We start from the raw sequence: 57,671 nt of genomic DNA, 5'->3' as shown, positions 1-57,671 counted from the left end.
GCTCAGCTCTTGAAGGAAATCTGCGTGGACGGTCTCGATCGTATCGACCTCAGAATCCTCGCCGAGCTGGTCGCTGATGCCCGCGCCAGCCAAATCGAGCTTGCCGAGAAGGTCGGGTTGTCGCCGACCGCCTGCGCGCGGCGCATCCGCCATCTCGAGGAGATCGGCGTGATCCGCGGCTATCGCGTCGACCTCGAACCATCGGCGCTGGGCTTGGTGACGACCGTCGTCGTCACCATCACGCTGGAGAAGCAGAGCGAGGATTATCTCGCAGCCTTCGAAGCTGCGATCGCGCGCTGTCCCGACGTCGTGTCCTGCCATCTGATGTCGGGCAGCGACGATTATCATCTGCAGGTGATCGCCCGCGACATCGCCGACTTCGAGCGCATCCACAAGCAGCATCTGTCGCGGATGCCGGGAGTCGCCCGCATCCATTCCAGCTTCGCGATGCGCGAGGTGGTTCGCCGCACCATTCCCGAGACGGCGCTGCGCGGCTGACGGTCACGCGCCATCGCGCACTGTCACAATCGCGCACTGTCACAATCGGGCACTGTCATAATCGGGCACTGTCATAATCGGATCTGCCCGGCTCGCTCCCACACGCAATTTTTAGTTCGTGATTCGCCGGCTTCTATGACAGAATTGCTACAGTTCAATATCAATTCGGTTACACGTGGAGCGGTGAATGAGCATGGAGTGGCGGGCACGGCCGGTTTCGCTGGCTTGGTCAAATCCAGTGGTCCGGTGGTGGGGCTTCTTGAGCCTCGTCAGCGCCGCCAATATCGCGATCTGGTTCGCGCTCTACCGCCAGTTCAATGAACAAGCCAATGGCAGCTTCAGCAACACCTCGGGCATCGGCCTGATGATGCTGCTGTGCGCGGCCTATGTGTTCGGCTGTGCCTTCCGCTCGGTCCTGCCGCGCGCCGACGTGCAGCGCATCTGCCTGTTCGACACCTGGCTGTCGAGCGTCGTGGTCGGCCGCACCGTCGCCACCGTCGCCGAGGTTTGCTTCGCCGCGCAATGGGCGATCATCCTGCATCAGCTCGGCACCATGACCGGCGCCGAGACCACCGTGAACATCGCCTGGATCATCGTGCCGCTGATCGTGATCGCGGAATGCTTCTCCTGGTATGCGGTGCTGACCACCCATTATCTCTGCAACGCGATCGAGAACTCGATCTGGGCGGTGGTGTTCTTCCTGGTCGGGATCGCGCTGTGCCGGCTGCTGCCGGAGTTTCATGGCCCGGTGCGCTGGGCCTTCATCGTCGCGATCCTCGGCATCGCCGCCTTCCTCGCCTTCCTGATGACCGTCGACGTCCCGATGTATCTGAATCGCTGGCGCGCCAACCTCGCCGCCGGCGGCACGCTGCTGCATCCGCTGGAAGGCTTGCGCGACGTCAGCCGGCGCTGGGTCGTGACCCACGACATCGCCGAGTGGCGCGAGGAGATCGCCTGGATGTCGCTGTATTTCAGCATGGCGGTCTGGTCGAGCCTCGCGCTCTGCGTCGGCTACTCGCTCGAGGATCAGCTGCCGCGCTACCGCACCGAGCCCGTGATCGTCGCAACGACGCCGGCGCCGACAGCGCAGCACACCGCCACGATCGACGCGGCGGCACCGTCGCGGAATTGATCGGCGACCGCCGCGCGCGGCTTGTCGCCGCCAGTGCTTTCGGAGTAAAGGCTGAGGCATCCCCGCTCATCTGTCAGCGCGTTCCATGCCCCGCATCACCATCATCGAAACCGGGCTCGTCAGTCCGCAATTCCGCGAGCGCCACGGCAGCTATCCGCAGATGTTTCAGCGGATGGTAGCCACCGCCGATTCCTCTGTTACCTGCGACGTCGTCAGCCTCGCCAATGGCGAGACGCTGCCGGATCCGGTCGCATTGGATGCGATCCTGATCACGGGATCGGCCACCGGCGTCTACGACGACGTCGCGTGGATCGCGCCGCTCGAAGCCTTCGTGCGCACGGCCCATGACAAGCGCATTCCAACCGTCGGCGTCTGCTTCGGCCATCAGCTGATCGCGCAGGCGCTCGGCGGCACGGTGCGCAAATCCGAGAAAGGCTGGGGCATCGGACGCCATGTCTATCGGATCGCGCCGGACAACGGACTGATCGACGGCGAGACGATCGCCGTCGCCTGCTCGCATCAGGACCAGGTGATCACCCCGCCCGCCTCAGCGCGCACCATCCTCTCGTCCGGGTTCACGCCGCACGCCGCCCTGCTCTACGCCAACGGCACGACGCTGTCGGTGCAGCCGCATCCGGAATTCACCGCCGACTATGCCGACGCGCTGTGCGACCTGCGCCGCGGCCTCGCGCCGGATGCCCTGATCGAAGCCGCCAAGACTTCGCTCACCGAACCGCTCGACCACGCCACGCTTGGCGGCGTGATCACGCGCTTCCTCGTGCGCCGTAGCAACTAGACATCGTGTTCGCTTGGCGGCCGCAACGGAACTGCGCTCCCTCGCCCCGTTCTTACGGGGAGAGGGTTGGGGTGAGGGGCTGTCACCACGTCAACGGAGCCAGAAAAATTCGCGGAGGCTCCCCCCTCACCCGCATCGCATCTTCGATGCGATGCGACCTCTCCCCGCACGCGGGGGAGAGCTGAAGGAAGCGCTTGCTTCGCTGTAAAGCCTTCATTCGCAGCTAGCCCTTGTGCCACTGCGCGGCGGCGTCGCGGGCGAAATCGCGATAGGCCCGCGGCGCGCGGCCGAGCAGCTTCGTCAGGCGTGCCAGCTCGTCGGCCGTCGCGACCGCGCCGTCGCTCTGGTACCGGCCAAACATGAGGCGCATGTCGAGCGCGAGCCATGCCGGCATCGCTGCCTTGAAACGCTGCTCCATCGCTGCGAGATCGTCGCCGCCATAGCTTATCGCGCGGCCAAGCTCATCGCGCCAGATCGCAGCCGCGCCCTCGCCGGTCACGACGTCGGGGCCAACCAGCGCGTAAGTCTCGCGGCCGAGCGGGGCGGACGCGCGCTCGCGGCGCAGCAGCTCGATCGCGGCCGCCTCGCCGATGTCGCGGATATCGACCATCGAGATGCCCTTCGCGCCGATCGGCATGCCGTAGGCGCCGAAGTTCAGCAGCGGCTCCTTCAGCCGAAGATCGTTCTGGATGAAATAGGCCGGACGCAGGACAGTCGCGGGAAGATCGAGCGCCTCGATCATCCGCTCGACCGTGTGCTTGCCGGCGAAATGCGGCACGTCCGCATAGGCCTCGCCCTTGAACACCGAGAGATAGACGATGCCCTTGACGCCGGCCTCGCGCGCGGCAGTCAACGTCAGCATCGCCTGCGTCAGTTCGTCGGCGGCGTTCGGAACCAGCAGGAAAAGCGTGCTGACGCCAATGAGCGCCGCGCGGACCGAATCCACGTCGGCAAGATCGCCGCGAACCGCCGTCACGTGCTGCGGAAATTGCGTCTTGCCGGGCGAACGCGTCAGGGCCCGAACCTCGACGCCCTGACCGGCGAGATGATTGAGAACCTGGGTGCCGATGGTGCCCGTGCTGCCTGTCACCAGAATGGCCATGTCGAATGCTCCTCTTTTGGGGCAGACCGTCTGCCGTTGCAGAGAAGCTATCCGTTCCAATTTTCCTTTGAAGATGGCATTCTCTGAACAGACCGTTTCGAATATGGAACATTTCGATGGACCTTCAGGCGCTCACCGATTTCAACCTGGTGGCCGCGCATGGCGGGTTCGGCCGCGCCAGCCGCGCTTCCGGACGGGCCAAGGCCACGCTGTCCCGCCGCGTCGCCGAACTGGAACAGAGTCTCGGCGTCCGCTTGATCGAGCGGGGTTCGCAGAGTCTGCGACTGACCGATGAGGGCCGCGCGCTGCACGAGCGTACCAGCGGTCCGCTGTCCGACATCGCCGAGGCCGGCGAAGCCGTGGTGCTCGGCGCGTCGACGCCGCGCGGCCGCTTGCGGGTCAGTGCGCCGGTCTTGCTGCCCATGTCGCGTTCGGCCGGATCGGTGCGCGCTTTGCGCACGCCTATCCCGACGTCCAGCTCGAGATCGTCGCGAGGATCGCCTGGTCGACCCGGTCGAGGACGGCTATGACCTCGTCATCCGCATCAACCCGTCAGCGGATGAACGTCTGGTCGGCCGCCGCTTCCTCAGCGACGAACTGCTCGTCGTGGCGCATCCCGATCGACAACGGCCGACGACCGCCGCGCGCGATCCGAATGGCGTCTCCGTCGATGCCGTTCTGATGTTGCAGACGCCGCTGGACACGCTCTGGCGCATCCGACATGAACGCGAAGAAATGATGCTCAGGCCGCGGCCAATGCTGCGTCTCTCATCGATGCTGATGATGCGCGATGCGGTGCTCGCAGGCGCGGGCGCGGCACTGCTGCCGAAGCTGCTGGTCGATGACGACATTGCCGCGGGTCGGCTTGCCTATTGGGGAACGGATGCCAGACCTCCGGTCGATATCTGGGCACTGCAGAGCTCGCGACGGCTGGTCGGCGCAAAGGTTCGCGCGTTTCTCGACGTCGTCGAGCAGGCATTCCCGAACCGGGTGTTCGTCCCGCCGGCCTGAGTTGCAGCCCGGACGATGCGCCTCAGGTCATGCTGCCCGGCATGAAGCAGCGCACGCGCGGGTGGCCGTCGATATAGTGCTTCCACACCATGGTGCGCCCGACCTTGTTCGGCTCGGTGATCACCGCCTCGTTCGGCACGACAACCCATTCATTGTCGATGAGCACGCGATAGTGGCCGTGATCCGACTCCCAGTCGGGATCGGCGACCACATAGCCGTCAGCATCCGAGCAGCATTGTCCATAGCCGCTGTGCAGGCTTTCGAACCAGGGCTTTAGCGGTGAATTGGCGTAGCGGCCGTCGTCCCGCGCCAGGGTCGGCGATGTCAGCCACATCGTCCCGAGCAGCAGTGCCGCACGCGTGATGGCGTGCATGTCGTCGTCTCCGTAAGCGTCTGTCCAGCTGCGGGCGCGTCACAGACTGCTCGCCTGCGACGCTGCCGCCGCAGGCGAGAACACGACACATCCGCGCCCCAGCACCTGACATTGAACGATGCAAGAGCAGGGCCAGACGGGATGCCGGAAGACTACGGCCGACGAAAGTATAGGGCGTGCGGCACGATCAACGACTCACTGCCGCAACCTCCGGAACGAGCGGCGGTGTGCTGCGCGACGCCGCCTGCAGCGCGCATTCGATGAATCGGCGCGGCAGCAGCGAGGCGTTGGAACGCATCGCCACCAGCATGCGGCTCTCCGCATCCGGCGTGTCCAGCGGCTTCGCCACCACATTCATCACGCCAGCCTGCTGATAGCAGGACGGCAGGATCGAAAGCCCGATCCCGGCCGCAACCAGGCTGAGCACGGTGCGCAGCTCATGCGCCTCCTGCACCACGCGCGGGGCAAAGCCCGCCCGCCGGCACAGCATCGCGGCCTGATCGCCGACGCCGCAGCCGCTCTCGGCCATACCGACGAATTCATGCTCGGCAAGGTCGGCCATCTCGAGCGCCCCCTTCGCGCCGGCCAGCGGATGATCCAGCGGCAGGAACACCATCAGCCGGTCGCGCCACACCACATGGACCTGCAGATCGGCCGCCGGCCTGAAATCGAGCGGCGGACGCATGATCGCGACATCGAGCTCGGCGTCGGCAAGCGCGCGCAGCTGCGTTGCCGTCGACATGTGCCGGAGCTCGATCTTCACGCGCGGATAGCTGGCGCGAAAGCTGCGGAACAGCTCGGCGAACATGTCGAGCATCGGGACCGAGCCGGTGAAGCCGACGCGGATCATGCCGGCCTCGCCGCGCGCCGCACGGCGCACCGTCTCCGACGCCAGATCAAGCTCGCTGACCGCGCGCCGCGCATGTTCCAGCAGCAATTGTCCGGCTTGCGTCAGTTCCACCGCGCGCCGCGTCCGCGCCAACAGGCGCGTGCCGAGTTCTTCCTCCATCGCCTTGATCTGCGTGCTCAGCGGCGGCTGGCTGACATGCAGGCGTTTGGCTGCGCGGCTGAAGCTGAGCTCTTCGGCCACCGCGATGAAGTAACGAAGCTGCCTGTAATCCATCGCTTATTCCGATTCCCTATAAGTCGGAGGTCAACAAGGTATTTGACCTCGCGGGGCCGTTTCCCGATCTTCGCGCGAAATCACCAGTCCTCCAAGGGAGAAGCGCGGGAAATGCGTCAGGTTCAGGCACGACGGCGCGGCGCTCGCAGCGGGTCAGCCATGCAATATCGCAGCGAACGATAGAAGATGACCGTTCCGTTTCGCGTTCTCGTCACCGGCGACAGCCTCGCGCCGGCCGCCGTCAATGTCCTCAGCGAGATCGGTGCAGATGTCGTGCTGATGCGCGATGCCGTCACCCCTGAGCGTCTCACGCACGAGATGGCGCGGGCACCGACGCAGGCGATCCTGATGCGCGGCAATCCGGTATTCTCCGCCGCCACCATCGCCGGCAATCCGCATTTGCGCGTGATCGCAAAGCACGGCGCCGGCGTCGACAGCGTCGATATCGATGCCGCAACGGCCAAGCGCGTGCTGGTGATGGTCGCGGGCGACGCGAATGCGCCCGCGGTTGCCGAGCACACCATCGCGCTGATCCTCGCGCTCGGGCGCGACGTCGTCAGCCTGAACGCGCGAACCCATTCCGGCGCCTGGGACCGCGCCACCTATCGCGGCCGCGAAGTCCGCGGCCGCACGATCGGCCTGGTCGGCTTCGGCCGCATCGCCCGGCATGTCGCGCGCGCGGCGGCCGCGCTCGGCATGAGCGTCGTTGCGCTCGGCCGAAGCAAAGGCCGTGTCGATCCGGCACTGGCGTGCGAAGCCGTCGACCTCGCCGAATTGCTCGCGGTCTCCGACATCGTCAGCCTGCACGCACCGCTGACCGATGCGACGCGCGGCATGATCGATGCCGGGCGGCTCAACGCCATGAAGCCTGGCTCCCTCCTGATCAACACCGCGCGCGGCGCGCTGGTCGACGAGGACGCGCTTTGCGCAGCGCTGCGAAGCGGCCATCTCGCCGGCGCCGGCCTCGATACGCTGGCGGAGGAGCCGCCGGCGAAGGACCGGCCGATCCTGCAGGCGCCGAACCTGATCGTGACGCCGCATATCGCAGCCCAAACCGGCGCATCGATCACGCGGACCGGCGTCGAGGCCGCGCGCAACATCGCAGCTGTCCTCACGCAACGCGACATCGATCGCGCCAATGTGGTCAACCCGGCGGCACTCGACGCGTCTTAAATCTCGCAGAAACGGCCCACCAAGAGGCCGCGACATCAAGAGGAAACGAACATGAATCTGGGGTGGCTGTCCAAGCTGTCCGCCGTCGAACGCAAGACCTTCTTCGCCGCCTTCGGCGGCCTTGCGCTCGATTCGATGGACACCACGATCTACGCGCTGGTCACGCCGTCGCTGATCGCAACGCTGAGCTTGTCGCGGCCTGACGCCGGCATTCTGGCTTCCAGCTCGTTGATCGGCACCGCCCTGGGCGGCTGGGTCGCCGGAATTGCCGCGGACCGGTTCGGCCGGGTGCGCGTGCTGCAATTCACCATCCTCCTGGTCGCGGTCTCGACCTTTGCCGCCGCCTTTGCCGACGGCTTCTGGTATCTCTTGGTCGCGCGCGCCATCCAGGGCATGGGCTATGGCGGCGAGGCCGCGGTCGGTGCCGTGCTGGTCGCCGAAGTGGTTTCGGCCGGCATGCGCGGCCGCGTCGCCGCCGCGATCCAGAGCGGATACGCCGTCGGCAATGCGCTGTCGGTGGCGCTGTTTCCCGTCATCTTCGGCTGGCTGTCGCAGGACATGGCCTGGCGCGTGTTCTTCGCGATTGGAATCCTCCCCGCGCTGCTGGTGTTCTTCGTCCGTCGCTTCGTGCCGGAATCCGCGATCTTCGTCGAGGAGCAGGCACAGCGCGCCGCCTCGCCGACGCACAGCTTCTGGACCATCTTCACCGGCGAGCATCTGTTCAAGACGCTGGTCGCGACCTTCTTCACCACCGGCACGCTCGGCGCGGCTTATGTGATGATCACCTGGCTGCCGACCTATCTGCAAACCGGGCTGCATCTGCCGGTCACGCACACCGCCGGCTATCTCGCAGTCAACATCTTCGGATCGTTCGTCGGACCGATCGCCTTCGGCCTGATCGCCGACCGCATCGGCCGCCGCAAGGGTTTCATGCTGTTCCTGGTCTGCCAGGCACTGAACGTCGTCGTCTACACCCAGGCGCCGATCGGCCAAGGCATCACCATCATCCTCGGATTCTTCCTCGGCGCGCTGCAGGCCGGCCTCGCCTCCGGCCTGATGCCGACCTTTGCCGAGCTGTTTCCGACCAGCATCCGCGCCAACGGCGCCGGCTTTGCGCTGAGCGCAGGGCGCGGCCTCGGCTCGATCGTGCCGGCGACCGTCGGCATTCTCTCGACGCGGATGCATCTCGGCGACGCAATGGCGATCTGCGCCATCTGCGGCTACACCGCCGCGTTCTGCGCGGCATTGCTGCTGCCCGAGCAGCAGGGCATCGACCTCAGAACAATGGCAGCGGGCGGCGCGCCGGACGGAGCCGAACGCCCGCCGCACGAACGAGAGGCCGGACACCCAAACAACGTCCGAAATGGCGCCGCAACCCAATGAACGCCATCACAATGAACGGGAGGATTGCAATGGCCGGAGCGTCCGTCACTGAGCTCGAACAACAGACCATCCGCCGCGTCTATTGGCGGCTGATCCCGATCCTGTTCGTGATGATGTTCTTCAACTATCTCGACCGTATCAATCTCGGCTATGCCGGGCTGACGATGAACAAGGACCTCGGCCTCAGCCCCGCGATCTTCGGCTTCGCGGCCAGCATCTTCTTCCTCGGCTACATGGTGCTCGAGGTGCCGAGCAACCTGATGCTGCACTGGCTCGGCGCCCGGATCTGGCTGGCGCGCATCCTGATCACCTGGGGCCTGGTCGCCGCGTTGACCGCCTTTGTCTGGAATCCGCTCAGCCTCTATGTGATGCGGTTCGGGCTCGGCGTCGCGGAAGCCGGCTTCATGCCCGGCGTGGTGCTTTACCTCACCTACTGGTTCCCGGCGCGCTATCGCGCCCGCGCGGTGGCGGGATACATCATCGCCGGCTCGTTCTCGGCGGTTTTGGGCGGGCCGATCTCGACCAGCATCATGACCTGGTTCGATGGCACTGCCGGTCTCCACGGCTGGCAATGGATGTTCCTCGCCGAGGGCGTGCCGACCATTCTGCTCGGCCTGTTCACGCTCTATTATCTCACCGACCGCCCGGCCAAGGCGAGCTGGCTCACCAAGGAACAGGCGGCCTGGCTGGAAGGCGAACTCGCCGCCGAGCGGGCCGAGATCGAACAACAGGGGAAGCACAGGTTGATCGAATGCGTCCTCGATATCCGGGTCTGGCTGCTGGCGGCGCTGTTCGGCTGCGCACTGGTCGGGATCTACGGCCTCTTGCTGTGGCTGCCGCAGATCATCAAGGGCATGGGCGATCTCAGCAACATCCAGGTCGGCTTCCTCTCGGCAATCACGCCGCTGCTCGGCGTCATCGGCACCATCGTGGTCAGTCGCAGCTCGGACAAGACCGGCGATCGCAAGTTTCATCTCGCGGCGGTCTATCTGCTGGCCGCGGTCGCGATGCTCGGCAGCGCCTATGTCGCGAGCCCGGTGCTGGCCTTCGTGTTCCTGTGCATCGTCGGCTTCAGCCTCAATGCCGGCAACCCGCTGTTCTGGAGCATCAATGCCTCGCTGCTGACCGGCGCGGCCGGCGCCGCCTCGATCGCGCTGGTCAACACGCTGGCGCAGTTCGGCGGCCTGATCGGGCCGTGGTGCATCGGCCTGATCAAGGACTCCACCGGAAGCTTCTCCTGGGCATTGGTCGGCATCGCCGGCTTCCTGCTCGTCGCCTCCGCCATCGCCGCCACCATGCGCGTCAAGCCGCGCGAGACGGAATTGACGGGCGCGATCCCGTCATCCGTCGCACACTGACACCCCTGCCAAGGAAGCAACCATGATCATCGATTGTCACGGCCATTACACCACCGAGCCGGCCAAGCTGCAGATCTTCCGCGACAAGCAGCTCGCCGGCCTCGCCGACAAGTCGCGCCGGCCGCTCACCACCAATCTCGGCATCACCGATGACGAGATCCGCTCCAGCGTCGAGGGCGCGCAGCTTCGCCTGCAAAGGGAGCGCGGCACCGACGTCACCATCTTCTCGCCGCGCGCCGCCGGCATGGCACATCACGTCGGCAAGGAAGCGACCAGCCGCGAATGGACCACGATCTGCAACGACCTCGTGCACCGGGTCTGCACGCTGTTCCCGCAGAACTTCGTCCCCGTGTGCCAGCTGCCGCAGAGCCCGGGCATCAAGCCTGCCAACTGCATCGAGGAGTTGGAGCGCTGCGTGACCCAGCTCGGCTTCGTCGGCTGCAACCTCAACCCCGATCCCGCCGGCGGCTATTGGTGCGATCCGCCGCTGACCGACGAATGGTGGTATCCGCTGTATGAGAAGATGGTCGAGCTCGACGTGCCGGCGATGGTCCATGTCTCCTCGTCCTGCAATCCCTGCTTCCACGGCACCGGCGCGCATTACCTCAACGGCGACACCACCGCCTTCATGCAGTTCCTGACTTCGGATCTGTTCAAGCGCTTCCCGACCCTGCGGTTCATCATCCCGCATGGCGGCGGCGCGGTGCCCTACCACTGGGGCCGCTACCGTGGCCTCGCGCAGGACATGAAGCTGCCGCCGCTGTCGGAGCATCTCTTGAAGAACGTGTTCTTCGACACCTGCGTCTATCACTTGCCCGGCATCGAGCTGTTGACCAGGGTAATCCCTGTCGAGAACATCCTGTTTGCGTCCGAAATGGTCGGCGCGGTCCGCGGCATCGATCCTGAAACGGGTCATCACTTCGACGACACCCGCCGCTATATCGACGCGCTGCCGCTGAGCGCGGCGGACAAGGCCAAGATCTTTGAAGGCAACGCCCGCCGCGTCTATCCTCGCCTCAACGCCCATCTCGAACGCCGCGCGCATTGAACGAAGCCGAGACAAGCACTCCAACTCCTCATCCTGAGGTGCCCGCGAAGCGGGCGTCTCGAGGGATGCAGGCCACTAACCGGGCCACATGGTTCGAGACGCGCGTTCCGCGCTCCTCACCATGAGGGTCCAACCAAGCAGCAAGACCGACAATCGACTTCAACCAATCAATCTCGGAGAAAACCGATGGCCATAGGATTTGCAATTCACAAAGCGAAGCGGAAAGTGTCGCCTGACCTCGTCGCGCGCTACCGCACCCTGCCGGTCGCCAATATCAGCGATTCGATGTCGCGGATCGCGGGCACCAACCGGCTGCGGCCGATGCATGCGGGCGGCTGGCTCGGCGGCCCGGCGCTGACGGTCAAGACCCGTCCCGGCGACAATCTGATGGTCCACAAGGCGATCGACCTGGCCCAGCCCGGCGACGTCATCGTGGTCGATGCCGGCGGCGTCCTCGTCAACGCCATCATCGGCGAAATCATGTCGACGCTGGCCGAGAAGAAGGGCGTCGCGGGCTTCGTGATCGACGGCTCGATCCGCGATGCCGGCGCGATCCGCGCCGGATCGTTCCCGGTGTTCGCCGCCGGCGTCGCCCATCGCGGCCCCTACAAGGACGGCCCGGGCGAGATCAACTGCGCCGTCTCGATCGACGGCATGATCGTCGAGCCCGGCGATCTCGTCGTGGCCGACGACGACGGCGTGCTCTGCGTGCCCCATGACGACGCCGAGGCGATCTGCAAGCTGACCGAGGCCAAGAAGGCGACCGAGGAAAAGGCCATCCAGCAAATCCTCGCCGGCACCAGCGACCGCCGCTGGGTCGACGAGGCCCTGCTGCGCCTCGGCTGCGAGTTCAAGGACTGAGACGATCGGCGGTCCCAAAGGCGGCGATGCCCGCCTTTTGGGCACGAATTTGCGCCAAGTCGGCCGGAATCATCCCGCCCGTATCGTGTGCGTGTGCCCGTCCATCAAAATCGGGAATTTTTCCCGATTCCAGATGGAAAAGAATCCCGGTCCCCCGGCATTGATCTTGTTTGCCAAAGCAAGGGCGTTCCCGCAGTCTCCGAGCCAAGGTTCGTCGGGGATCAAGCCGAACCGCGGCTTGGGGGTGGGCGTCATGGCTGCTGCGTTGTTGCGTGCGGCAACACGGTCTTTGTCTTCTTCGGTCTATACGCGAGGCGCTGCGGCCGTGCTGGCTGTTATTGGCTCTGCACTGCCATCGACTGTCCTGCATGCTCAGACGGCCGATCCGGTCCCCACTGAACTGCCGCCCGTCAACGTGATTGCGCCCACACCTCTGGCCGGCACCCGCAGCGCAAGGCCGACGGCACGGCCGGTGGTTCGGACCACGCGAACCGCGCGAACCCGAACCGGACCTGTTGCTCCGGCAGCGGGCCCCGATGTCGGCACCGCTGCACCCGGCCCCTCCGACCGCGACTCCACCCTGATTGATCGCGACAAGGTCCCGTCCAACACCGCGGTGATGACGACGCAGGATTTCAGCCACAACTACTCGACCAACTTCCTCGATGCTGTGAACCGCAAGCTGCCCGGCGTCACGCTCGGCGACCAGACCGGCAATCCGTTCCAGCGCAACCTCGACTACCGCGGCTTTACCGCCTCGCCGGTCCAGGGCACGCCGCAGGGCATCGCGGTCTATCAGAACGGCGTGCGCATCAACGAATCCTGGGGCGACGTGGTCAACTGGGACTTCATCCCGGAAAAGGCCATCGACAGCGTCGCATTGTTTCCCAACAATCCGGTGTTCGGCCTCAACGCGATCGGCGGTGCGCTGAGCATCCAGATGAAGAACGGCTTCACCTATCAGGGCTCCGAGGCTGAACTGTTCGGCGGCTCTTACGGGCGCGTGCAGGGCAGCGTGCAGGCCGGCGGCCAGAGGGACAACATCTCCGCCTACGCTGCGTTCGAATCCGCGTATGATCGCGGCTGGCGCGACTACGCCAATTCGTCGCACATCAACCGCATGTATGTGGATGTTGGCGCACGCAACGACGACACCGAATTTCACGTCAATTTCACCGGCGCCAGCAACCTGCTCGGCAACGTTGCGGCAACGCCGGTGCAGATGCTCAATCAGCGCTGGTCGAGCGTCTACACCTGGCCGCAGACGACGCTGCTTCAGCTCGCCTTCGTCAACGCCACGCTGAACCATAATTTCTCGGATACCTGGTCCTTCCAGGGCAATGCCTATTTCCGCGGCTTCCGGCAGACCCATGTCGACGGCAACGGCACCGACGTGCATGCCTGCGACGGGGGAGACAGTTTGTGCATCGGCGACGACCTGCCGATTTTCGGTCCGGCGGGAGCTCCCTCGGTTCCGAACACGCTGGGCAACGCCTTCCTTGGCGAAGTCGACCGCAACCGGGCCGCGACCAACAGCTTCGGCGGCACAGCCCAACTGACCAACTCGGACAAGCTGTTCGGACACGACAACCACGTCGTGATGGGCGTCAGCGTCGACCACGGCAACACGAAATTCACGGCGACCAGCGAGCTCGGAACCATCGATCCGAACAACCTGTTCGTGACCGGCACCGGCATCTTCATCAACCAGCCCGATGCCGGTCTCGCCCCGGTCGACCTGCGCGCAACCAACACCTACACCGGCGTATATCTCACCGATACCTTCGACGTGACGAACAGGTTCTCGGTCACTGCTGGTGGACGATTCAACTATGCCCAGATCGATCTGCAGGACCAGACCGGGACAAATGACCAGCTCAACAGCAGCAACCGATTCCAGCGCCTCAACCCGGTGATCGGCGGCACCTACAAGATCACCCCGAACCTCACCTTCTATGCCGGCTATTCGGAGGCCAACCGCGCGCCGACGCCGCTCGAGCTCGGCTGCTCCGATCCGGCCCGCCCCTGCGTCATCGATTCCTTCCTGGTGTCCGATCCGCCGCTCAAGCAGGTGGTGTCGCACACCATCGAGGCCGGCTTCCGCGGCACCTGGGGCAACGACGCCAGGACCGGCATGCTGAGCTGGGGCGTCGGCGCGTTCCACACTCTGTCCGACGACGACATCATCCGGGTGCAGAGCCCCATCGGCACAGGCAATTTCGGCTATTTCCAGAATGCGGGACAGACCCTGCGGCAGGGCATCGAAGCCAAGCTCGACTACCGCGTCAATCGCTGGAACGCCTATGCCAACTACACCTTCATCGACGCGACCTATCGAAGCGCAAACACGTTGCCGGCTCCCGACAACCCGAACGCCCTGACCGACCCGAACAACGATGACGTCCGGTTCATCAACGTCAAGCCGGGCGACCATATCCCGGGCATTCCGGCGCACCGCTTCAAGGCAGGTGTCGAGTACCTCGCCACCGACGCATGGAAGGTCGGCGCCGACATCAACGTGGTCGGCAGCCAGTGGCTGATCGGCGACGACACCAACCAGAGCCAGAAGGTCCCGGCCTACGCGGTCGTGAACCTGCACACCTCCTACAGGATCACGCCGAATATCGAGGTGTTCGGCCTGATCAACAACGTCTTCAACCAGCATTATTATCTCGGCGGCGCGTTCTACGAGACTGGCGGCTTTGCCAGCGCCGGAGCCGCGCCCAATTTGATGGCGCAGCTGACCGATCCGCGCACCTTCGTGCCCGGCATGCCGCTCGCCGCCTATGCCGGCATCAGGGCGAAGTTCTAAAGCGCGATGTGATTAGGTTGAATCGTCATCGCGCTTTAGCTCTTTGTTTGAGCATGATCTTTTCGGAAAACCGCTTCGCACTTTTCCGGATCATGCTTTAGGGCAATTCCTGGAAGACGCTACGCCACCGTCCCGCCATCGACCGGCATCGCGATGCCGGTGACGAACGACGCCTTGTCCGACAGCAGGAACACCGCGACCTCCGCGATCTCCTCGGGACGCGCGGCGCGGCCCATCGGATTGCGGGTGACCGCGGCCTTGATCAGCTCCTCTGGATCGGCCTCGTTGTGGCCCGGCTGGTCCGGCCGGTTGACGAACACCCGCAGCATCGGCGTGTCGATCGCACCGGGGCAGATCGCGTTGACGCGGACGCCGTCCTTGGCGTGGCGCTTGGCGAGCGCGCGCGCCAGCCCGATCACGCCGGCCTTGGCCGCCGAATAGGTCGGACTCCACGGCGAGCCGACCAGGCCCGAGGTCGATGCAGTGAACAGGATGCTGCCCTGGCGCCGCGCGGTCATCTGGCCGAGCGCCGCGTTGGTGGTGATCAGCTGCGAGCGCAGGTTGAGATCGACGCTGAGATCCCAGCCTTCCAGATCGTCAATCACGGACGGACCGGGAATGCCGAGGTGATTCCACACGCAGTCGAGCGCTCCAAATTCCTTCACGGTCGCCGTGACGATGTCGCGCGCAAAGCCGTCGTCGCGCAGATCGCCGGTCAGCGCCAGCGCGCGCCCGCCGCCCTTTTTGATCTCGTCGACCACCGCCTTCGCGCCAGCCTCGTTCTGGTCGACCACCGCGACCGCCGCGCCCTCGCGCGCGAGGATGCGTGCCCCGGCGCGGCCCGCGCCGGATGCCGCGGCGGTGACGAGTGCGATCTTGCCCTGCATGTCCATGTTTTCGATCCTGACTGTGCCCGTGACTTCGAGCCTTCTTGGATTCTGAAGTTTTGGTTGAATCAGGACCGCAGCGCTGCCGTCTTGCGCTGACCCGCTAAAGCTTGATCCGGAAAAAGTGCGAAGCGGTTTTCCGAAAAGATCATGCTCAAACAAAGAGCTAAAGCGCGATGACGATTCAGCCTAATCTGATCGCGCCTTAGCGGCCGCCGAACAGAACCGGAGACTGGCCGGGCAGCAGCTGCGAATGGATGTCGCTGTCCATCCGCTCCGCCCCTTGCTGGGTGAAGCTCGCGCCGAAGGACAGGCTGAGATTCGAAGTCGGCCGGAACTCGAGTCCCGCGCGCGCAGAATAGCCGGCGTTGACGCCGGGATTGCCGCTGAACGGCGCCAGCGGTCCGCCGGCCCCGGGCGGATTGTATTTCAGCGTGTCGAAGCCGGCGAAGAAGGTCACGGGCGTATTGCCGACGCCCCTGAAATTGTAGCCGAACTGCGCGCCCTGATATTCCAGCGAGCCGAACGCCGCCGATTGGCCGAGCGCGTTCCAGCCGACGCGACCGCCTTCGCTGCCGGCGAACCAGCCGTCGGGCCGGCCGTTCAGATACGAAAAATCGCCGCCTTGCGCGCCGGCGGCGTCAAAGCTCGGAAAGTTTCCGTAGGTATCCGCCTTCTGGCCGTCGGCGAGGCTGCCGCCGAAGCCGAACAGCGAGCCCGGCGTCCAGTAGCGCACCGGGCCGGCCTGGGCACTGGCCTGCTGCTGGCCGCTCAGGCACAGCGCCAACACTGCGATTGCGGGGCCGAGTTTGCTTACCAAAGTGGTCATCAGATTACCGTCACGAGCACAGGGATTATACGTCCCACCGACCGGGAACACCAGCCTGCGCCCTACCCCGCCGCGAGCAGCTTCTGTTTCAGCAAATCCGTCAGCCAGTCGGCAAACACCTGCAGCCGCCGCGATAGATGCTGACGGTGCGGATAGAGCAAGGTCATCGGCATCGGCGCGGCGCGGTGCCGCGGCATCAGCTCGACGAGCTCTCCGGCATCGAGGTGCCGCTTCACGTCGTAGGCGGGAATCTGGATCAGGCCAAGGCCGGCGAGGCAGCAGGCGATATAGGCCTCGGCGCTGTTGACGGTGACGCGGCCGCGCAGCGCGATGCCGCGCGACGCGCCCTGCTCGCTCCACTCCCACTCCTCGATGCGGCCGGTGGAGGGCGAGGCGTAGTTGACCGCCCAATGCGCGCCGAGATCGTCGGGCGTTCGCGGCGTGCCGTGGCGTGCGAGATATCCGGGGCCTGCGACATTCATCAGCGTCAGATCGCCGAGCGGCTGCGATCAGACCGGAATCGCTGCGATCGCGATCCACTACAACAGCGCGGCCACCAAGGCCGATGCCGACGCGACGGTGGCGGCGCTGCAGGCCGCAGGCAGCAAGGCGGTCGCCTTCCAGGCCAACCTCACGACATCGGGCGCGATGGAAAAACTGTTCGCCGAGGCGGTCGCCGCGATCGGCCGCCCCGACATCGCGATCAACACCGTCGGCAAGGTGTTGAAGAAACCGATGATCGAGATCTCGGAAGCCGAATATGACGCGATGAGCGCGGTCAACGCCAAGTCCGCGTTCTTCTTCCTCAAGGAGGCCGGCCGCCACGTCAACGACAACGGCAAGATCTGCACGCTGGTGACCTCGCTGCTCGGCGCCTACGCGCCGTTCTATGCGGCCTATGCCGGGACCAAGGCGCCGGTCGAGCATTTCACCCGCGCGGCATCGAAAGAGTTCGGCGCGCGCGGCATCTCGGTCACCGCGATCGGACCCGGACCGATGGACACGCCGTTCTTCTATCCGGCCGAAGGCGCGGACGCGGTCGCCTATCACAAATCGGCGGCGTCGCTGTCGGGCTTCTCCAGGACCGGGCTCACCGACATCAAGGACATCGTGCCGTGGATCCGCCTGCTGGTGTCGGACGGCTGGTGGATGACCGGCCAGACCATCCTCGCCAACGGCGGCTACACCACGAAGTGAGGCGCGATCTCGGTCGCCCTTACCATTCGAATCGCGTGCCGACTCCGACGGATGTCGAGCCCTTCGCATCGACATCCGACTCGACGCGGATATGGCGCGTCACGTCGACATTGGCCGACACTCCTGACTGGCTGGCGCTCGCGCCCGTCCGCACGCCCACGCTCAGCCTGTCGCCGATCGCGCGCGAGGCGCCGACCATCGGACCGCCCGCTCCGGCGCCGACGTCCAGATTGTCGACCCCGAGCGAGCGGCGCATGCGGTCCACCGTTCCCTCGCCACCGCTTGCGAACTGAGCGGCGGCCCCGGCGAGCTGCACGGCCTGCGAGGTCGTCAGGCTGCCCGAACCCTTCTGAAAGAGAATGCGCGACAGGATCTCGTCCTGCGGCAACTCGGGCTGCGAATGGAAGGCGAAGACCGGCGCGGCCGCCGGGCCCGAGATTCCGACCTGCGCGGTGATGTCAGAGGCCTGTATCTCTGCCGCGAAATCGAGCTCGGGCGCGAGATCGCCATTGAAGGAGAGATTGCCCTTGGTGAAGGTCAGCGTCTTTCCGAGCACCACCAGCTTGCCCTGATAGAGCGAGAAAGCCCCCTTCGGAACCGGCGCGTTGCTCGTGCCGCCGACATGAACGGAGCCGCCGAGTTCTGCGGTTACCCCGCGGCCATGGATGAAGACGTGGTTCGGCGCCGAAACTGTCACGTCGAGCGCGGCGTTGAAGAGCGCCGGACGCTTCTTGTTGCCTTTCGGCGTCTCGGCCTTGCGCGCAGCTGCGAGCCGTGCAGCGGCCTGCCCCGAGGCGTTCACATGGTTGATGCCGTCGATCGGCTTCAGCGTCGACGGCAGGCGATCCGGAATATCGACGTTGACGCGAGTCAAGTCGACGCGACCGACGATCCGCGGATCGCGCGCCAGGGCGCCTGTGACGTCGATAGCGAGATTGGCCTGCGCGGTCGCCAGCGCGCTGGAAGCAAGCGTCGCCTGCTGACCGCGAATCGAGATCGTGCCTGGAAAACCTGCATCCGGGGCGACCCTTACCTCACCGGAGCCGGACAACTTACCGCCGTTGGGCGTCACCGCGGCCAGGCGCTCCACGACGATGCGCTCTCCTTCGGCGGTGATTTTCGCCTCGACGGCATCAAGGCGCGTACCGAGCATGCTGTCACGGAAGGTACCTCCGCTCATGGTGGCGACACCGCCGATCTGGGGCCTGGTACGCGTGCCGCCGACACGGGCATCGAGCGTAACGCTGCCGGACACGGTACGGCCGGAGGCGGAAAGCGCGGCATTGGCGACGGCGGCATCGAGGCGGCCCTTCGCGGTCAGCGCGATCGGACCCGTGGCGTCGAACGGCACCGTGCCCGACGCCGTGATCGCGCCGGCTCTTCCCGCGGCAATTGTGGTGTTCAGGCTCGCGCGGCTGCCATCGAGCCGTCCGTCCGCGGCAACGTCGATCGGCGGCAGGCCGGCGCTTCTGGTCTGCGGCGCGGTGAGCTGCTTGACCGCGACCTTGTACTGGCCGGTCGGCGCGCTCATGGAGCCCGCAATGGCCGCTGACGCGTCGAGGGTCCCGCTCAGGCCCAGACCGGGTATCGCGACATCGGCCTCGCCGAGCGGGATCGCGCTGGCCATGGCCTTAAGGTCGAGCACCTGACCGGCTTTGCCGTCCATCGTGAAGCGGCCACGTCCAATCCCGAGCGCCAGATGCTCGATCAACACCGTGCCATCGTCGAGCGTGAAGCCCGCGGGGCCCTGCAGCGCAATCGCTTTGGCGCCACGGCGCGCGGTGAAGCGGTTGAGATCGAACCGCACCCGCTCCCTGGTGGTCAGTGCACCCGCGGCATCGAGATCGAATCCGGCAGCCTTGGCGGACAGGCCGATCGTGCTCGCATCGGCATTGCCCGCGGCCGCCAGCGTGACGTTTGAGACTGTCTGACCGCCGAACTCGGCACCATTGACCTGCGCATCAGCATTGAGCACCGGATGGCTGTAGAGATCGGCGCCATCGGCGCGCAGATCGAAACTGCGGACGGCCGCACCCGCGGCACGGATTCCCGCGCCCTTGCCGGCAAGCCGGATCGACTGTTGGCCGCCATCGGCCGAAGCGGCAAGGTCGAGTGAGGCCGAACCGGCGAGCTCTGTAAGGGCAAGCGGCGAGAGATCGGCGAGCGCCCCGGCTGCGAAGCGAATCTGCCCGCTGGCGAATCTCTGGGCGTCGATCGTTGCTGCCCCCTTCAGGGATGCCGATCCGATCGCGATGTCGATGGTCTTTGCATGCCAACCGGCAGCGGCGGGAGCTGCGCGATCGTCGGGCTCCGACGATCGACGACTCAGCTGAACAATCCCGCGCGCTGGCTTGCCGTCGACGGAGCCGTCGAGCTTGGCCTCGACAGCACAGACTCCGTTGATGTCGTTGACCGTCGCGGCGAGCCCGAGATGCGGAATCGGACGCCGCATCGCGGTGGCGCGATCCACCGAGGCCGCGAACGAAACCCCGGGATGTGCGAGCCCGCCGGTCAGGCCGACGTCGAGAGCTCCCGCACCGGTGAGGCGAGCATCGGCCGCCGAGAGATCCGGCAGGTCCACACGCGCCGACAGGTCGCTCGAGTCGCGCGTCACTGTTCCTTTGGCGCGAACCGCAACATGGGCACCATCGATCGACGCGTCGCGGACCGTGTAAGTGTCGCGTCCGTCAGCAGAGATGTGCGCTGCCAGTGCGAACCGCGCCCCCGCGAGCCCATCGAGCGCCGCAAGTCCCGTCGCAAGCTTCTCGCCGGCACCTGACATTCTGATATCGAAGCTGCCACGCTGTAAATCCGTGTCGAGATCGAGGCCGAACGCCACCGAACCCTTGAGCTTCAACCCGCCAAGGTCGGCAAAGGCGCCGAGGTCGGGCACGGTTCCGGTTGCCCGGCCATTCAGGCGATCGGCGCTGACATCGCCTGTATAGGTGGCCTGAACCGTTGATGTGCCGATCTCGAGACGCTCGATCCTGGCGCGGCCGCCCAGGTCCGTATCGCCATGGAGCACGAGCGACGCGGTGTTGCCGATCGCGGCCGCCAAACTCGCGTCGCGTGGCGCGATGCCGGAAGCGCGCAGGTTCGCGTCAAGAATGATACGCGTTGCGGGATCGCTGGCCTCGGCACGAGGAACGGCCGTGATCGAAGCATCAAGCGTCTCGACGTCTCCGTCCGGCAGATGAGCACCCGACAGCGCGAGCTTGACCGATGCTGTAGGAGCCTTGATTGGGCCGTTGACGCGGCTGTCGAAGACGAGGCTGCGGATCGAGCCTTGGTCAGTCTCGGTCACGTCGCCGTTGCTTGGCAAGGCGCGGATCGAAGCCGCAAAATCCAGGACCTTGTCGGCTCGGAGCAGACCTTTCGCGTCGAGCCGTGCGAGACGGCTCGTCAGCGTCAGCCCGTCCAGGGCGACGCTGCCGTCGTCACCAAAATGCGTCGTACTGTCGAGATGGGTTTCGCCCGCGAAGACCGGCGCGGCGATCGCCGGCAACAACGGTTCGAGGTGACTGGCAAGGCGCGTTGCGAGCACTCGGGCCGCGCCGTTTCGGTCAAGCGCAATCGTGCCGGTCGCATCGATCGTGGGGCCGGCCTGCAACTTCAGGGCACCGCGAAAGCTGTCGAGCGTGCCCTTGCCTCCCAGTGCGAATGTGACGGGCGGCTCGCCCGGCAGATGGCCGAGCTTCGACATGAGTCCGTGGGCTGGCTCGTCGAGCGTGACGTCGAGGGTAAGCGCATTTCCCTGCGGAACGTAGGCGAGAGCGGCCTTGAAGTGGCCCGGAAAATCCTTGCGGGTGGCATCGAGGTTGAAGACGAGCCCTTCCGAGGGCGAGCCGAGTTCGGTATTGCCGGTCGCCGCGACACTCAAAGCTTCACCCAGAATCGACTGTCCCAGCGTCAGGGCCCGCAGGTCGAAAGCCTTCACCTGCACCTTCACCGGAAGGTCAGGCAGCATCGGCTGATCGGACTCGGCGGCAGGCTGGTCGGACGGAAGCGGCTTTCGCCTGATCTCAAGCGTGCCGATCTCGAGACGGTCGATTTCCAGCCGCCCCAGCAACAATGCGCTGCGTCGCCAGACGAGGCGCGCCTTGTCGAGCGTCAGCCAGACACCGTCCTTGTCGGTGATGCTAACGTCGCGGACCGTTGCATCCGAGGACAGCACACCATCGACGGCGCCGACATGGACCTGGGTCGCCGGCGTCGAGAGCGTCCGCGAGACGAGACTGGCCAGCACATCCTGCTGGTTCTCGCCGCTCCCGCCCACCATTCCGTAGAGAACGACACCAAGCACCGCGGCAGCGATGAGACCCAAGGCCGCGACGGCGGAACCGATAATGAACAGCCGTCGGATGCGCATCAGAAGGCTTGCCCAATGCTGACATAGATCGCGTAACGGCTGTCGCCGGGGCGAGGGTTCAGCGGTGTCGCAACGTCAAGGCGGATCGGGCCGACCGGCGTGAGATAGCGCAACCCAAGTCCCGCGCCGTAGCCCACATAGTCGTCGAAGCCTGGCAGGGACGATCGGGAGGCGGTGCCAAAGTCGAAGAATGGCACGAGGCCGATGGTGGGAGTGATCCTGACCCGCACCTCGGCGGAGCCCTCGATCAGGCTGCGACCACCGGTGATTTGACCGAACATCATCGGCGAAATGGTGTTGAAGCCGTAACCGCGTACGGATCCGCCGCCGCCAGCGAAGAAGCGATGTGCGTCCGGAATCTGGTCGAGCGGCGCGCCCGCAAGCGAGCCTGCGGCCAACCGACCCGCCAGCACGTAGTCGGCCTGCTCGTCGAGCGCATAATAGGCCGAGCCCGCAACCCGCGCTTCGAACAGATCGATCGTGGAACCCATCAGCTTCGGATAGGCATTGACGGTCGCCGAGAGGCGCACACCGCGCGTGGGGTCGAGCGGATTGTCTGTCGTGTCGTAGCGGCCGGTCGCCGTGAAGCCGATCAATGTCGCATCGACCCGCCCCAGCACGTCCTGCGATTTCGATTGCTCGACCTGGAGACCGGCCTGCAGCGAAGCCGCCTCCGAAAAGCGATGGATCACGCCGAATGTGCCGCGCACCGTGTCGTCAGTGTAACCGCCGAGGTCGTTGTTGCCGACACGCTCGCGGAACGCAGTGGCCTCGATCAGTAGATCGTTGGCCGTACCGAACAAGCCCGGCTTGATGAAGGTGCCGGTAAAGCGTGCGCCGAAATCCGAGCCGCTCAGATTATTGAAGCCGGTGAAGGACGTGCCGTCGATCCGTTGCAAAAGCGAGGCGGACGCTTCGAGCCTCAGGCGCTCGCCGCGGCCGAATATGTTCCGATCCTCGTAGTAGCCAGCAATGCCGGGACCATCGACGGTGGAATATTTCGCCGAGAGGCCCACCGCGTGCCTGGGCCTTTCCGTCAAATCGATGAAGACCGGCAGATTGCCATTCTCATCGAGCTGGTCCGCCTCGCGGACGCGAATTCCCCCGATGGCCGGGATCTTTGCGATCGAGGTTTTCGCCAAGGCGAGCCGCTCTGGCGAATAAGGCTCGCCTTCCCTCAGGTAGACGTGCGTGGCCACTACTCTCGGATCGACGTCTCCGCCCGAGATCGTCACGGCGCCGATGCCGGCCTTGGGGCCCGCTTCGACCCGAAGCCGAAGGTCCATCGCGGCGGCGCCATGATCGACGGTGGCGTTGACGTCGGCGACCTTCGCGAGCGGATGTCCGTTGCTGCGGAACCAGTCGACGAGCTTCACCTGCGCGGCGCGCAGGTCGGCAGAGATCGCGGGATCGCCGGACTTCAGCGCAAACGCGCGGCGCGGCAATCCCTGCGGCGCTTGGTCGCGCGGATAGTCTACATCAACGGCACGCAGCTTGAACAACGGACCAAGTCGCGCGATGACCTTGACGGGCACAACGGTCCGATTGCGAAAGCTGTCGGCCCGGCGCGCGGCCGCGGCAAGCCCGATCTCGTCGAGGGAGATTGGAACTCCATCTAACGTCACATCGATCTGGGCGTTGTAGCGGCCAAGCCCCCAAAGGGCATCGAGCAGCGGATTGATATCCGCCTGCAGCCGGCGCGCGAGACCTTCCCCGTCCGGCGGCGGTTCCTGTCGAAGGCGATAGGTGCCGGCGGCATCGCGCAATGCCTGTTCGGCGTCGCTATCGTTCTTGCCCTCCGGCGTCTTGGCTTCGATCTCCAGCCGATAGGACAGCGTCGTGGCGCTGACCGGCGGCGGATCGTCGGAACCGAACAGGCCAAAGAAGTCGAGCGCGTGAGCCTGCTCGCACAGCGAGCAACCGACGACAGCGACGCACGCCGAACGCAGAACGCGCCGCGCTGCAGCGATGAAATACCTCCGCCCTGCCCGCCCCGGCAAAGGCGGCAGGCATCGTCGCACCACGATTTGCTTGATTGTTCCGCTCCGCCTGCCTGTTGACGCGACCCGAGTCTCTGCACCTCAGGTTCCGGCGATCCCCTGTCTCCGCATTCAACAGGCACCACACGCGAAGTTGATAGACTCATGATGGACAATGTTGGGCAAACGCAAGGGAACTTCGACGTTCGTCGCAGTTATCGACTCTCCGATGCGCGCCACCATCGGTTCCGGCAACCGCATCTTGCGGACAATCCGCCACACGCGTCATCAGCTGGTCCTCATGCGCGCCCAGGAGAAGAACCGGCGCAGCGAGGCCGACGATCGTGCAATGGCCGAACGCATTGGCCGCCTCATCGAGGTCCTCGACAGCGAGATCGCCGAGATCGAGGCCGACATCGGCGCCTTGATTAAAGCCGAAGCGGAGATCGCGGACGATGCGAAGTTAATGCGTTCGCTGCCCGGCGTGGGTCCGGTGGCCTGCATGCAGCTCATCGCCCAGATGCCGGAACTCGGGCGGGTCGGACCGAAACAACTCGCAGCGCTTGCTGGCCTTGCTCCCTTCAACGTCGACAGCGGCGCCTTCCGCGGCAAGCGCAAAATTGCGGGCGGCCGAAAGCGCGTTCGTGACGCCCTTTATATGGCGGCCCTCAACGCAATTCGCAGGGCTGATCCGTTCAAGGCCTTCTATGCACGACTGCGACAGGCCGGAAAACCAGCCAAACTCGCCCTCATCGCCGTCGCCAGGAAGCTGTTGACGGTCCTCAATGCCATGATGCGAGACCGAAAGCCGTACCTGCAGACCAAACCAACATAACAGTTGCCGGCTTTCGCCGGGACGACGTGCGGAGAGAGCATGGACGGCATTCTCTCCGGTGTCATGCCCGCGCGTGCGAGCATCCAGTGCACCGTGACCTCTCGGCTCAAGCAGGACCGTCTCTCGAATACTGGATCACTCGCATGCGCGGTGATGACACCGAACACGCTCCGCGGCATTGCGCCGCGAGCCGCGCTGCGGCGCAACAATCAAAATGAGACTGCCCGTTAAGCCAATTGGCGCCGACGACATCCGCGCCGCGCCCGCCTTCGGCTAGCTTTGCCGGCAACAACCGGACGCCCATCAGCCTTCGCACGCCAAGTGGACGCCGGCGACAACGCAGAGGGAGGAGCGCGATGTTGAAAGGCAGTTTGGGACTGATTGCGTTGAGCAGCCTGTTGCTTTCGGGCACGGCGTTCGCTCAGGAGAAGATCAAGGTCGGCGTCACCGCGACGCTCGAGGGCACCTACACGGTGCTCGGCGAGGACGGCATGCGCGGCTTCCAGACGGCGCTCAACGTGCTCGGCAAGAAGATCGGCGACAAGGAGCTCGAATTCGTCGTCGCCTCGACCGACGCGACGCCCGACTCCGCGGTGCGCGCGGTGCGCAAGCTGATCGAGCAGGACAAGGTGCAAATCCTGCTGTCGCCGCTGTCCGGCGACGAAGGCATCGCGGTCAAGAACTTCGCCAAGACCCATCCGGAGCTGACCTTCGTCAACGCCGCCTCCGGCGCGCAGGAAACGACCTATGTCGATCCGGCGCCGAACTTCTTCCGCTACAACATGGACGGCGCGCAGTGGCAGGTCGGCCTCGGCAAATACGCCTATGAGACCAAGGGCTATCGCAAGATCGCGACCGTCGGCGAGGACTACTCCTTCATCTACACCCAGGTATTTGGCCTGGTGCTCGAGTTCTGCGGCGCCGGCGGCCAGGTCACCAACCGACAATGGGTGCCGCTCGGCACCAAGGACTTTGCCTCCGTGATCGCCGCGCTGCCTGACGACGTCGACGCGATCTATCTCGGCCTCGGCGGCGCCGATGCCGTCAACTTCCTCAACCAGTATCAGCAGGCCGGCGGCAAGGCGCATCTGATGGGCGGCTCGATCATGATCGACCAGACCATCCTGTCGTCGAAGGGCAACGCCAAGAACGCTCTGATCGGCACCATCGCCGCCAGCGGCCAGGCCGATACCTGGGAGGATCCGGGCTGGCAGAAATTCGTCAAGGCTTATCAGGATGCCTTCCCGCCGGCCAAACGCTTCCCGAGCCCTTCGCTGCTCGCGACCAACTATTACGGCTCGACGATGGCGTTGATCCTGGCGCTGCGCCAGGTCAATGGCGATCTCTCCAACAACCAGGCCAAGCTCAAGGACGCGCTGGCGAAGATCGAGATCGACGCGCCGAACGGCAAGATCAAGCTCGACTCCAACCGCCAGGCGATCGGCACCAATTTCGTCACCGAGGTGGTCGATGACGGCAAGGGCGCGCTGTTCAGCAAGGTCGTCAAGGTGATCCCGAACGTCAACCAGACGCTGGGCTACGATCCGGCGGTGTTCGCCAAGATCGGCCTGCCGAGCCGCACGGTCCCGGAGTGCAAGAAGTACTGACGTATTTGTTGCAGTGCAGGCTGAACGGCCGCGGCATGGTGCGCGGTTGCATCAAGAGCCCTGCTCGCCCTTGCTTTCCGCGGGCGGATGATGAACCCTTGTCGAAAAGGCAAGAACATCCCGCGGGAGGGGAGGCATGAGCAGGGCGCTTGCCGTCTTCCACGGCCGGTTCGGTCGCGCGACGGTCTATCAGTTGAACCGTCCCTTCAACGTGCATGCGCACCGCGAGGGGCATCTGATCTTTCATGTCGGCGGAACGCCGGCGCAGATCGACGTCTCGGAGCAGCGGCTGCTGCTCAAGGACGACACCGTCGTCGCGGTCAACCCGTGGGAACCGCACAACTTTCTGCCGACCGACATGGACCACGGCGCGATCTTCTTCGTGCTTTATGTCAACGCCGAATGGTTCGCGCCGCAGCCCGCGACGGCACAGGGCCTGCGGTTCGGCCGCACCTTCTTTCCGCGCACCGAAGCGCTCGACCGGCTGATCCGCCGCACCGCAGCACTAGTGTGCGGCGCGCCGTCGCTGCGCAGCCTCGATTGCGAACTCCGGCAGCTGATCGACTCCTGCTACGAGGAGAGCTGGCAGGCCGCGCAGGATGCGCGCGCGGCGGCCGCGGTGACCGATTTCAGGGTGCGCAAATCGATCAAGCTGATGTCGGAAAGCCCCGGCGCCGAGATCGAGCTCGATGCGATCGCGCGCGAGGCCGGGCTGTCGCGGCCGCATTTCTACCGGCTGTTCCGCACCCAGACCGGCGTCACCCCTCACCTCTACATGAACACGCTGATCATGGAGCAGGCGCTCGATGCGCTGGTGGCGACCGAGACGCCGATCGCCGATATCGGCTTCGACCTCGGCTTCTCCTCGCAGAGCGGCTTCACCCGCTTCTTCGCCGCCAATGTCGGCATGGCCCCGACCGACTATCGCCGCGCCGCCAAGGTGTTGCGGCCGTGAAGGAGTTCCGGAGCGCACGATAAAAGATACTGTCGATCAAATCCTGAGCTTACGCCCTCGGTAGGATACTGGACACGCGGCCCGGCAGACGGTCGCGACCAGTGAGGGAACGCGACGGAGATGGCCAGGTTCATCGAACGCCATCCGGCCTGGGCACTGATCGTGATCATCGCGGTCGCGATGCTCGCGTGGCTGGTGTTCGCGATCTGGCCGCCGGGGCTGGAGGCCGCGATCGGCCGCAAGCGCGTGTTCCTGAACGCGGTGCTGAACGGCATCACGCTCGGCGGGCTCTACTTCCTGGTGGCTAGCGGCTTCACGCTGATCTTCGGCCTGATGCGCAATGTCAACCTCGCGCACGGCTCGCTCTATCTGTTCGGCGGCTATGTCGGCTACGCGATCAGCAGCTGGACCGGGTCGTGGCTCCTCAGCTTCATCATCGCCTTCATCGCGGTGGCGCTGGTCGGCGTGATCCTGCAGCTCGTCGTGTTCCGACGCATGGAGGGTCAGGACCTCAGGCAGACCATGGTGACGATCGGGCTGTCGATCGTGTTCGCCGATCTGATGCTCTGGGTGTTCGGCGGCGACTTCTACCAGATCCAGACCCCGAGCTGGCTGATCGGCCCGATCCAGCTGCCGCTGCTGACCGCGATCAAATCAACGGGCGAACCGGTCTATCTGCAATACCCGCTGGTGCGGCTGGTGATCTTCGCTGCGTCCGTCGTGATCGGAATCGCGATGTGGCTGGCGCTCAACCGTACGCGGATCGGCATGATCGTGCGCGCCGGCGTCGACGACCGCGACATCCTGGCCGCCACCGGCGTGCGGATCCAGCTGGTGTTCGTGCTGGTGTTCGCGCTCGGCGCGGGCCTTGCCGGCATCGCCGGCGTGGTCGGCGGCACCTTCCAGTCGCTGTCGCCGGGCGAGGATACGCGGTTCCTGCTCGCCTCGCTCGTCGTCGTGATCGTCGGCGGCATGGGCTCGATCCCGGGAGCGGCGCTCGGCGCCGTCATCATCGGCCTCGCCGAGCAACTCGGCTCGGTCTACATCCCGACCTACGCCATCGTCGTCACCTTCCTGATCATGGTGCTGGTGCTGGCGCTGCGGCCGCAGGGCCTGCTCGCGAGGCGATGACAGATGTCGCTGCTGCAGAGCACCCAGTTCCGCCCCGACCCGTCCGCCAACGCGACCCGCCGCGCCTTCATCCGTGCCTGGCCGGAATTCCAGAACCCGGCGGCCTGGCTGGTCGCGCTGATCCTCGTGATCATGCCGCTGATCGCCAACGGCTTCTTTCTGATCGAGATCTTCGCCACCACGCTGATCCTCGGCATCATCGCGCTCAGCCTGATGTTCCTCGCCGGCTATGGCGGCATGGTCAGCCTGATGCAGCTCACCATCGCGGGCTTCGCCGGCTACATGGTCGCGGTCTTCGGCATCAGCGGCAACGCCAATATCAGCCTCGGCTGGCCGTGGTGGCTGGCAACCCCGATGGCGCTGGCGCTGGCGACGCTGTTCGGCACGCTCGGCGGCGCGCTCGCGGTGCGCACCGAGGGCATCTACACCATCATGATCACGCTCGCGATCGGCGCGGCGTTCTACTACTTCACCAACCAGAATTGGGCGATCTTCAACGGCCACACCGGCATCAACACCGTCGCGACGCCGCATTTCTGGGGCGTCGACTGGCGCGCCGATATCGCCTTCTACTATGTCACGCTCGGCGTCGCCGCGATCTGCTACTTCGCCGTCCAGTATGTCTCGCGCGCGCCGTTCGGCCTCGCGCTGCAGGGCGTCCGCGACAATTCCCGCCGCATGGCGGCGCTCGGCTTCAACCCCAATGCGCACCGCATCGCGGCCTACGCCTTCGCCGCCTTCATCGCCGCGCTCGGCGGCGTGCTGCAGGTCTGGAACTACCGGCAGATCTCGCCCGGCTCGGTCAGCGTCGGAGCCTGCATCGACGTCCTGATCATCGCCGTGGTCGGCGGCATCACGCGGCCGATCGGACCCTTCATCGGCGCGCTGATCTTCGTGCTGCTGCGGACCTTCGCGCTCGACGTGCTGATCAAGTTCGGGCTAGACGGCAACCGCTTCCGGCTGCTGATCGGGCTCGGCTTCCTCGCCATCGTGTTCTGGTCGTCGGATGGCGTGATCGGCCTGTGGGAACGCTGGCGGCAGCGCAATGCATCCTCGACGCAACGTTCAGGCGGAGGCCGCCATGGATAGCGTCGCGCAGCGGCTGTCCGTGGTCGGCGCCGGCGCGGCGCTGGAACTGCGCGGCGTGACAAGGCTGTTCGGCGCGCTGGCGGCGCTGACCGACGTCACCATCACTGTGCGGCCGGGCGAAAGGCGCGCGGTGCTCGGCTCGAACGGCGCCGGCAAGACCACGCTGTTCAACTGCATCACCGGTGACTTCCCGCCCTCCTCCGGCACGATCCGCTTCTTCGGCGAGGACATCACCCAGTTCCCGCCCTATGAGCGGATCCGCCGGGGCTTACGCCGTACCTACCAGATCTCGGCGCTGTTCCCCGGCCTCACGGTGCAGGACAACGTCTACCTCGCCTGCCGTGGCGTCTCGCGTGGCCGGTTCTCGTTCCTGCGCCCGGGGCAGAATGATGCGCTGATGCACGCGACCGAAACGCTGGTCCAGGCGGTTCACCTCAGCGGCGTGAAGGACCAGCGCGTCGCCGAGCTCGCACATGGCCAGCAGCGGCAGCTCGAGATCGCGCTGGCGCTGGCCGGCGCGCCGCGCTTCATCCTGTTCGACGAGCCGGCGGCGGGGCTGTCGCCGACCGAGCGGCGCGAGCTGATCGAGATCCTGACTTCGTTGCCGGCGCATATCGGCTACATCATCATCGAGCACGACATGGACGTCGCACTGCGCGTCGTCGAGAGCGTGACGATGATGCACAACGGCCGCATCTTCAAGGAAGGCCTGCCGCGCGAGATCGAATCCGATCCCGAGGTGCAGGAGCTTTATCTCGGAGGCGGCCATGAATGACCGCCGCGCAATGCCCGCGCTCGAGGTGAAGGGCCTCGACGTCTATTACGGCCATTCGCATGCGCTGCAGGGCGTCGATCTCACGCTCGAGTCCGGCGTGTTCTCGGTAGTCGGCCGCAACGGCATGGGCAAGACCACGCTGTGCAAGGCGATCATGGGCCTCGTGCGTGCCAGCGGCGGTTCGATCCGGATTCGCGGCGAAGAGGTCACGCGGCTCAATCCGGCACGGATCGCCCGGCTCGGCGTCGGTTATGTGCCGCAGGGCCGCCGCCTGTGGCGGTCGCTGACCGTCGACGAGCACCTTGCGCTTGCCGGCGGCCTGCGGCGCGGCGCCTGGACCATCGAGCGAATCTACGACACCTTCCCGCGCCTCGCCGAGCGCAAGACCAACGGCGGCAACCAGCTGTCCGGCGGCGAGCAGCAGATGCTCGCGATCGCGCGTGCGCTGCTGACCAATCCGCATCTCTTGATCATGGACGAGCCGACCGAAGGCCTTGCGCCCGTGATCGTCGCCCAGGTCGAGGACATGCTGCTGCGGCTCGGCGATGAGGGCGACATCTCCGTGCTGGTCATCGAGCAGAACATCGGTGTGGCGACGGCGGTGTCGCGCAACGTCGCCATCATGGTCAATGGCCGGATCAACCGGATCATCGATTCCGCCCGCCTTGCAACCGACCGCGAGTTGCAGCAGCGGTTGCTCGGCGTCGGCACCCATGGCGCCGACGAGACCGACGCCGAGCCAGCACCGGCGAAGGCCGAAGCGGCCGGTGCCCCGCAGCCGGAACGCAAGGGGCCGACCCGCATCTACGTCTCCAATCCCGTGCTGCCGACCCGCTGGTCGCAGCCGGTGCCTTTCGCCCGCATCGAGGCCGCCGCACGGACGCAGTCCACCGGAGTCACTCGGCTCGAGGAGGCAACCCGGCAGCGACGCGAACCGACGACCTCCCGAACGTCCGGGCCACCGGTCGTCCTCATCGTCGGCACGCTCGACACCAAGGGTGCCGAGCTGCGCTTCATCCGCGATATCATCGCCGGCAGCGGCCTGCGCACGCGACTGGTCGACGTCTCGACCAGCGGCAAAGCGGCGAGCTGCGATGTCACCGCGCAGGAGATCGCACTGAACCACGGCCGCGGCGGCTCCGGCGTGTTCGGCGCCGATCGCGGCGCCTCGGTGACGGCGATGGCGGAGGCGTTCGAGCGATGGCTGCGTCGCCAGGGCAATATCGCCGGGATCATCTCCGCCGGCGGCTCCGGCGGCGCGTCGCTGGTCGCGCCCGGCATGCGCGCGCTGCCGGTCGGCGTGCCGAAGCTGATCATCTCCTCGGTCGCGTCCGGCGACGTCGGTCCCTATGTCGGTCCCGCCGACATCACCATGATGTATTCGGTGACCGACGTGCAGGGTCTCAACTCGATTTCGCGCACGGTGCTCGGCAACGGCGCTCATGCGCTGGTCGGCATGGTTAAGGCGCGGCTCGATGAGCAGGCCGGCAAGCAGCGCAGCGCAGGCGCGAACCTTCCGGCGATCGGCATCACCATGTTCGGCGTCACCACCCCGGCCGTGCAGAAGATCGCGGCGGACCTGCGCGAGGATTTCGAGTGCCTCGTCTTCCACGCCACCGGCGTCGGCGGCCGCTCGATGGAGAAGCTGGTCGAGTCCGGCCAACTCGCCGGCGTGATCGACCTCACCACGACCGAGGTCTGCGACCTCCTGATGGGCGGCGTGTTCCCGGCGACCGAGGATCGCTTCGGCGCCATCGTCCGCAGCCGCGTGCCCTATGTCGGCTCGGTCGGCGCGCTGGACATGGTGAACTTCGGCGCACCCGACACGATCCCGGAGCGCTATCGGCAGCGCAAATTCCACATCCACAATCCGCAGGTCACCTTGATGCGGACCACGCCGGAAGAGAACGAGCGCATGGGCCGCTGGATCGGCGAACGGCTCAACCAGATGGACGGGCCGGTGCGCTTCTTCCTGGCCGAGGGCGGCGTCTCCGCGCTCGATGCACCCGGCCAGCCGTTCTGGGACCCGGAGGCCGATGCAGCGTTGTTCCGCGCGCTGGAGCGCACCGTGCGCCAGACCGGCAACCGGCAGATCATCCACATCAAGCGCAATATCAACGATCCCGAGTTCAGCGCCGCCATCGTCAGCGCGTTCCGCCCCTTGCTCGGACGCGCCGGTGGTCGGCGGAGAGTGGCGAGGTGACCCATGGCCAGGTTTGAACGCGCAGCGCTGTTGAAGAAGTTTCACGCCATGATCGCACGCGGCGAGCCGATCGTCGGCGGCGGCGCCGGCACCGGACTGTCGGCGAAATGCGAGGAGGCCGGCGGCGTCGACCTGATCGTGATCTACAATTCCGGCCGCTACCGCATGGCCGGCCGCGGCTCGCTCGCCGGCCTGATGCCCTATGGCGATGCCAACGCCATCGTCGTCGAGATGGCCGGCGAGGTGCTGCCGGTCGTGACCAGGACGCCGGTGCTCGCCGGCGTCAACGGCACCGATCCGTTCCGCGACATGGATGTGTTCCTCGACCAGCTCAAGGCGATCGGCTTTGCCGGCGTGCAGAACTTCCCGACCGTCGGCCTGATCGACGGCACCTTCCGCGCCAATCTCGAAGAGACCGGAATGTCCTATGCGCTCGAGATCGACATGATCGCGAAGGCGCATGAGAAGAACATGCTGACCACGCCCTATGTGTTCAGCGAGCAGGAGGCTGCCGCGATGGCGATCGCCGGCGCCGACATCATCGTCTGCCATATGGGCCTCACCACCGGCGGCACAATCGGCGCGCAGACCGCGCCAAAGCTCGCCGACTGCCCTGCCCGCATCGAGGCCTGGGCCGAGGCCGCGCTCAGCGTCAATTCGAACATCATCGTGCTCGCGCATGGCGGTCCGATCGCGGACCCCGCCGATGCCGATTTCATCATGAAGCAGACCCGCAACTGCCACGGCTTCTACGGCGCCTCCTCGATGGAACGCCTGCCGGTCGAGCGGGCGCTCACGGATCAGGTTCGCAAATTCAAGGCGATCGGCGCGCGCTAGCCGCCGTGACCAAGGGAGGAAGAGATGTCGGGGATGCTGGTCGGTGAATTGATCCTCTGGCTCATCGTCGCAATCGTCGCGATCGTCATCATCGTCTATGTCGTGAACTGGCTGTATCACCGCTCGTCGAAGGAGGTCTCCTTCGTCCGCACCGGTTTCCTCGGCGAGCGCGTGGTGATCAATGGCGGCGCCTTCGTGCTGCCGTTCATCCACGACTACACGCCGGTCAACATGAACGTGCTGCCGATGGGAATCGTGCGCTCCAGGCAGGACGCGGTGATCACCCGCGACCGCATGCGCGTCGACATCGAGGCCGATTTCTACGTCCGGGTTCAGCCGACCCGCGAAGCGGTCTCGATCGCTGCCGCCACGCTCGGCCGCCGCACCATGGAGCCCGAGCAGCTCCACACCCTGCTCTCCGGCAAATTCATCTCCGCGATCCGCTCAGTCGCCTCCGAGATGACGATGGAGCAGATGCACGAGCAGCGCGGCGACTATGTGGCGCGCGTCAAGGCCAATGCCGCCGAAGCACTGGCGCAGAATGGCCTCGAACTGGAGTCGGTCGCGATCACCGATCTCGATCAGACCGACCTCGAATATTTCAATCCCTCGAACCGCTTCGACGCCGAAGGCTTGACCCGCCTGATGGAGGACATCGAGGCCAAGCGCAAGCTGCGCAACGACATCGAGCAGGACTCGATGATCAAGATCCGCTCCCGCAATCTCGAGGCCGAGCGGCAGGCGCTGGAGATCGAGCGCGAAAGCGAGACCGCCCGTCTCGAGCAGGAACGCGACATCGAGATGCGCCGTGCCCTGCAGCGCACTGAGGTCGCCCGCGAGCGCGCGCTGCGCGAGACAGAGTCGGAGCAGGCCCAGATTGCGGCGCGCGAAGCCATCGAGAAAGCGCGCATCGCCAACGAGCAGGCGATCACCGAAGCACGCATCGCCTCGGAGCGCGAGACCCGGCACAAGGAGATCGAGCGGACGCGGGCGGTCGAAGAGAAGGAGCTGCTGGCGCGCGAGGAGATCGAGAAGGTCCGGATCGCCAACCAGCGCTCGGTCGACACCACCCGCATCGCCTCCGAGCGCGAGGTGCGCCAGCGCGAGATCGAGCGGATGCGCACGGTCGAGGAAGCCGAGATCGCCGCTCGCGAGGCGATCGAGAAGGCCCGGATCCAGCAGGACCGCGTCGTCACCGATGCCCGCATCGCCAATGAGGAGGAGACCCGGCGCCGCGAGATCGAGCGCACCCGCGCGGTCGACGAGGCCGAGATCGCCGCGCGCGAGGCCACCGAGAAGGCGCGCATCGCCCAGACCATGACGGTCAATGTCGAGCGCATCTCCTCGGACGAGCGCACCCGCGCGCTGGAAATCCAGCAGGTTCGCACCATCCAGGAAGCCGAGATCGAGGCGCAGAAGGCGGTCGAGGCCGCCCGCATCGCGCGCGAGAAGATGCTGGCCGCCGAGCGCATCGCCGCCGACCACACCACACGCAAGCTCGAGATCGAGCGCAACCAGGCGGTCGAGATCGCCGGGATCAGTGCCCGCGAAGCCACCGAAGCGTCGCGGATCGCCCAGGAAGAGCACGTCCGGGCGCTCGAGATCGCCCGCACCCGCGCGATCGAGGAAGCCGATATCGCCTCCCGCGAGGCGATCGAGGCGGCGCGGATCTCGCAGGAGAAGTCGGTCGCCGCGCAGCGCATCCGCGCCGAGCGCGAAACCCGCGGGCTCGAGATCGCGCGCACCGAGGCGATCGAGGCCGCCGAGCTGAAGCGCCGCGACGCCATCGAGCGGCAGCGCATCGATGTCGAGCTGACGTTGGAGAGTGAGCGGATCGCCTCCTCCAGGACCCGCGAAGTGCTCAACATCGACCAGAAGAAGGCGATCGAGCTCGCCGACGAGGAGCGCGTGATCGCGCTCGCCGCCAAGCGCTCCGAGCGGATCGATGCCGACCGGCAGGTCCGGCAGGCCGAAATTGTGGCGCGCAAGGACATCGACACCACCGACGTCTCCCGCGAGCAGGCGCTGGAGGCGGCCCGGATCGAGCGGCGCCGTGCGATCGAACAGCTCGAGGTCGCTCGCAACCAGTCGCTGCAGGAGGCCGAGATCGTCGCCCGCGAGGAGGTCGAACGCGCCCGCATCGCCTCCGACCGTGGCCTCGACGAGGCCCGCATCGGCCGCGAGCGCGAGCTACGCAAGCTCGAGGTCAACCGCGAGAAGGATGTCGAGACCGCGCTGATGGAAAAGGCCATCGCGCTGCATCAGAAATCACTGGAAGAATCCGCGGCACGAGCCGCGGCCGAGGACGCCCGGATCCACGCCACCGAAGCGGCCGAACGCGTCGTCACCGCGCGCGAAAGCGAGATCGCAAAGCGGCGCAAGACCGTCGAGGTGCTGCTCGCCGAAAAGCAGGCCGAGGAAACCAGGATCGCAGCCGGGGCCGAACGGGTCCGTGCCACGGTCGAGGCCGAGGCGCAGCGTCTGCTTAACGAGGCCGAGAACGTGCTGACCGATCAGGCGCGCTACTCGCTGTTCCGCCGCAAGCTGCTCGACCGGATCGAGGGCATCGTGCGCGAGAGCGTCAAGCCGATGGAGAAGATCGAGGGCATCCGCATCCTCCAGGTCGACGGCCTCAACGGCAACGGGCATGGCAACGGCACCGGACGCAGCGCCACTGACGAAGTGATCGACTCGGCGCTGCGCTACCGCGTGCAGGCGCCGCTGATCGACTCGATCCTCTCGGATATCGGCGTCGAGGGCGGCAGCCTCGCCAAGATGCCCGGCCTGATCCGCGAAGCCCGAGACATGCAAGGCATCAAGGACTCCGCGCGCAAGAGCGGCGCCGAGGAAAAGCCGCCGGCGCCCGAGGGCGGCGGCGAGCCGGCGCGACCTGAGCGCACGCCGCGCAAGAAGGACTGAGCTCACGCCATGGCACGGGTTTACGTTTCCACCGTCGTCAACGCCCGCAACGACCGGGTCTGGGCCCGCGTCCGCGATTTCAACGGGCTGCCGAACTGGCATCCCGCGATCGCCGAAAGCCGGATCGAGGGCGGCGAGCCCTCCGACAAGATCGGCTGCGTCAGGGATTTCCGGCTGCGCAACGGCGATCGCATCCGCGAGAAGCTGCTCGGGCTGTCCGACTACGACATGTTCTGCACCTATTCGATCCTGGAATCGCCGATGGGCGTCGAGAACTACGTCGCGACGCTGCGGCTCACGCCAGTCACCGACGGCGACCAGACCTTCCTGGAATGGACCGCCGAATTCGACTGCGCGCCGGAGCGCGAGACGGAGCTCGTCAACAATATCGGCGGCGGCGTGTTCCAGGGCGGCTTCGACGCGTTGAAGCGGGCGTTCGGAGGATAGACCGTGCCGCATATCGTCAAAAGCACGATCCTGGATGCGCCGACCGATGCGGTGTGGGCCGTGCTGCGCGATTTCAACGGTCATGACCGCTGGCATCCGGCGGTCGCGAGCAGCGGCATCGAGCGCGCCCAGCCGTCCGACAAGATCGGCTGCGTCAGGCGCTTCAAGCTGAAGGACGGCGCCGAGCTGCGCGAGCAACTGCTGGCGCTGTCCGATCTTGAGCAATCGTTCAGCTACTGCCTGCTCGATACGCCGATCCCGATGTTCAACTACGTGGCGCATGTCCGTCTGCTGCCGGTCACCGATGGTGACCGCACCTTCTGGCACTGGGAGTCGCGCTTCACGACGCGAACCGAGGACAGCGAGCGCATCACGCGGATGGTTTCGGAAGACATCTACCAGGCCGGCTTCAACGCCATCCGCCGGCATCTGAAGGAGGCCGCGTAAGCGGAGAGCACCATCATGCCAGTCACGGTGAAGACCTTCACCAGCACCCATGACGCCGCGGCGGCGCTGTCCTCGGATCGCAGCGCCCGCTATCTCGGCGGCGGCACGCTGGTGATGCGGGCGCTGAACGAGGGCGACATCTCGATCTCGACCATCGTGCGCGCCAGCGACCAAGCGATGACACGGATCGATGCCACCGGCTCGCGCATCACGCTCGGCGCCGGCGTCACCTTCGCCCGCGTCCTGGCCGAACGCGACCTCGCCTTCCTGCACGCCCCGGCGCGCTCGATCGGCGGGCCGGCGGTGCGCAACATGGGCACCGTCGGGGGCAATCTGTTCGCGCCGGTGCCGTATGGCGACTTCACGGTCGCGATGCTCGCGCTTGATGCCACGGTGTCCGTCCAGGGCGGCCTCGGCGGGCGCGAGATTCCGATCGAGGAGTTCCTGCAATCGCGCGACCGGCAGGCCGGATCGCTGGTGCTGGCGATCTCCTTTGCCAGGCCCGGCAGCATTGAGGCCTTCCGCTACCGCAAGATCGCGCGCATCAAGCCCAACGGCGGCGCGGTGATCACGCTCGCGGCGCACCTGCCCGTTAACGGCAGCCGCATCGTCGGCGCCCGCGTCGCGCTTGGCTCGATGGCGCCGACGCCGATCCGCGCCCGTGCCGTCGAGCGCGCGCTCGAAGGCCGCGCGCTCGACGCCTCCACCATCAGCGCAGCTGCTGCGGCAGCCGTTGAGGGAACGTCACCCGGCGACAATGCGCTCGCCAGCGCCTGGTATCGCCGCGAGATCGTCGGCGTGCATCTCCGCCGTCTGTTGTCCGGTCAGGAATAATTCGTGATGGCCAAGACTGCCCTTCAATTCCAGCATAACGGCCGTGACGTCGCGATCTTCGTCGACGGCGGCACCAACCTTCTGGTCGCGCTCCGCGAACTGATCGGCGACATGACGCCGAAGTTCGGCTGCGGCCAGGGCGGCTGCGGCACCTGCAGCGTGCTGATCGACGGCGAGCTGCATCTCTCCTGCCTGACGCTCGCCGAAACGGTCGCCGGCCGCTCGGTCGAGACGCTCGACGGCGTCAAGGACGGCCCCAATCTGCACCCGCTGCAGCGCGCCTTCGCCGACAATTTCGCCGCGCAGTGCGGCTACTGCACGCCCGGCATGCTGATGGCCGCGAAGGCGCTGCTCGACCGCAATCCGCAGCCGAGCCGCGCCGAAGTGGTCGAGGCGATCTCCGGCAACATCTGCCGCTGCACCGGCTACGAGCCGATCATCAACGCCGTGCTATCAGCCGCTTCCGGCGGCCGGGCGCGTGCGTAAGGGAATAGTGCCATGCTGGAATTGCGCAAGGACATCTTCGCCGACGAGCGCGACGACAATCTGAAGGAGATCGGCAAAGGCACGCAGCGCCAGGATATGCTCGGCCATGTCACCGGCACCTCGCCCTATTTCGATGACCACAAGCTGCAGGGCATGCTGCATCTGAAGGTGGTGCGCAGCGCGCATCCCCATGCAAGACTCCGCCGCATCGACACCTCGGAGGCCGAGCGGTCGCAGGGGGTCCGGCGTGCGATCCGCGCCTCCGACGTGCCGCGCAACCTGAACACGCTGCTCAGCCTGATCAATTTCGGCAAGGACGACGAGCCCTCGCTCGCGGTCGACAAGGTGCGCTACAAGGGCGAACCCATCGTCGCGATCGTCGCCGACAGCCCGCGCGAGGCCTATGAGGCCATCGCAAAGGTCAAGATCGACTATGAGCCGCTGCCGGCGGTGTTCGACGTCGAGGAGGCGCTGAAGGCGGGCGCGCCCGTGGTCAACGAGGTCTATCCCAAGAACACCTTCACCTATCACGAGACCTATGATCACCAGCAGCTGCGCTTCGGCGATGCCGACCGCGCACTCGCGACGGCCGACCATGTGCTGGAACAGCGCTACCAGATGTCGCCGATCGAGCACGCGCCGACCGAAACCAACGGCTCGATCGCAGCTCCCGACACCAACGGCCGCTACATCGTCTACACCTCGACGCAGGCGCTGTTCTTCTCGGTGGACACCTGCGCGAAGATCCTCGACGTGCCTTCCAATACCTTCCACTTCATCGGCGGCACCGTGGGCGGCGGGTTCGGCGGCAAGGTCGATACGCTGACCGAGCCGCTCTGCATCCTCGGCGCGATGCTGACCGGTCGCCCGGTGCGCTATGTGTTCGGGCGCGAGGAGGAGATGCAGTACGGGCCGCCGCGCGGCGCCGAGCGCATCTACATCAAGGACGGCGTGATGCGCGACGGCCGCATCGTCGCCCGCAAGGTGCGCGCCTACTTCGACAGCGGCGCCTATACGCGGCTGTCGAGCTATGCAGCGGTGAAATGCGCCGCCCATCTGCCCGGCCCCTACACGATCCCGAACGTTCATGGCGACGTCTACTGCGTCTTCACCAATCGCACGCCGGCGACCGCGATGCGCGGCTTCGGCGTCACCGCGATGGATTTCGCCATCGAATGCCAGATGGACAAGCTCGCCCATCTCGTCGGCATGGACCCGATGGAGTTCCGGATCCTCAATGCGTATCGCGACGGCGACATGAAGGCGCACCGCCGCGAGGCCAAGAACACCGCGCTGATCGAATGCGTGCAGGTCGCAGCGGAGAAGGCCAAGTGGCCGCTCCGCGAAGACTTCAAGCGGATGTCGTCGCGCAAGGATGGTGGCGGCGCGCGAGCCGCCGTGACGCCGACCCCGCGCGAGCCGCATGCACCGCCGGCCTCACCATCCCAGCAGCGCACGACGTATGACCGCGCGCCGGCCGCGACCCGCGAGCCGCCGCCACCGCCGCCCTCTTCGCCGCCACCGTCGTCTCCGCCGCCGCGGCCGGGCGCGCCGTCGCACGGCGCCACCCGCTTCTCTTCCGTCTTCGGCACCAGGAGGCGCTGACCATGACCCGGCATCGCGGACGCGGCATCGCGTCGGTCAACTATCCCATCGGCATGAACCTCGGCGGCGATCCCAGCCAGGCGCTGGTGCATTCCAACCCGAGCGGCAAGTTCACCGTGGCGCTGTCCTCGATCGACCTCGGCCAGGGCATGAAGTCGGTGACGCGGCAGATCTGCGCCGAGACGCTCGGCGTGCCGGTCGAGGACGTCTATGTCGACACCGCGGATTCCGACACCGGCCCGCACTGCATGGGCTCGTTCGCCTCGCGCGGCACGCATCGCGTCGGCAACGCCGTAATGGCGGCTGCGCGCGAGGCACGCGGTGTGATGATGGAGGCCGCCGCCGAGGAACTGGAGGTGAATGCCGCCGACCTCGAGACCGACGGCCGCGGCAATATCCACGTCAAGGGCGCGCCGCATCGCTCGATCTCCACCAAGGACGTCGCCATCGCCGCGCAGTTCAAGCAGGGCAAGACGATCTCCGGCCGCGGTATCTTCCTGGTGCCGCTGTCCGACGTCGACCCCGAGACCGGCGAGATGTCGCCGGCGACATGCTACGCGCATGCCTGCCTGGTCGCCGAGGTCGAGGTCGACGACGAGACCGGCGAGGTCGACATGGTCCGGATGGACTCCGCCTATGAACTCGGCCGCGCGCTCAATCCACGGCTGGTCGAGCAGCAGCTAGTTGGCGGCGCCTGGATGGGCGTCAGCCACGCGCTCTACGAGACGCCGGAGCCTTATTATCCGGAGCCGGTGCACGGTCCGCGCGACTTCGTCGAATATCTGATGCCGGGTCCGGGCGACATCTGCCCGCACGACATCGCGGTGCTGGAACGCCCGGCGCCCGACGGTCCGTTCGGCGCCAAGGGACCGGGCGAGATGTGCGCCAATCCCGTGCTGCCTGCGGTCGCCAACGCAATCTTCAACGCGGTCGGGGTGCGGATCGACGATCTCCCGATCACGCCGGAAAAGGTGTTGCGCGCCATCAGGGCGCAAGGCGGCGCGCGTCCGCAGCCACGGCGCTGAGGTTTCTCCATGCCGGTCCGCAGCAACATCGTCGGCATCGACAGCCCAGAGGCGCTGGAGAAGGCGCTGCGCGCGGCCTATTATCTCGCCGACGACGGCATCGCGACCGCCTCCTATCTCTCGCTTGCGCTGGGCAAGCCGCTGTTACTCGAGGGCGCGCCGGGTGTCGGCAAGACCGAAGCTGCAAAAGCGATCGCCGCCGTGCTCGGCCGCAGGCTGATCCGCCTGCAATGCTACGAAGGCATCGACGCCGCCGCTGCCCTCTACGAGTGGAACTATCCGCGCCAGATGCTGGCGATCCGGCAGGCCGGCGAGGAGAGCATCGATATCTATGGCGACGCCTTCCTGATCGAGCGCCCGATGCTGGCCGCGCTGCGCGCGCCCGACGCGACGGTGCTTCTGATCGACGAAATCGACCGCGCCGATCAGGAGTTCGAGGCCTTCCTGCTCGAATTCCTCTCCGACTTCCAGATCTCGATCCCCGAGCGCGGCACGGTGCGCGCTGCAGAGCATCCGGTCGTGGTGCTGACGTCGAACCGGACGCGCGATCTGCACGAGGCGCTGCGGCGGCGCTGCGTCTATCACTGGATCGATTATCCGAATGCCGAGCGCGAGGCGCGCATCGTGATGATGCGGGCGTCCAGCGTCGCCGAGGCCACCGCCCGCGCGGTGGTCGCCGCCGTCGGCCGGCTGCGCCGCGAGCCGCTGAGCAAGGCGCCCGGGATCGCCGAGGCGGTCGACTGGGCCGAGGCCGCGACCCTGCTCAACAAGGGCGGCGCGCGCTGGCCGGACGCGTTCAAACGCTCGATCGGCGTCGCGCTGAAGGACGAGGAGGATCTGCATTTCATTTCGCCCCGGCTCGATGCGATCATCGCGGAGGCGGCCGCGTGAACGACGACCTGCAGCTGCCGCGCGCCGCGCGGATATTTGTTTCGTTCGTCGCGCTGCTGCGCGCCAACGGCTTTTCGGTTGCGCCGGAGCAGACGACGAGCTTCCTCGCGGCAATCGAGCTGCTCGGTCCGCGCAGCCTGGAGCACATCCGCCTGGCCGGGCTCGCGACATTGGCGCCGCCGCCCCAGCGCCGGGCGACGTATGACCGGCTGTTCGACATCCACTTCCGCGGCGCCGAGGCGATCGAGCAGGCCGAGGGTGAGGACGAAGAGGCCGTTCGCCTGCAGGAGGAAGGCCGCGGCGAGGACGAGCCGCCGCTTGCCGACGAGGCCAATGAGTCCGGCCTCGCCGCGGCGCGCGCCGAGGCATTGGTCGAGCGCCGCTTTGCCCAGACCGCGACCAGCGATCCGCTGCGAAAACTGTCGCGCGAAGCGGCACGGCGGCTGCCGCGACGGCGCGGCCACCGGCGCCGTCGCGCACGCAGTGGTCCGTTCGCCGATCTGCGCCGCACGCTGCGCGACAGCGTCCGCAATGACGGCGAGGTGCTGCGGCTCGGGCGGACGCGACGCCGCCAACGCCCGCGCAAGATCCTGTTCCTGATCGACGTCTCCGGCTCGATGAAGGCGCGCACCGAGGAGAACATGAAGCTCGCGCATGTGCTGGTGCAGGCGGCCGGCAATGTCGAGGTCTTCACCTTCGGCACAAGACTGACCCGAGTCACGCCGGCGCTGCGGCTGAAGCGGCGCGAGCAGGCGCTGAACGCGGCCTCCTTCCTGGTCAGCGACTGGGACGGCGGCACAAGGATCGGCGATGCGCTGCAGGCGTTCCTCGCCGTGCCGCGATTCGGCGGATATGCCCGCGGCGCCGCGGTCGTGATCGTCTCCGACGGCCTGGAACGCGGCGATCCGGCTGCGCTGCGCGATGCCGTGGCAAAACTGTCGCGGCGGGCCTGGCGCGTCAGCTGGCTGACGCCGCTCGCAACCTCGCCCGGCTTCACGCCGCAAACCGAGGCGCTGATCGCGATCCAGCGCTTTGTCGACGATCTCGTGGACGGCGGATCCAGCGCGGCTGTTGTCGCGCATCTGCTGTCGCTTGGAACAAGGAGAGCCGCGTGACTGGCATTGTCGACGGACATCATCACATCTGGCGGCAGGCCGATCTCGCCTGGCTGTCCGGCCCGATGCAGCCGCGCATCTTCGGCCCCTATGAGCCGATCCGCCGCGACTATCCGATCGAGGAGTATCTCGGCGACCTCAAGGGCACCGGCGTCAACCGCTCGGTCTATGTCCAGACCAACTGGCCGAACGGCCAATTCGAGGACGAAGCCGCCTGGGTGCAGCAGACCGCGGACCAGCACGGCTGGCCGCACGCCCTCGTCGCCTATGCCGATTTCTCCGTCGCCGACGTCCGCCCGCAACTCGATCGATTGAAGCGCTATCCGCTGGTGCACGGCGTGCGCATGCAGCTGCACTGGCACGAGAACCCGCTGTACCGCTTCGCCGCGCGTGCCGATCTCTGCAATGATCCCGTGATCCGGCGCAATGTCGGCCACCTCGCCGACTACGGCTGGAGTTTTGACCTGCAGGTGTTCGCGCCGCAGATGGCCGATGCGGCCGGCCTCGTGGAGGCTTGCCCTGACGTGACCTTCATCCTGCAGCATGCCGGCATGCTGGAGGACCTGTCGCCGCAGGGCCGCGCCACCTGGCGCAGCGGGATGACGCGGCTCGCGCGATGTCCGAATGTGGTGTCGAAGCTGTCCGGGCTCGGCACCTTCATCCATCGCAACGATGCCGCGCATATCGCCGGCGTGGTGACCGATACCGTCGCGATCTTCGGCGCCGACCGCTGCCTGTTCGGCTCGAACTTTCCGATCGAGAAGCTGTGGACCAGCTATCGCGATCTCGTCGCCGCTTTCAAGGCGGCAGCCGAACGGCTGAGCCCCGAACAGCGCGATGCGATCTTCAGCACGACGGCGGCGCGGGTCTATCGGCTACAGCCATAGCCGCACCGCGGGGTCGAACATAACAACGAACACGAATTGGGAGGGAGACAGATGCCGCTAGAGATCAAGATTCTGGACTATGGCGATATCGAGCTGGAATCGAGCTTCCTCGTGCTCGGGCACAATTGCGGCCGCACCCGCCGCGTGCTGACGCTCGGCTTCCTGATCCTCGGCGGCCCCTATCCCGTGCTGGTCGACACCGGCTATCGCTCCAACCAGATCATGGAGATGCTCGGCATGCGCGGGCTCCAGTTCCACGAAAACATGATCGAGAACCAGCTCGCCCGCCACGGCGTGCGGATGGGCGACGTCCGCTTCGTCTGTCACACCCACCTGCACATCGACCATGCCGGCAAGGACGACCTGTTCCCGATGAACACGACCGTCGTGCTGAACCGCAAGGAGCTGGAATACTCCGTCTCGGGCCTGATGCACCCGCAGTATCCGGCGCCGGACATCAAGCACCTGATCGACCGCCTGCACACCAAGAGCGCGCTGCGCTTTCTCGACCTCGAAATCACCGGCCCGGTCGAGCTGATGCCGGGCGTCTATTGCGACGCTGCCAACGCCCATACCGAAGGCTCGATGAACATCCATGTCCACACCGCCGACGGGATTGCGACGATCTGCGGCGACGTGATCTATGATTTCAACGACCAGATCGTGAATCCCTTTAACGAGATCCACGACGCCGAGCCGCGCACCACGGGCAACCACGGCACCAGCAAGCGCGCCGAGAAGGCAGCGATCAAGAAGCTGCTCTCGAGCTCCCGCTATCTGCTTCCTGTGCACGATCGCCCGGCCAAGATCGAGGGCGGCATGGTGGTCGGCCGCCTGCATGACCAGGTACCCGGGCCTGTCGTGCAGAGCCTGCCGCAGCGCAACTGGTTCCCGGCGTAGAGGATCGAGGCGATGACGCATGTCACGCTGCGCAGCGAGTTCGAAGACCTGATCGATCCCTACGCGCCGGTCGGCCAGGTTGGGACCGGCTTCGATTTCACGGAGGGACCGATCTGGCATCCGGCCGATCATTTCCTGCTGTTCTCCGACATGCCGGGCGATGTGCGCCGGCGCTGGGATGCGCGGCGCGGTGTCGTCGAGGTCAGGCGGCCATCGAACAAATGCAACGGCATGACCTATGACGCGGAGCTCAATCTGATCGTCTGCGAGCACGCGACGTCTTCGCTGATCCGCGAGCGGCCCGACGGGCGGCGCGAGGTGCTGGCTTCGCATTACGAGAACCAGGAGCTCAACAGTCCGAACGATGTCTGTGTGCATTCCTCCGGCGCGATCTATTTCTCCGATCCTTGGTACGGCCGCATGCCGGTCTATGGCGTCGAACGGCCGCGCCAGCTCGGCTTCCAGGGCGTCTACCGCGTGCCGCCCGGCGGCGGCGCGCCGAAACTGCTGGTCGACCGCTACCTGTTCGAGCAGCCGAACGGGCTGTGCTTCTCGCCCGACGAGCGCATCCTCTATGTCAACGACACCGTGCAGGCGCTGATCCGCGCCTTCGACGTCAATGCCGACGGCTCGCTCGGCAATCCGCGCGTGTTCGCCTCCGGCATCCGCTCCGAGCTCGAGCCCGGCCTGCCCGACGGCATGAAGTGCGACCAGCGCGGCAATGTCTGGGTCACCGCGCCCGGCGGCGTCTGGGTCTATTCGCCCGCCGGCGACCTGCTCGGCAAGGTCCGCCTGCCCGAGCTCGTCGCCAACCTCGCCTGGGGCGGCGCCGACTTCCGCACGCTCTATCTGACCGCGGCCCATTCGGTCTATGCGATCCCGACCAAGGTCGGCCCGCGCCACGAGCCCTATATGAGCGGCAAGCGCGGCGGCGCCGGCGCCGCCTCGTCGACGCCTGCGCCGAATCTCGCCGCCGGCGAGATGCAGCTCGATCCGCAACGCTGCGCGATGATCATCCAGGACATGCAGAATGACGTCATCATGGACGGCGGCGCGTTCGCCGAGTCCGGTGCGCCCGCACACGCCCGCCAGCAGCATGTCGTCGAGAATGTGCGCCGCGTGGCCGAGGCTGCGCGAGCGCGCGGCGTCTCCATCATCCATGTCTGGTTCGTCGTCGAGCCGGGCGCGCCCGGCGTCACGCTCAATGCGCCGCTGTTCGAGGGGTTGGTCGACAGCAAGGCGATGGTGCGCGGCAGCTGGGGCGCGGCACCGGTCTCGGGGCTCGAACCGCGCCCGGGCGACTTCGTGGTCGAGAAGATGCGGATGAGCGCCTGGGAGGGCACCCGGCTCGAGACCATCCTGAAGGCGACCGGCCGCGACATGATCATCAATACCGGAGCCTGGACCAACATGTCGGTCGAGCACACCGCGCGCACCGGCGCCGACAAAGGCTATTTCATGATCGTGCCGGAGGATTGCTGCTCGACCATGAATGCCGACTGGCACAACGCCGCGATCAATTTCGCGCTCCAGAACGTCTCCGTCGTGACCAACGCCGACACCGTGATCAAGGCACTTGGCTAGGGAGGCGCGGTGCCGAAGCTGCTGCACCTTAACTGCTCACCGCGCCCCGACTCGGAATCGGCGGCCGGCGCACGTGCCTTTCTCGATCGCTTCCGTCGGGCGCGACCGGACTGGGAGATAGACGCGATGAACCTCTGGCGCGAGCCGCTACCGGAATTCGATGGGTATCTGCTCGAGGCCAAATACGCCCGGATCGGCGGCAAGAGCTTCACCAATTCGCAGCACGACGCCTTCGTAATCGCCGAGCGCCTCGCGCTGCGGCTGTCGCTGGCCGATCGCGTGCTGATCTCGACGCCGATGTGGAATTTCGGCATTCCCTACAAGCTCAAGCAATGGCTCGACGTCATCATCCAGCCGGGGCTGGCCTTCCGCTTCGATCCGGCGCAGGGCTACCTGCCGCTGCTCAAGGACCGCCCGACGATCGTGATCCTCGCAAGCGGCAGCGACTTCGTCACCGGCATGAACCGCGGCCGCATCGACATGGCAACGCCCTATCTGCGCGAGGCGCTGCGCTTCATCGGCATCAGCGACGTGCGCTTCGTACCGATCGGCCCTACCACCGGGCCCACCGAGCCGATCCGCGCCGCCCGCGAGGCGGCGCACCGGCGGCTGGTGGAGATGGCGGGGAGGTTTTGACCTGCTCTTACCACATCGTCGTCCTGGCGAAACCCATAACCACCGAATCTGAATGTAAACGAGATCGTGGCCCCAGCGCAGCATCACAATTGTCATTCGGGGTAATGGGTCCTAGGCTTTCGCCACGACGACGACGTGTGTTGACTGAGGTGTGAGCCGTGCATCGGCACCCAGGGGTAGAACCACAGACGCCCTCGGCCATCCCTACGTTTCCGCGGCGGGAAAGACCAGCCTGCACAACAATCCCGGCGCATTGTCGCGCAATTCGATCCGTGCGCCGTGCAGGCTCGCGACCGCCGCGACCAGGCTGAGGCCGAGGCCGTTGCCCGGCGTGTAGCGGCTCTGCTCGAGCCGGTAGAACCGCTTGAAGACGCGGTCGTGCTGCTCGGCGGGTATCCCGGGGCCGTCATCGGCGATCGAAATCACCGCGCCTCGCTCATCGTTGTCGCAGGTCACCGTCACCCGCCCACCCGCGCGGCCATGCTTGATGGCGTTGTCGACGAGATTGGCAATCGCATCGAACAGCAGGTCGCGGTCCCCGGTAACCAGCACCGCCCGATCGCCGGCAAGGTCGAGCCGGGTGGTAACCTCCTCAGCCGCGGCATCGTAGAGCTCGACCACCTCGGCGGCGATCTCGACGAGATTGACGGTGCGAAACGCACCCTTGCGGGCTCGCGTCTCGATCTCGGAAATCCGCGTGATCGACGCGAACATCCCGAGCACCGCGTCGAGATCGGCGATGGTGTCGCCGATCAACGCAGCATCCCCCTCGCCGCTCCGCGGGGCGTGATAGGCCTTCTCGAGCCGGCCGCGCATCCGGGTCAGCGGCGTGCGCAGGTCGTGGGCGATATTTTCGCTGACCTGCTTGACGTCTCCCATCAAGGTCTGGATCCGGTCCAGCATCAGATTGAGATTCTCGGCGACGCGATCCCATTCGTCATGGCTGCCGCGAAGCGGGATACGCTGGTCGAGGCCGGAGAGCATGATAGCGCGACTGGTCGCATTGATCGACTCGATCCGGCCGACGGTTCGCCGCGTGACGCCGATGCTGGCAGCAGCCGCAAGCCCGATGATCAGCACGACGACGGCAATGCCGGCGGCCCTGATCTGCGCCATGAAGCCGTCGAGATCGCTGATGTCATGGCCGACCAGCAGCCGATCGCCGTTTGACAGGGTTTCCGTCACGCCTCGCAGCAGGGAGGGGCCCGAGGAAAGCTGTGGCAGGGAGGCACGAAATTCAGCCCATCCCTTCTCGGCAGCGCCCGCCGGCCACTGTCTGAGATTTCCCGCCAGCACGGTCGATCCGGGACCGACCAACAAATACACATGATCGGCAAAGCCCTTGTCCGCGACGCGTTGCGCGATCAACGCGGTCAGGCCATCGCGGCCGGACCGCGCATAGGCATCATCGAGGCTCGCCTGCTCGGTCCTGATCGCGCGGTCGGATCTGTCGCGCACATAGGACAACGTCGACCAGTAGACATAGGCGAAGATCGCGGAGACGATCAGGCCGAAGACACCGATGGCGATCAACGCCAGGCGGAACGTCGACGACTTGAGGGTCTTAGCCAGGAGCACGGAGGCAGTACCCGATGCCGCGGATCGTGTGGATCAGCGGATAGGCTTGCTGGTCGTCGACCTTGCGGCGCAAACGTCCGACATAGACGTCGATGATGTTGGTCGAGGGATCGAAGTGCAGGTCCCACACATGCCGCAGCAGCATGGCGCGCGACACCACGCGGCCCTCATTGCGCGCCAGGTATTCGAGCAGCTGGAATTCCTTCGGCAGCAGCGGAATCCTGCGGCCGCGGCGGCTCGCCGTCCGCGAAATCAGATCGATCGCGAGATCGCCGACCCGCAGGATGGTCTCCTTTGCAACGGTCTCGCTGCGGCGGCCAAGGGCCTCCAGCCGCGCCAGCAGTTCGACAAAGGAGAACGGCTTGACAAGATAGTCGTCGCCGCCGGCGCGCAAGCCACGCACCCGGTCGTCGACTTCGCCGAGCGCGCTGATGATCAGGAACGGCACTGCGATGCCGCCGTCGCGCATCTGACGCATCACCGTGATGCCGTCGATGTCGGGCAGCATGCGATCGATGGTGATCACGGCATAGTCGCGCGCCGCACCCTGGCTCAGCGCCTCGCGGCCGTTCGCCGCCAGATCCACATCATAACCGCTGGTGGTGAGCTCCTCGACGAGCTGATCCGCGGTTTCCGGGTCGTCCTCGACGACGAGAATGCGGCGGTGAGCACCGGTCATATTCCTGAACTCTCCGAGCTGTGTCGAACTCTCCGAGTTCTCAAACTCTCCGAGCGGCAGCCCCGCGACGATCGCCGCCAGACTATCCCATTCCGGGGCAGGATGGAACGTCTGGCGACGACCGCGACAACGGTGCGGTTGGTTGGGCGATCACCAATAGTCCCCGCACACATTGACCCATTGCAGACCGTAAGCCGTCCATACCCTGCGGTAGCAGCCGTAGTCATAGCCGGCATAGAGATAGGGCGCACCGATGAACGCGAAGCGATGGAAGCGGTGATGGCGTAAGAAGCCGCCATGATGGAAGAAGCGCGAACCGCGGAATCCGGCGCCGGCAAAGCGCGGGCCGATTGCCGGTGCACCGACGAAGCGGGGACCACCAACGCGCCCGCCTGCGAAATGCCCGCCGCCGCCCATGGCGGCGAACGCCGCGCCACCACCACGCATTCCGCCGCCGAAACCACCGCCATGCATGCCGCCGCCAAAGCCGCCACCGTGCATGCCACCACCCATGGCACCCATAGCGCCGCCGTGGCCGCCACCGAAGCCGCCGCCGCCGCCGCCATGTCCGCCGCCACCACCGCCGCCTCTGGCGAGGGCAGCGGGTGCAAGCGCAACGCTGACAGCGAGCGTCGCTGCCGTGAGACACGTGAGAAGCCTGTTCTTCATAAAACCCTCCCTGATTGGGACCGCGGCGAATTCGTATCGCCGCACGCGAGCATGATCAGAAGACGCAAGCCGATGCCCGACTTCAACTGACAAATGCGCCAGATTCTGACACCGGATTTAGAATTCGCGCGCCGGCATGCCGAGCGGCAGTTGCCCGGACCGGCGGCCACGATTGCGTTGGCCGGGATCGACGGACATTTGGCTGGAATCGGCGGATAGCGCTCGTTGAATCGATCGGCCGCGGTTCTTAATCCTGCAGCTGTCGGAGAACAACGACGGCGTCGAGGGATCGCAGACCCGCTTCACAATTTGTCAATCACCGGACTCTGCCCTCCCCGCGGCCGTCATCCAACCCGCGATGCAATCACCTTTCGCCTGGCCTCCCTGCGGGCGCCGGGACGGCGAAGTGCTGACCTTCAGCAAGGAGCTTTCGATGAGCGACGAGACCAAAAGACCGTTTCTGACCCACGCCTCCGGCGCCCCCGTTGCCGATAATGTGAACATCCTGACGGCGGGGCCGCGCGGACCCGCATTGCTGCAGGATGTCTGGCTGATCGAGAAGCTGGCGCATTTTCACCGCGAGGTGATCCCGGAGCGGCGGATGCATGCCAAGGGCGCCGGCGCGCACGGCACCTTCACCGTCACCCACGACATCACGCGCTACACCAAGGCCAGCATGTTCTCGGAGATCGGCAAGCAGACGCCGATGTTCGCGCGGTTCTCGACGGTCGCCGGCGAGCGCGGCGCGGCGGACGCCGAGCGCGACATTCGCGGTTTCGCGCTGAAATTCTACACCGATGAAGGCAATTGGGACGTGGTCGGCAACAACACGCCGGTGTTCTTCTTCCGCGACCCCTTGCGCTTCATCGACCTCAACCACGCCATCAAGCGGCATCCGCGCACGGGGGTGCGCGACCCCGACATGAACTGGGATTTCTGGACGCTGCTGCCGGAAGCGCTGCACCAGGTCACCATCGTCATGAGCGAGCGCGGCATCCCGAAAAGCTTCCGTCACCAGCACGGCTTCGGCAGCCACACCTACAGCATGATCAATGCCGACAATGAGCGCGTCTGGGTGAAATTCCATTTCCGCACCCGGCAGGGCGTTCAGAACCTGACCGATGCCGAGGCCGAGGCGCTGGTCGGCAAGGACCGCGAGAGCCACCAGCGCGACCTGTTCCAGAGCATCGAGCGCGGCGACTTCCCGCGCTGGACGCTGTTTATCCAAGTGATGACGGATGCACAGGCCAAGGCATTCCCGTTCAATCCGTTCGATCTGACCAAGGTGTGGCCCAAGGCGGATTATCCGCTGATCGAGGTCGGGTATTTCGAGCTCAACCGCAATCCGGAGAACTTCTTCGCCGAGGTCGAGCAGGCGGCGTTCACGCCGGCGAATGTCGTGCCCGGCATCGGCTATTCACCTGACAAGATGCTGCAGGCCCGCCTGTTCTCCTATGGCGACGCGCAGCGCTACCGGCTCGGCGTCAACCACCACCAGATCCCGGTCAACGCGCCGAAATGCCCATTCCACAGCTATCACCGCGACGGTGCGATGCGCACCGACGGCAATCTGGGCGCCACGCTGACCTACTGGCCGAACAGCCATGGCGAGTGGACCGATCAGCCGCAGCTGAACGAGCCGCCACTCGAATTGTCAGGCGCGGCCGCGCATTGGGATCATCGCGTGGATGACGACCACTGGCAGCAGCCGGGCGACCTGTTCCGCAAGATGAATGCCGCGCAAAAGCAGGCCCTGTTCGACAACACCGCCCGTCAGGTCGGCAACGCGTCGAAGCACATCCAGGAACGGCACGTCGCGAATTGCAGCAAGGCCGACCCGGCCTACGGCAAGGGCGTCGCGGATGCGCTGGCGAGGTTTGCTGCCGGAGAGCTGTAGCCGGGACGGCCCCCTTCGGCCCCGTCATCCTGAGGTGCCCGCGGAGCGGGCCTCGAAGGATGAATCGGCCAGAAATGGGGCCGTGCATCCTTCGAGGCTCGCAAGAGCTTGCACCTCAGGATGACGGGGACAGCTTAGGCAACTCAGCCAGAAGCGTCAGGTGGTCGATTTCGAACAAGGCGGCGAACTCGGCTCGCCGCCCTCCTCCGCGGCTCAGGTCGGCTTGCCGCGTCCGTTCTTCTCGGCCGCGCGGCGCAGCGCGTCGGCGAGCGCGCCGCCGCCGGACTGCTCCTGCGGCCGGCGCGGAGCCGACGACGTCATCTTGCCGGAGCCGCGGGAGAAATCGCGCGACGGCGCCGCATTGTCCTTCTTCGGCCCGATCTCGTCGTCAAGCCGCAGCGTCAGCGCGATGCGCTTGCGCGCGACCTCGACGTCCAGCACCTTGACCTTGACGATGTCGCCGGGCTTCACCACTTCGCGCGGGTCCTTGATGAAATTCCGCGACATCGCCGAGATGTGCACCAGCCCATCCTGGTGCACGCCGATATCGACGAAGGCGCCGAATGCGGCGACGTTGGTCACGGTGCCCTCGAGGATCATGCCCTTCTTTAGGTCCTTGACCTCCTCGACGCCTTCCTTGAACACCGCCGCCTTGAACGCCGGACGCGGATCGCGGCCGGGCTTTTCCAGCTCGCGCAGAATGTCGGTGACGGTCGGCAATCCGAACGTATCGTCGACGAAGGATTGCGGCTTGAGACCCCGCACCACGTCGGCATTGCCGATCAGCGCCTTGATGTCGCTCTTGGTCGCCTCGAGGATGCGGCGCACTACCGGATAGGCTTCCGGATGCACGCCGGATGAATCGAGCGGATCCTCGCCATTGCTGATACGCAGGAAGCCGGCGCACTGCTCGAACGCCTTCGGGCCGAGCCGCGGCACCTCCTTCAGCGCCTTGCGCGACTTGAACGGGCCGTTGGCATCGCGGTGCTGCACGATACTTTGCGCCAGTCCCTGGCCGATGCCCGACACCCGCGCGAGCAGCGGCACCGAGGCGGTATTGGCATCGACGCCGACCGCGTTCACGCAGTCTTCCACCACGGCATCGAGCGAGCGGGCGAGCTTGGCCTCGCCGAGATCGTGCTGGTATTGGCCGACGCCAATCGCCTTCGGATCGATCTTGACCAGCTCGGCCAAGGGATCCTGCAGGCGCCGCGCGATCGAGACCGCGCCGCGAATGGTGACGTCGAGGTCGGGCAATTCGTTCGAGGCGAAGGCCGAGGCCGAGTAGACCGATGCGCCGGCTTCGGAGACCACGATCTTGGTCATCTTGCGCTCGGGCAGCCGCTTCACGAGCTCGGCGGCGAGCTTGTCGGTCTCGCGCGAGGCGGTGCCGTTGCCGATCGCAATCAGCTCGACGCCATGCTCGATCGCGAGCTTGCCGAGAATGGCGAGCGCCTCATCCCAGCGCCGCTGCGGCTCGTGCGGGAAAATCGCCGTATGCGCCACCACCTTGCCGGTCGCATCGATCACCGCGACCTTGACGCCGGTGCGATACCCGGGATCGAGCCCCATGGTGGCGCGCGCGCCGGCCGGCGCCGCGAGCAAGAGGTCGCGCAGATTCGAGGCGAACACGCGCACCGCCTCGGTCTCGGCCGCCGTCCACAGCCGCAGCCGCAAATCGATGTTGAGGTGGATCTGGATTTTGGTGCGCCAGGCCCAGCGCACCGTCTCGGTCAGCCATTTGTCGCCCTTGCGGCCCTGGTTGGAGATCGCAAAGCGGTTCATGATCTTGAGCTCGTAGAGGCCGGGCTGGCCTACGACCGGCTCCTGCGCCTCCGGCTTGATGGCGAGGTCGAGGATCTCTTCCTTCTCGCCGCGGAACAGCGCCAGGATGCGATGCGACGGCAACTTCGGCAGCGGCTCGGAGAAATCGAAATAGTCCTTGAACTTCTCGCCTTCGGTCTTCTTCCCGGTGCGGACGGTCGAGGCCATGATGCCGTTCGACCACATCTCCTCACGCAGCGCGCCGATCAGGTCGGCATCCTCGGCGAAGCGCTCGACCAGGATCGCGCGCGCGCCGTCGAGCGCCGCGGCGACGTCGGCGACCTGCTTCTCGGCATTGACGAAGGGCGTCGCGGCCTCGTTCGGATCGCTCTCGGGCTGCGTCAGAAGCTGATCGGCGAGCGGCTCGAGGCCGGCCTCCTTGGCGATCTCGGCCTTGGTGCGACGCTTCGGCTTGTACGGCAGATAGATGTCCTCGAGCCGGCCCTTGCTGTCGGCGGCCATGATCTGAGCCTCGAGCGCGGCGTCGAGCTTGCCCTGCTCGCGGATCGAATTGAGCACCGCGGTACGGCGCTCCTCGAGCTCGCGCAAATACGTCAGCCGCTCTTCCAGCGTGCGCAGCTGGGCATCATCAAGCGCGCCGGTGAGCTCCTTGCGGTATCGCGCGATGAACGGCACCGTGGCGCCGCCGTCGAGCAGCGTCACCGCCGCCTCGACCTGTTCGTCGCGAACCCCCAGCTCCTGCGCAATCTGATGATGAATCTTTGCCACGCCTGTCTCTCTGAAATTCCGTTGCGCCGCCGGATCACCGATGGCGCGGTGGTCGCTTATGAACCATCCCGGATTGATTCATCAAGGCGCGCTGTGGATCAAATTGGGCGCGGGCTGCAATCTATTTCCGGGATGTTGGCCGTCCGCGGCTTGACAAATAAACCCGCGCCGAATTGCCGCCGAAAATCGCAGCTCTTGCTTCACTTGACAAATCAGCAAGTAGGCACTCCGCGGCTGCGAACCAGTACGCATAGCCGCCGGCGAGGTTGACGACGGGCCAGTCGCTGCCCCACAGCATCCGCTGCGGCCCGAAACATGCCAGTGCATGATCGACGGCCTCGCTGAGATCGGCAACCTGCCAGTTCGGTGCCGCGTCGGTCGCAAGACCCGAGAGTTTGCAGACCACGTTGGATCGTGTGGCGAGGCTTGCGATGTCGTCCTTCCAGGCCGCGATGTCGCCGGTCGCAAGGTGCGGCTTGCCGAAATGGTCGAGCACGAATTGCAGGTCCGGATGGCGATCGACCACCTGAATGAGCCGCGGCAAATGGCGCGGCAGCACCAGCGCGTCGAAGACCAGGTCATGCCGCGCCATGGCCTCGAGCGGCGCCGCCAGTTCGGGGCGCAGCAGCCAGTCGTCATCGGCGATGTCCTGCACCATCGGCCGCAGACCGACCAGGAGCTCGCGCCCGGCAAACGCGTCGATCCGCGCCGCGGCATCGGCAGCGTCGAAGTCGACCCAGCCGACCACGCCGCGCACCTGCTCGGTCCCTTTGGCGATATCGAGTAGGAATACGGTCTCCGCTTCAGTCGGTGCGGCCTGCACCAGGATGGTGCCTTCAATCCCAGCCGCGGCGAGATGCGGCGCGAGATCGGCCAGGCCGAAGTCGCGGTAGATCGGCCCGCGCTCGGGCGTCAGCCAGCCGTAATCCGCGCGCGCCAGGGTCCAGACATGGTGATGGGCGTCGATCCGCATCATGCCGGCACCGGCGCATGCTGGTCGAGCAGCCCCTCATTCTTCAGGTCGCGCCACAGCGCGGCAGGCACGGGCGACGACAACGCGGCGACGTTGCGCTCGACCTCCTGCGGCGTCTGCGCGCCGAGCACGAGGCTTGCCACCGCCGGATGGCCGAGCGCGAAATGCAGCGCCGCGGTCGGCAGCGCCACGTTGTGGGCGCGGCAGACGCGATCAATCGCCGCCACCTTCCGCATCACGTCCGGCGGCGCATCCTTGTAATTGTACTTGGCGCCGGCAACCGCGCCGGTCGCCAGGATGCCGGAGTTGAAGACGCCACCGAGCATCATGCCGATGCCCTTTGCTTGCGCCAGCGGCAGGAATTCGGCGAGTGCGGGTTGCTCGAGCAGCGAGTAGCGGCCGGCAAGCAGCACAGTGTCGAACGTTCCGGCCTTGGCGAAGCGCACGCACATCTCGGCCTCGTTGACGCCGATCCCGATGCCCTTGACCAGGCGCTCGGAACGCAACTTGTCGAGCGCGACATACGCGCCCTCCATCGCCTCGCGAAACCGCGTCTCGATCGCGTCAGCTCCGTGGGTCCAGACGTCGACGTCGTGGATCAGCAGCAAATCGATGCGATCGGTGCCGAGCCGCAGCAGCGACTGCTCCACCGAGCGCATGGTGCCGTCATAGGAATAGTCGAACACCGCGCGATGCGGCGCGCCGCCGGCGAAATTGGAGCCGTCGCCGCGGCCGTGGAACGGGTCCATCCAGCGCCCGACCTTGGTGCAGACGACGACGTCGTCGCGCGCCACGCGGCGCAGCGCGGTGCCGCTGCGGTGTTCGGCGAGGCCATGGCCGTAGAGCGGCGAGGAATCCAGCAGGTTGACGCCCAGCGCAAACGCCCGCTCCGCTGCTGCGATCGCAGCAGTGTCGTCGAGCCGCGCGAACAGGTCGCCGAGCGGTGCCGTGCCGAAGCCGAGAATGGAGACATCGAGCCCGGTGCGGCCGAGCCTGCGACGTGGCAGTGCCGGGGAGCCTGGATCGGAGGATTGTTGTTGGGTCATTATGGCCTCCCGCCTGCGTTTCTTGTTAGCCCCTCATCAGACTAGCGTCGTTGACCAGGATCGTGAAGGGACCTTGGCGGCCGACGCCGCGGTGTGGTCTCTCATCGCGCAGGCACCACATCGCTAAAATGCAATGCACAGCTTCACGTTGCCTATCGGCGGGAAATAGGCTATGGGAGCGCTCCGCAACTTCAACGCAGGAGGCGACGATGTTCAGGTCTGTGCGCTTCCCGGGTTCGCCGCGCGATATTTGACGCGCGTCCCGGAATCGGATCCCGGGTGAAATCGCAACACCCACACGCAATCGAATCTGCCGCGGGCCTTCGGCTCCGCGCTTGCGGAACTTTTGTCATGACCTCGACGCTTCAGGTGACCTCTCGTCGCGAGGCCACACGCTCCGTGCTGCTCGAACATCAGCTGCGGAGGTATCATCCACACGTTCAGGGAAGGGTCCGCGCGCTGGCCATGCGGCACACGCGTCTTGCGGACCTTGCCGCGAGCTTTCCTGCGCTGTTGTTCGCGCTGGCGGTCCCGCGAGCCGGGATCGCTTCGGCGCGCGCACGCGCATGCGTCATCGACGGCCGCTCGCTCGCGGACGCCGCGGCCGCGGCGGGCATTCCGCTGTGGCTGCGCAGATTGCCGCCGGAAGCATTCACCGCTCCGATCACGGGACTGCCCGATGACGAGCTGTTTCGCCGGCAGATCGCGAACCACCTGCCGCCGTCACCGAAGCTCGCGCCGATCTGGCTGAAATCCGTCGCGGCGGTTGCCGAGCTCGCACATGGACCGGCGGTCTGGATCGCGCGCGAGCTGGTCCGGGCGCCGCCGCGCACCGATCCTGCGCGATTGCGGCTCATCGGCCTGTGGGCGTGGTTCTCCACGCAGCCGGCGACGCTGGGACATACGCTGATCGACCGGAGGTGGACGCCGAGCATGCAGATCGGCTCGGCGCTCGCGGCCGCCGATGCGTGGCGCACGATGACGCGCTGCATGTCAGCCTCGGCTCGGAGAAGATCGCGGATATGTGGCTGCGGCCGGGCCGCGTTGACGGTTACGACTTCATCCCGCTGAGCTCGACCACGGATATTTCGGAGGAGGCGGAAGCGATGCAGAATTGCCTGCGCACCTACGGTCCCA

General features: G+C 66.1%; 47 protein-coding genes and 3 pseudogenes (1 of these 50 cut by a window edge). 36 read left to right on the top strand and 14 right to left on the bottom strand.

What is annotated here, in order from left to right; translation table 11 throughout:
• The first annotated feature begins 9 nt into the window (after nt 1-9).
• From Q2M23_RS02400 to Q2M23_RS02390, 3 genes are all read left to right on the top strand, one after another.
• Nucleotides 10-498 carry an Lrp/AsnC family transcriptional regulator gene (locus Q2M23_RS02400; protein ID WP_016847653.1) on the top strand — a complete coding sequence of 163 codons (489 nt, stop codon included), beginning with the start codon at nt 10-12 and terminating at the stop codon, nt 496-498.
• Nucleotides 499-691: 193 nt separating this feature from the next.
• On the top strand, nt 692-1,630 hold the full coding sequence (locus Q2M23_RS02395; RefSeq protein ID WP_316394126.1) for a hypothetical protein: 939 nt from the start codon (nt 692-694) through the stop codon (nt 1,628-1,630).
• A gap of 85 nt (nt 1,631-1,715) precedes the next feature.
• Nucleotides 1,716-2,426 carry a glutamine amidotransferase-related protein gene (locus Q2M23_RS02390; protein ID WP_316394035.1) on the top strand — a complete coding sequence of 237 codons (711 nt, stop codon included), beginning with the start codon at nt 1,716-1,718 and terminating at the stop codon, nt 2,424-2,426.
• 223 nt (nt 2,427-2,649) lie between these two features.
• On the opposite strand, the gene Q2M23_RS02385 is transcribed toward Q2M23_RS02390, so the two are convergent.
• Nucleotides 2,650-3,528, bottom strand: coding sequence for an NmrA family NAD(P)-binding protein (locus Q2M23_RS02385; RefSeq protein ID WP_316394033.1), 879 nt, complete (start codon nt 3,526-3,528; stop codon nt 2,650-2,652).
• Between the two features lie 116 nt (nt 3,529-3,644).
• Here Q2M23_RS02385 and Q2M23_RS02380 point away from each other — a divergent pair.
• Nucleotides 3,645-4,539, top strand: a pseudogene (locus Q2M23_RS02380) (LysR family transcriptional regulator).
• Nucleotides 4,540-4,561: 22 nt separating this feature from the next.
• On the opposite strand, the gene Q2M23_RS02375 reads toward Q2M23_RS02380, so the two are convergent.
• Both Q2M23_RS02375 and Q2M23_RS02370 read right to left on the bottom strand, forming a co-directional pair.
• Complete coding sequence (locus tag Q2M23_RS02375) at nt 4,562-4,912, bottom strand: hypothetical protein (protein WP_057017007.1); 351 nt, start codon at nt 4,910-4,912, stop codon at nt 4,562-4,564.
• Between the two features lie 187 nt (nt 4,913-5,099).
• Nucleotides 5,100-6,035, bottom strand: a complete 936-nt coding sequence (locus Q2M23_RS02370; protein WP_316394030.1) for a LysR substrate-binding domain-containing protein — start codon at nt 6,033-6,035, stop codon at nt 5,100-5,102.
• Nucleotides 6,036-6,221: 186 nt separating this feature from the next.
• On the opposite strand from Q2M23_RS02370, the gene Q2M23_RS02365 reads away from it, so the two are divergent.
• The 6 genes from Q2M23_RS02365 (at nt 6,222) to Q2M23_RS02340 (ending at nt 14,670) form a co-directional block, all read left to right on the top strand.
• Entirely contained in the window at nt 6,222-7,208 is a 987-nt protein-coding gene (locus Q2M23_RS02365; protein ID WP_316394029.1) for an NAD(P)-dependent oxidoreductase, read from the top strand.
• A 51-nt stretch (nt 7,209-7,259) separates the two neighbouring features.
• A complete protein-coding gene (locus tag Q2M23_RS02360; RefSeq protein ID WP_316394028.1) occupies nt 7,260-8,591 on the top strand; it encodes an MFS transporter in 1,332 nt (443 codons plus the stop codon).
• 29 nt (nt 8,592-8,620) lie between these two features.
• The gene (locus tag Q2M23_RS02355; RefSeq protein WP_316394027.1) at nt 8,621-9,949 is read left to right on the top strand and encodes an MFS transporter; all 1,329 of its coding nucleotides are present in this window, start codon (nt 8,621-8,623) and stop codon (nt 9,947-9,949) included.
• Nucleotides 9,950-9,971: 22 nt separating this feature from the next.
• Nucleotides 9,972-10,997 (top strand): amidohydrolase family protein, encoded by a 1,026-nt coding sequence (locus Q2M23_RS02350; protein ID WP_057016890.1) that lies wholly within the window; start codon nt 9,972-9,974, stop codon nt 10,995-10,997.
• Nucleotides 10,998-11,183: 186 nt separating this feature from the next.
• Nucleotides 11,184-11,858, top strand: a complete 675-nt coding sequence (locus Q2M23_RS02345; RefSeq protein ID WP_316394025.1) for an RraA family protein — start codon at nt 11,184-11,186, stop codon at nt 11,856-11,858.
• Nucleotides 11,859-12,183: 325 nt separating this feature from the next.
• Nucleotides 12,184-14,670, top strand: coding sequence for a TonB-dependent receptor (locus tag Q2M23_RS02340; protein ID WP_316394024.1), 2,487 nt, complete (start codon nt 12,184-12,186; stop codon nt 14,668-14,670).
• 119 nt (nt 14,671-14,789) lie between these two features.
• Here Q2M23_RS02340 and Q2M23_RS02335 read toward each other — a convergent pair whose 3' ends face one another.
• The 3 genes and pseudogenes from Q2M23_RS02335 to Q2M23_RS02325 all read right to left on the bottom strand — a co-directional run.
• Nucleotides 14,790-15,563 (bottom strand): SDR family NAD(P)-dependent oxidoreductase, encoded by a 774-nt coding sequence (locus tag Q2M23_RS02335; RefSeq protein ID WP_253607047.1) that lies wholly within the window; start codon nt 15,561-15,563, stop codon nt 14,790-14,792.
• 199 nt (nt 15,564-15,762) lie between these two features.
• The gene (locus Q2M23_RS02330; protein ID WP_168855389.1) at nt 15,763-16,386 is read right to left on the bottom strand and encodes a hypothetical protein; all 624 of its coding nucleotides are present in this window, start codon (nt 16,384-16,386) and stop codon (nt 15,763-15,765) included.
• 62 nt (nt 16,387-16,448) lie between these two features.
• Nucleotides 16,449-16,911: pseudogene (locus Q2M23_RS02325) on the bottom strand (LysR substrate-binding domain-containing protein); the annotation flags it as partial.
• On the opposite strand from Q2M23_RS02325, the pseudogene Q2M23_RS02320 reads away from it, so the two are divergent.
• Nucleotides 16,903-17,583: pseudogene (locus Q2M23_RS02320) on the top strand (SDR family oxidoreductase); the annotation flags it as partial. The pseudogenes Q2M23_RS02325 and Q2M23_RS02320 sit on opposite strands and share 9 nt — an antisense overlap.
• A gap of 19 nt (nt 17,584-17,602) precedes the next feature.
• Here the strand turns inward: Q2M23_RS02320 and Q2M23_RS02315 are convergent.
• Both Q2M23_RS02315 and Q2M23_RS02310 read right to left on the bottom strand, forming a co-directional pair.
• Nucleotides 17,603-21,952, bottom strand: coding sequence for a translocation/assembly module TamB domain-containing protein (locus Q2M23_RS02315; protein ID WP_316394023.1), 4,350 nt, complete (start codon nt 21,950-21,952; stop codon nt 17,603-17,605).
• Nucleotides 21,952-23,973, bottom strand: coding sequence for an autotransporter assembly complex protein TamA (locus tag Q2M23_RS02310; protein ID WP_316394022.1), 2,022 nt, complete (start codon nt 23,971-23,973; stop codon nt 21,952-21,954). Before Q2M23_RS02310 ends, Q2M23_RS02315 begins: the two co-directional genes overlap by 1 nt.
• 133 nt (nt 23,974-24,106) lie before the next feature.
• On the opposite strand from Q2M23_RS02310, the gene Q2M23_RS02305 reads away from it, so the two are divergent.
• From Q2M23_RS02305 to Q2M23_RS02200, 22 genes are all read left to right on the top strand, one after another.
• Entirely contained in the window at nt 24,107-24,766 is a 660-nt protein-coding gene (locus tag Q2M23_RS02305; protein ID WP_316394021.1) for a transposase, read from the top strand.
• Between the two features lie 39 nt (nt 24,767-24,805).
• Nucleotides 24,806-24,997, top strand: a complete 192-nt coding sequence (locus Q2M23_RS02300; protein WP_316394020.1) for a hypothetical protein — start codon at nt 24,806-24,808, stop codon at nt 24,995-24,997.
• Between the two features lie 125 nt (nt 24,998-25,122).
• Nucleotides 25,123-26,373, top strand: a complete 1,251-nt coding sequence (locus Q2M23_RS02295; RefSeq protein WP_028333311.1) for an ABC transporter substrate-binding protein — start codon at nt 25,123-25,125, stop codon at nt 26,371-26,373.
• A gap of 136 nt (nt 26,374-26,509) precedes the next feature.
• Nucleotides 26,510-27,328, top strand: a complete 819-nt coding sequence (locus tag Q2M23_RS02290; protein ID WP_016847806.1) for a helix-turn-helix transcriptional regulator — start codon at nt 26,510-26,512, stop codon at nt 27,326-27,328.
• Between the two features lie 120 nt (nt 27,329-27,448).
• Entirely contained in the window at nt 27,449-28,459 is a 1,011-nt protein-coding gene (locus Q2M23_RS02285) for a branched-chain amino acid ABC transporter permease (protein WP_316394018.1), read from the top strand.
• A gap of 3 nt (nt 28,460-28,462) precedes the next feature.
• Nucleotides 28,463-29,548 carry a branched-chain amino acid ABC transporter permease gene (locus Q2M23_RS02280; RefSeq protein WP_076826017.1) on the top strand — a complete coding sequence of 362 codons (1,086 nt, stop codon included), beginning with the start codon at nt 28,463-28,465 and terminating at the stop codon, nt 29,546-29,548.
• On the top strand, nt 29,541-30,323 hold the full coding sequence (locus tag Q2M23_RS02275) for an ABC transporter ATP-binding protein (RefSeq protein ID WP_016847809.1): 783 nt from the start codon (nt 29,541-29,543) through the stop codon (nt 30,321-30,323). Before Q2M23_RS02280 ends, Q2M23_RS02275 begins: the two co-directional genes overlap by 8 nt.
• Nucleotides 30,316-32,526: an ABC transporter permease gene (locus tag Q2M23_RS02270; protein ID WP_316394009.1), complete on the top strand. Its 2,211-nt coding sequence runs from the start codon at nt 30,316-30,318 to the stop codon at nt 32,524-32,526. Before Q2M23_RS02275 ends, Q2M23_RS02270 begins: the two co-directional genes overlap by 8 nt.
• A 3-nt stretch (nt 32,527-32,529) precedes the next feature.
• Nucleotides 32,530-33,363, top strand: coding sequence for a phosphoenolpyruvate hydrolase family protein (locus Q2M23_RS02265; protein ID WP_141343038.1), 834 nt, complete (start codon nt 32,530-32,532; stop codon nt 33,361-33,363).
• 24 nt (nt 33,364-33,387) lie between these two features.
• Nucleotides 33,388-36,282 (top strand): flotillin family protein, encoded by a 2,895-nt coding sequence (locus Q2M23_RS02260; RefSeq protein WP_141343039.1) that lies wholly within the window; start codon nt 33,388-33,390, stop codon nt 36,280-36,282.
• Between the two features lie 9 nt (nt 36,283-36,291).
• Nucleotides 36,292-36,729 carry an SRPBCC family protein gene (locus Q2M23_RS02255; protein ID WP_028338488.1) on the top strand — a complete coding sequence of 146 codons (438 nt, stop codon included), beginning with the start codon at nt 36,292-36,294 and terminating at the stop codon, nt 36,727-36,729.
• 3 nt (nt 36,730-36,732) lie between these two features.
• Nucleotides 36,733-37,176 (top strand): SRPBCC family protein, encoded by a 444-nt coding sequence (locus tag Q2M23_RS02250; protein ID WP_141343040.1) that lies wholly within the window; start codon nt 36,733-36,735, stop codon nt 37,174-37,176.
• 15 nt (nt 37,177-37,191) lie between these two features.
• The gene (locus Q2M23_RS02245; protein WP_141343041.1) at nt 37,192-38,010 is read left to right on the top strand and encodes an FAD binding domain-containing protein; all 819 of its coding nucleotides are present in this window, start codon (nt 37,192-37,194) and stop codon (nt 38,008-38,010) included.
• A gap of 6 nt (nt 38,011-38,016) precedes the next feature.
• Nucleotides 38,017-38,496 carry a (2Fe-2S)-binding protein gene (locus Q2M23_RS02240; RefSeq protein ID WP_141343042.1) on the top strand — a complete coding sequence of 160 codons (480 nt, stop codon included), beginning with the start codon at nt 38,017-38,019 and terminating at the stop codon, nt 38,494-38,496.
• A gap of 12 nt (nt 38,497-38,508) precedes the next feature.
• Nucleotides 38,509-40,101: a xanthine dehydrogenase family protein molybdopterin-binding subunit gene (locus Q2M23_RS02235; RefSeq protein WP_316394006.1), complete on the top strand. Its 1,593-nt coding sequence runs from the start codon at nt 38,509-38,511 to the stop codon at nt 40,099-40,101.
• Nucleotides 40,102-40,103: 2 nt separating this feature from the next.
• On the top strand, nt 40,104-41,126 hold the full coding sequence (locus Q2M23_RS02230) for a xanthine dehydrogenase family protein molybdopterin-binding subunit (RefSeq protein ID WP_021075858.1): 1,023 nt from the start codon (nt 40,104-40,106) through the stop codon (nt 41,124-41,126).
• A gap of 9 nt (nt 41,127-41,135) precedes the next feature.
• Nucleotides 41,136-42,017 (top strand): AAA family ATPase, encoded by an 882-nt coding sequence (locus Q2M23_RS02225; protein WP_028338483.1) that lies wholly within the window; start codon nt 41,136-41,138, stop codon nt 42,015-42,017.
• On the top strand, nt 42,014-43,132 hold the full coding sequence (locus Q2M23_RS02220) for a vWA domain-containing protein (protein ID WP_316393999.1): 1,119 nt from the start codon (nt 42,014-42,016) through the stop codon (nt 43,130-43,132). Before Q2M23_RS02225 ends, Q2M23_RS02220 begins: the two co-directional genes overlap by 4 nt.
• Entirely contained in the window at nt 43,129-44,019 is an 891-nt protein-coding gene (locus Q2M23_RS02215) for an amidohydrolase family protein (protein WP_316393997.1), read from the top strand. The genes Q2M23_RS02220 and Q2M23_RS02215 overlap by 4 nt, the downstream gene beginning before the upstream one ends.
• A 51-nt stretch (nt 44,020-44,070) precedes the next feature.
• The gene (locus Q2M23_RS02210) at nt 44,071-44,919 is read left to right on the top strand and encodes an MBL fold metallo-hydrolase (RefSeq protein ID WP_316393995.1); all 849 of its coding nucleotides are present in this window, start codon (nt 44,071-44,073) and stop codon (nt 44,917-44,919) included.
• Nucleotides 44,920-44,931: 12 nt separating this feature from the next.
• A complete protein-coding gene (locus tag Q2M23_RS02205) occupies nt 44,932-46,503 on the top strand; it encodes an isochorismatase family protein (RefSeq protein WP_316393993.1) in 1,572 nt (523 codons plus the stop codon).
• Between the two features lie 9 nt (nt 46,504-46,512).
• Complete coding sequence (locus tag Q2M23_RS02200; protein ID WP_316393991.1) at nt 46,513-47,139, top strand: NAD(P)H-dependent oxidoreductase; 627 nt, start codon at nt 46,513-46,515, stop codon at nt 47,137-47,139.
• 204 nt (nt 47,140-47,343) lie between these two features.
• Here the strand turns inward: Q2M23_RS02200 and Q2M23_RS02195 are convergent, their stop codons facing one another.
• The 3 genes from Q2M23_RS02195 to Q2M23_RS02185 all read right to left on the bottom strand — a co-directional run bounded on the left by Q2M23_RS02195 (nt 47,344) and on the right by Q2M23_RS02185 (nt 50,065).
• Complete coding sequence (locus Q2M23_RS02195) at nt 47,344-48,717, bottom strand: sensor histidine kinase (RefSeq protein WP_316393989.1); 1,374 nt, start codon at nt 48,715-48,717, stop codon at nt 47,344-47,346.
• Nucleotides 48,704-49,396, bottom strand: coding sequence for a response regulator transcription factor (locus Q2M23_RS02190; RefSeq protein ID WP_168855370.1), 693 nt, complete (start codon nt 49,394-49,396; stop codon nt 48,704-48,706). Before Q2M23_RS02190 ends, Q2M23_RS02195 begins: the two co-directional genes overlap by 14 nt.
• Nucleotides 49,397-49,546: 150 nt before the next feature.
• The gene (locus Q2M23_RS02185) at nt 49,547-50,065 is read right to left on the bottom strand and encodes a hypothetical protein (protein ID WP_076826967.1); all 519 of its coding nucleotides are present in this window, start codon (nt 50,063-50,065) and stop codon (nt 49,547-49,549) included.
• Between the two features lie 433 nt (nt 50,066-50,498).
• Between Q2M23_RS02185 and Q2M23_RS02180 the strand changes: the two genes are divergently transcribed.
• Entirely contained in the window at nt 50,499-51,962 is a 1,464-nt protein-coding gene (locus Q2M23_RS02180; protein ID WP_253589226.1) for a catalase, read from the top strand.
• Nucleotides 51,963-52,175: 213 nt separating this feature from the next.
• Here the strand turns inward: Q2M23_RS02180 and Q2M23_RS02175 are convergent, their stop codons facing one another.
• The 3 genes from Q2M23_RS02175 to Q2M23_RS02165 form a co-directional block, all read right to left on the bottom strand.
• Entirely contained in the window at nt 52,176-54,515 is a 2,340-nt protein-coding gene (locus tag Q2M23_RS02175; RefSeq protein ID WP_141340393.1) for a Tex family protein, read from the bottom strand.
• 121 nt (nt 54,516-54,636) lie between these two features.
• Nucleotides 54,637-55,491, bottom strand: a complete 855-nt coding sequence (locus Q2M23_RS02170; RefSeq protein ID WP_316393988.1) for an amidohydrolase family protein — start codon at nt 55,489-55,491, stop codon at nt 54,637-54,639.
• A complete protein-coding gene (locus tag Q2M23_RS02165; RefSeq protein WP_316393987.1) occupies nt 55,488-56,534 on the bottom strand; it encodes an aldo/keto reductase in 1,047 nt (348 codons plus the stop codon). The genes Q2M23_RS02170 and Q2M23_RS02165 overlap by 4 nt, the downstream gene beginning before the upstream one ends.
• A gap of 513 nt (nt 56,535-57,047) precedes the next feature.
• Here Q2M23_RS02165 and Q2M23_RS02160 point away from each other — a divergent pair.
• Both Q2M23_RS02160 and Q2M23_RS02155 read left to right on the top strand, forming a co-directional pair.
• Nucleotides 57,048-57,605 carry a hypothetical protein gene (locus Q2M23_RS02160; protein WP_316393986.1) on the top strand — a complete coding sequence of 186 codons (558 nt, stop codon included), beginning with the start codon at nt 57,048-57,050 and terminating at the stop codon, nt 57,603-57,605.
• On the top strand, nt 57,557-57,671 hold the 5' end (the start) of the coding sequence (locus Q2M23_RS02155; RefSeq protein WP_316393985.1) for a hypothetical protein. The gene runs 341 nt beyond the window's last position; the window shows 115 of its 456 coding nt (coding positions 1-115); the start codon lies at nt 57,557-57,559; its stop codon lies beyond the right edge, outside the window. The genes Q2M23_RS02160 and Q2M23_RS02155 overlap by 49 nt, the downstream gene beginning before the upstream one ends.

Source organism: Bradyrhizobium sp. 33ap4 (assembly GCF_032654765.1).
Classification (GTDB): Bacteria; Pseudomonadota; Alphaproteobacteria; order Rhizobiales; family Xanthobacteraceae; genus Bradyrhizobium; species Bradyrhizobium australafricanum.
This window is presented reverse-complemented; position numbering and strand designations above follow the sequence as displayed.

Excerpts from the sequence above, each read along its gene's own strand:
- Q2M23_RS02335 (WP_253607047.1), bottom strand. The coding sequence starts at position 15,563 with ATGGACATGCAGGGCAAGATCGCACTCGTCACCGCCGCGGCATCCGGC.
- Q2M23_RS02265 (WP_141343038.1), top strand. The coding sequence starts at position 32,530 with ATGGCCAGGTTTGAACGCGCAGCGCTGTTGAAGAAGTTTCACGCCATG.
- Q2M23_RS02225 (WP_028338483.1), top strand. The coding sequence starts at position 41,136 with ATGCCGGTCCGCAGCAACATCGTCGGCATCGACAGCCCAGAGGCGCTG.
- Q2M23_RS02190 (WP_168855370.1), bottom strand. The coding sequence starts at position 49,396 with ATGACCGGTGCTCACCGCCGCATTCTCGTCGTCGAGGACGACCCGGAA.
- Q2M23_RS02330 (WP_168855389.1), bottom strand. The coding sequence starts at position 16,386 with ATGACCACTTTGGTAAGCAAACTCGGCCCCGCAATCGCAGTGTTGGCG.
- Q2M23_RS02170 (WP_316393988.1), bottom strand. The coding sequence starts at position 55,491 with ATGATGCGGATCGACGCCCATCACCATGTCTGGACCCTGGCGCGCGCG.
- Q2M23_RS02355 (WP_316394027.1), top strand. The coding sequence starts at position 8,621 with ATGGCCGGAGCGTCCGTCACTGAGCTCGAACAACAGACCATCCGCCGC.
- Q2M23_RS02360 (WP_316394028.1), top strand. The coding sequence starts at position 7,260 with ATGAATCTGGGGTGGCTGTCCAAGCTGTCCGCCGTCGAACGCAAGACC.
- Q2M23_RS02365 (WP_316394029.1), top strand. The coding sequence starts at position 6,222 with ATGACCGTTCCGTTTCGCGTTCTCGTCACCGGCGACAGCCTCGCGCCG.
- Q2M23_RS02260 (WP_141343039.1), top strand. The coding sequence starts at position 33,388 with ATGTCGGGGATGCTGGTCGGTGAATTGATCCTCTGGCTCATCGTCGCA.
- Q2M23_RS02350 (WP_057016890.1), top strand. The coding sequence starts at position 9,972 with ATGATCATCGATTGTCACGGCCATTACACCACCGAGCCGGCCAAGCTG.
- Q2M23_RS02180 (WP_253589226.1), top strand. The coding sequence starts at position 50,499 with ATGAGCGACGAGACCAAAAGACCGTTTCTGACCCACGCCTCCGGCGCC.
- Q2M23_RS02270 (WP_316394009.1), top strand. The coding sequence starts at position 30,316 with ATGAATGACCGCCGCGCAATGCCCGCGCTCGAGGTGAAGGGCCTCGAC.
- Q2M23_RS02245 (WP_141343041.1), top strand. The coding sequence starts at position 37,192 with ATGCCAGTCACGGTGAAGACCTTCACCAGCACCCATGACGCCGCGGCG.
- Q2M23_RS02300 (WP_316394020.1), top strand. The coding sequence starts at position 24,806 with ATGGACGGCATTCTCTCCGGTGTCATGCCCGCGCGTGCGAGCATCCAG.
- Q2M23_RS02275 (WP_016847809.1), top strand. The coding sequence starts at position 29,541 with ATGGATAGCGTCGCGCAGCGGCTGTCCGTGGTCGGCGCCGGCGCGGCG.
- Q2M23_RS02395 (WP_316394126.1), top strand. The coding sequence starts at position 692 with ATGGAGTGGCGGGCACGGCCGGTTTCGCTGGCTTGGTCAAATCCAGTG.
- Q2M23_RS02185 (WP_076826967.1), bottom strand. The coding sequence starts at position 50,065 with ATGAAGAACAGGCTTCTCACGTGTCTCACGGCAGCGACGCTCGCTGTC.
- Q2M23_RS02385 (WP_316394033.1), bottom strand. The coding sequence starts at position 3,528 with ATGGCCATTCTGGTGACAGGCAGCACGGGCACCATCGGCACCCAGGTT.
- Q2M23_RS02295 (WP_028333311.1), top strand. The coding sequence starts at position 25,123 with ATGTTGAAAGGCAGTTTGGGACTGATTGCGTTGAGCAGCCTGTTGCTT.
- Q2M23_RS02210 (WP_316393995.1), top strand. The coding sequence starts at position 44,071 with ATGCCGCTAGAGATCAAGATTCTGGACTATGGCGATATCGAGCTGGAA.
- Q2M23_RS02285 (WP_316394018.1), top strand. The coding sequence starts at position 27,449 with ATGGCCAGGTTCATCGAACGCCATCCGGCCTGGGCACTGATCGTGATC.
- Q2M23_RS02230 (WP_021075858.1), top strand. The coding sequence starts at position 40,104 with ATGACCCGGCATCGCGGACGCGGCATCGCGTCGGTCAACTATCCCATC.
- Q2M23_RS02165 (WP_316393987.1), bottom strand. The coding sequence starts at position 56,534 with ATGACCCAACAACAATCCTCCGATCCAGGCTCCCCGGCACTGCCACGT.
- Q2M23_RS02305 (WP_316394021.1), top strand. The coding sequence starts at position 24,107 with ATGTTGGGCAAACGCAAGGGAACTTCGACGTTCGTCGCAGTTATCGAC.
- Q2M23_RS02235 (WP_316394006.1), top strand. The coding sequence starts at position 38,509 with ATGCTGGAATTGCGCAAGGACATCTTCGCCGACGAGCGCGACGACAAT.
- Q2M23_RS02240 (WP_141343042.1), top strand. The coding sequence starts at position 38,017 with ATGGCCAAGACTGCCCTTCAATTCCAGCATAACGGCCGTGACGTCGCG.
- Q2M23_RS02370 (WP_316394030.1), bottom strand. The coding sequence starts at position 6,035 with ATGGATTACAGGCAGCTTCGTTACTTCATCGCGGTGGCCGAAGAGCTC.
- Q2M23_RS02315 (WP_316394023.1), bottom strand. The coding sequence starts at position 21,952 with ATGCGCATCCGACGGCTGTTCATTATCGGTTCCGCCGTCGCGGCCTTG.
- Q2M23_RS02390 (WP_316394035.1), top strand. The coding sequence starts at position 1,716 with ATGCCCCGCATCACCATCATCGAAACCGGGCTCGTCAGTCCGCAATTC.
- Q2M23_RS02375 (WP_057017007.1), bottom strand. The coding sequence starts at position 4,912 with ATGCACGCCATCACGCGTGCGGCACTGCTGCTCGGGACGATGTGGCTG.
- Q2M23_RS02255 (WP_028338488.1), top strand. The coding sequence starts at position 36,292 with ATGGCACGGGTTTACGTTTCCACCGTCGTCAACGCCCGCAACGACCGG.
- Q2M23_RS02205 (WP_316393993.1), top strand. The coding sequence starts at position 44,932 with ATGACGCATGTCACGCTGCGCAGCGAGTTCGAAGACCTGATCGATCCC.
- Q2M23_RS02290 (WP_016847806.1), top strand. The coding sequence starts at position 26,510 with ATGAGCAGGGCGCTTGCCGTCTTCCACGGCCGGTTCGGTCGCGCGACG.
- Q2M23_RS02280 (WP_076826017.1), top strand. The coding sequence starts at position 28,463 with ATGTCGCTGCTGCAGAGCACCCAGTTCCGCCCCGACCCGTCCGCCAAC.
- Q2M23_RS02345 (WP_316394025.1), top strand. The coding sequence starts at position 11,184 with ATGGCCATAGGATTTGCAATTCACAAAGCGAAGCGGAAAGTGTCGCCT.